The organism is Ensifer sp. 1H6, assembly GCF_001976035.1.
Classification (GTDB): Bacteria; Pseudomonadota; Alphaproteobacteria; order Rhizobiales; family Rhizobiaceae; genus Ensifer; species Ensifer canadensis.
The window spans coordinates 1-56900 of sequence record NZ_MOAI01000025.1 but is presented as its reverse complement, the minus strand read 5'-3'; the positions used below and the strand labels follow the sequence as shown (position 1 = coordinate 56900).

General features: G+C 60.9%; 56 protein-coding genes and 3 pseudogenes (1 of these 59 running past the window's edge). 49 read left to right on the top strand and 10 right to left on the bottom strand.

Annotation, left to right across the window (positions count from 1 at the left end; all coding sequences use genetic code 11):
• The 3 genes from BKP54_RS25245 to BKP54_RS25235 all read left to right on the top strand — a co-directional run.
• Positions 1-740 carry the 3' portion of a histidine kinase gene (locus tag BKP54_RS25245; protein ID WP_025429926.1) on the top strand. The gene continues 355 nt to the left of window position 1, outside the view, so the window shows 740 of its 1095 coding nt (coding positions 356-1095); its start codon lies off the left edge, out of view; the stop codon is at positions 738-740.
• Positions 741-902: 162 nt separating this feature from the next.
• On the top strand, positions 903-1997 hold the full coding sequence (locus BKP54_RS25240; RefSeq protein ID WP_084815070.1) for a histidine kinase: 1095 nt from the start codon (positions 903-905) through the stop codon (positions 1995-1997).
• Positions 1994-2785: a LytTR family DNA-binding domain-containing protein gene (locus tag BKP54_RS25235; RefSeq protein WP_051509268.1), complete on the top strand. Its 792-nt coding sequence runs from the start codon at positions 1994-1996 to the stop codon at positions 2783-2785. Before BKP54_RS25240 ends, BKP54_RS25235 begins: the two co-directional genes overlap by 4 nt.
• Before the next feature lie 175 nt (positions 2786-2960).
• Here the strand turns inward: BKP54_RS25235 and BKP54_RS25230 are convergent, their stop codons facing one another.
• Entirely contained in the window at positions 2961-3758 is a 798-nt protein-coding gene (locus BKP54_RS25230) for an NAD(P)-dependent oxidoreductase (protein WP_057213265.1), read from the bottom strand.
• Positions 3759-3946: 188 nt separating this feature from the next.
• On the opposite strand from BKP54_RS25230, the gene BKP54_RS25225 reads away from it, so the two are divergent.
• The 8 genes from BKP54_RS25225 to BKP54_RS25190 all read left to right on the top strand — a co-directional run bounded on the left by BKP54_RS25225 (position 3947) and on the right by BKP54_RS25190 (position 11909).
• On the top strand, positions 3947-4699 hold the full coding sequence (locus BKP54_RS25225) for a FadR/GntR family transcriptional regulator (RefSeq protein ID WP_057213267.1): 753 nt from the start codon (positions 3947-3949) through the stop codon (positions 4697-4699).
• 69 nt (positions 4700-4768) lie between these two features.
• Complete coding sequence (kdgD, locus tag BKP54_RS25220) at positions 4769-5674, top strand: 5-dehydro-4-deoxyglucarate dehydratase (RefSeq protein ID WP_084815069.1); 906 nt, start codon at positions 4769-4771, stop codon at positions 5672-5674.
• 1 nt (position 5675) lies between these two features.
• Positions 5676-6812: a mandelate racemase/muconate lactonizing enzyme family protein gene (locus BKP54_RS25215; protein WP_084815068.1), complete on the top strand. Its 1137-nt coding sequence runs from the start codon at positions 5676-5678 to the stop codon at positions 6810-6812.
• A 1-nt stretch (position 6813) separates the two neighbouring features.
• The gene (locus BKP54_RS25210; RefSeq protein WP_084815067.1) at positions 6814-7695 is read left to right on the top strand and encodes an amidohydrolase family protein; all 882 of its coding nucleotides are present in this window, start codon (positions 6814-6816) and stop codon (positions 7693-7695) included.
• Between the two features lie 60 nt (positions 7696-7755).
• Complete coding sequence (locus BKP54_RS25205) at positions 7756-8730, top strand: TRAP transporter substrate-binding protein (RefSeq protein ID WP_057206047.1); 975 nt, start codon at positions 7756-7758, stop codon at positions 8728-8730.
• 171 nt (positions 8731-8901) lie between these two features.
• The gene (locus BKP54_RS25200; RefSeq protein WP_025429917.1) at positions 8902-9423 is read left to right on the top strand and encodes a TRAP transporter small permease; all 522 of its coding nucleotides are present in this window, start codon (positions 8902-8904) and stop codon (positions 9421-9423) included.
• Complete coding sequence (locus BKP54_RS25195) at positions 9423-10703, top strand: TRAP transporter large permease (protein ID WP_025429916.1); 1281 nt, start codon at positions 9423-9425, stop codon at positions 10701-10703. Before BKP54_RS25200 ends, BKP54_RS25195 begins: the two co-directional genes overlap by 1 nt.
• A 258-nt stretch (positions 10704-10961) precedes the next feature.
• Positions 10962-11909: a DUF817 domain-containing protein gene (locus BKP54_RS25190; protein WP_057206174.1), complete on the top strand. Its 948-nt coding sequence runs from the start codon at positions 10962-10964 to the stop codon at positions 11907-11909.
• 37 nt (positions 11910-11946) lie between these two features.
• Here BKP54_RS25190 and BKP54_RS25185 read toward each other — a convergent pair whose 3' ends face one another.
• On the bottom strand, positions 11947-12840 hold the full coding sequence (locus BKP54_RS25185; RefSeq protein WP_025429914.1) for a LysR family transcriptional regulator: 894 nt from the start codon (positions 12838-12840) through the stop codon (positions 11947-11949).
• A gap of 225 nt (positions 12841-13065) precedes the next feature.
• Here BKP54_RS25185 and BKP54_RS25180 point away from each other — a divergent pair, with 225 nt between their 5' ends.
• The 6 genes from BKP54_RS25180 to BKP54_RS25155 all read left to right on the top strand — a co-directional run bounded on the left by BKP54_RS25180 (position 13066) and on the right by BKP54_RS25155 (position 19389).
• The gene (locus tag BKP54_RS25180) at positions 13066-13677 is read left to right on the top strand and encodes a glutathione S-transferase (RefSeq protein ID WP_025429913.1); all 612 of its coding nucleotides are present in this window, start codon (positions 13066-13068) and stop codon (positions 13675-13677) included.
• Between the two features lie 59 nt (positions 13678-13736).
• The gene (locus tag BKP54_RS25175) at positions 13737-15797 is read left to right on the top strand and encodes a pyridoxamine 5'-phosphate oxidase family protein (RefSeq protein ID WP_084815066.1); all 2061 of its coding nucleotides are present in this window, start codon (positions 13737-13739) and stop codon (positions 15795-15797) included.
• Between the two features lie 166 nt (positions 15798-15963).
• Positions 15964-16698: an SDR family oxidoreductase gene (locus tag BKP54_RS25170; protein WP_057213277.1), complete on the top strand. Its 735-nt coding sequence runs from the start codon at positions 15964-15966 to the stop codon at positions 16696-16698.
• Positions 16699-16708: 10 nt separating this feature from the next.
• Complete coding sequence (locus BKP54_RS25165) at positions 16709-17056, top strand: Atu4866 domain-containing protein (protein WP_107028379.1); 348 nt, start codon at positions 16709-16711, stop codon at positions 17054-17056.
• Positions 17057-17174: 118 nt separating this feature from the next.
• Positions 17175-18077 carry an AraC family transcriptional regulator gene (locus BKP54_RS25160; protein WP_244494621.1) on the top strand — a complete coding sequence of 301 codons (903 nt, stop codon included), beginning with the start codon at positions 17175-17177 and terminating at the stop codon, positions 18075-18077.
• A gap of 91 nt (positions 18078-18168) precedes the next feature.
• Positions 18169-19389, top strand: a complete 1221-nt coding sequence (locus BKP54_RS25155; protein WP_084815065.1) for an adenylate/guanylate cyclase domain-containing protein — start codon at positions 18169-18171, stop codon at positions 19387-19389.
• A gap of 6 nt (positions 19390-19395) precedes the next feature.
• Here the strand turns inward: BKP54_RS25155 and BKP54_RS25150 are convergent, their stop codons facing one another.
• Positions 19396-20292, bottom strand: a complete 897-nt coding sequence (locus BKP54_RS25150; RefSeq protein ID WP_057213285.1) for a LysR family transcriptional regulator — start codon at positions 20290-20292, stop codon at positions 19396-19398.
• A 114-nt stretch (positions 20293-20406) separates the two neighbouring features.
• Here BKP54_RS25150 and BKP54_RS25145 point away from each other — a divergent pair, with 114 nt between their 5' ends.
• From BKP54_RS25145 to BKP54_RS25135, 3 genes and pseudogenes are all read left to right on the top strand, one after another.
• Entirely contained in the window at positions 20407-21147 is a 741-nt protein-coding gene (locus BKP54_RS25145; RefSeq protein ID WP_057213287.1) for an SDR family oxidoreductase, read from the top strand.
• A gap of 51 nt (positions 21148-21198) precedes the next feature.
• Positions 21199-22092: pseudogene (locus BKP54_RS25140) on the top strand (SDR family oxidoreductase).
• A gap of 50 nt (positions 22093-22142) precedes the next feature.
• A complete protein-coding gene (locus BKP54_RS25135; protein ID WP_057213293.1) occupies positions 22143-22643 on the top strand; it encodes a DUF1097 domain-containing protein in 501 nt (166 codons plus the stop codon).
• 82 nt (positions 22644-22725) lie between these two features.
• Here the strand turns inward: BKP54_RS25135 and BKP54_RS25130 are convergent, their stop codons facing one another.
• Positions 22726-23025 carry a DUF6074 family protein gene (locus BKP54_RS25130; protein ID WP_025429903.1) on the bottom strand — a complete coding sequence of 100 codons (300 nt, stop codon included), beginning with the start codon at positions 23023-23025 and terminating at the stop codon, positions 22726-22728.
• Positions 23026-23259: 234 nt separating this feature from the next.
• On the opposite strand from BKP54_RS25130, the gene BKP54_RS25125 reads away from it, so the two are divergent.
• The 10 genes from BKP54_RS25125 to BKP54_RS35920 all read left to right on the top strand — a co-directional run bounded on the left by BKP54_RS25125 (position 23260) and on the right by BKP54_RS35920 (position 32765).
• Complete coding sequence (locus BKP54_RS25125) at positions 23260-24978, top strand: ABC transporter ATP-binding protein (RefSeq protein WP_057220871.1); 1719 nt, start codon at positions 23260-23262, stop codon at positions 24976-24978.
• A gap of 145 nt (positions 24979-25123) precedes the next feature.
• Complete coding sequence (locus tag BKP54_RS25120) at positions 25124-26686, top strand: D-aminopeptidase (RefSeq protein WP_084815064.1); 1563 nt, start codon at positions 25124-25126, stop codon at positions 26684-26686.
• 110 nt (positions 26687-26796) lie between these two features.
• Positions 26797-27540, top strand: coding sequence for a pseudouridine synthase (locus BKP54_RS25115; protein WP_081788994.1), 744 nt, complete (start codon positions 26797-26799; stop codon positions 27538-27540).
• A gap of 255 nt (positions 27541-27795) precedes the next feature.
• Positions 27796-28773, top strand: a complete 978-nt coding sequence (locus BKP54_RS25110) for a tripartite tricarboxylate transporter substrate-binding protein (protein ID WP_025429899.1) — start codon at positions 27796-27798, stop codon at positions 28771-28773.
• A gap of 239 nt (positions 28774-29012) precedes the next feature.
• Positions 29013-29474: a tripartite tricarboxylate transporter TctB family protein gene (locus BKP54_RS25105; protein ID WP_025429898.1), complete on the top strand. Its 462-nt coding sequence runs from the start codon at positions 29013-29015 to the stop codon at positions 29472-29474.
• Positions 29475-29484: 10 nt separating this feature from the next.
• Positions 29485-30990, top strand: coding sequence for a tripartite tricarboxylate transporter permease (locus BKP54_RS25100; protein WP_025429897.1), 1506 nt, complete (start codon positions 29485-29487; stop codon positions 30988-30990).
• 131 nt (positions 30991-31121) lie between these two features.
• Positions 31122-31499 carry a hypothetical protein gene (locus BKP54_RS25095; RefSeq protein ID WP_057206025.1) on the top strand — a complete coding sequence of 126 codons (378 nt, stop codon included), beginning with the start codon at positions 31122-31124 and terminating at the stop codon, positions 31497-31499.
• Positions 31500-31532: 33 nt separating this feature from the next.
• A complete protein-coding gene (locus BKP54_RS25090; RefSeq protein WP_084815063.1) occupies positions 31533-32282 on the top strand; it encodes a helix-turn-helix domain-containing protein in 750 nt (249 codons plus the stop codon).
• Between the two features lie 75 nt (positions 32283-32357).
• On the top strand, positions 32358-32573 hold the full coding sequence (locus BKP54_RS25085; RefSeq protein ID WP_038578024.1) for a hypothetical protein: 216 nt from the start codon (positions 32358-32360) through the stop codon (positions 32571-32573).
• Positions 32574-32597: 24 nt separating this feature from the next.
• On the top strand, positions 32598-32765 hold the full coding sequence (locus BKP54_RS35920) for a hypothetical protein (RefSeq protein ID WP_156585501.1): 168 nt from the start codon (positions 32598-32600) through the stop codon (positions 32763-32765).
• Positions 32766-32992: 227 nt separating this feature from the next.
• On the opposite strand, the pseudogene BKP54_RS25080 reads toward BKP54_RS35920, so the two are convergent.
• The 3 genes and pseudogenes from BKP54_RS25080 to BKP54_RS25070 form a co-directional block, all read right to left on the bottom strand.
• Positions 32993-33923 (bottom strand): annotated as a pseudogene (locus BKP54_RS25080) (nucleotidyltransferase and HEPN domain-containing protein).
• Positions 33924-34249: 326 nt separating this feature from the next.
• A complete protein-coding gene (locus BKP54_RS25075; protein WP_084815062.1) occupies positions 34250-35074 on the bottom strand; it encodes a transporter substrate-binding domain-containing protein in 825 nt (274 codons plus the stop codon).
• Between the two features lie 146 nt (positions 35075-35220).
• A complete protein-coding gene (locus tag BKP54_RS25070; RefSeq protein WP_025429815.1) occupies positions 35221-36150 on the bottom strand; it encodes a LysR family transcriptional regulator in 930 nt (309 codons plus the stop codon).
• Between the two features lie 151 nt (positions 36151-36301).
• On the opposite strand from BKP54_RS25070, the gene BKP54_RS25065 reads away from it, so the two are divergent.
• The 18 genes from BKP54_RS25065 to BKP54_RS24985 all read left to right on the top strand — a co-directional run bounded on the left by BKP54_RS25065 (position 36302) and on the right by BKP54_RS24985 (position 54326).
• The gene (locus BKP54_RS25065; protein WP_057224560.1) at positions 36302-37483 is read left to right on the top strand and encodes an FAD-dependent oxidoreductase; all 1182 of its coding nucleotides are present in this window, start codon (positions 36302-36304) and stop codon (positions 37481-37483) included.
• Positions 37484-37488: 5 nt separating this feature from the next.
• Positions 37489-37746 (top strand): 2Fe-2S iron-sulfur cluster-binding protein, encoded by a 258-nt coding sequence (locus BKP54_RS25060; RefSeq protein WP_084815083.1) that lies wholly within the window; start codon positions 37489-37491, stop codon positions 37744-37746.
• Complete coding sequence (locus BKP54_RS25055) at positions 37718-39094, top strand: FAD-dependent oxidoreductase (RefSeq protein WP_348626760.1); 1377 nt, start codon at positions 37718-37720, stop codon at positions 39092-39094. The genes BKP54_RS25060 and BKP54_RS25055 overlap by 29 nt, the downstream gene beginning before the upstream one ends.
• Positions 39091-39927, top strand: a complete 837-nt coding sequence (locus BKP54_RS37170; protein ID WP_280951680.1) for an aldehyde dehydrogenase family protein — start codon at positions 39091-39093, stop codon at positions 39925-39927. Before BKP54_RS25055 ends, BKP54_RS37170 begins: the two co-directional genes overlap by 4 nt.
• Positions 39924-40487: an aldehyde dehydrogenase family protein gene (locus BKP54_RS37165; protein WP_280951679.1), complete on the top strand. Its 564-nt coding sequence runs from the start codon at positions 39924-39926 to the stop codon at positions 40485-40487. Before BKP54_RS37170 ends, BKP54_RS37165 begins: the two co-directional genes overlap by 4 nt.
• A gap of 12 nt (positions 40488-40499) precedes the next feature.
• Positions 40500-41243: a dihydrodipicolinate reductase C-terminal domain-containing protein gene (locus BKP54_RS25045; RefSeq protein WP_084815060.1), complete on the top strand. Its 744-nt coding sequence runs from the start codon at positions 40500-40502 to the stop codon at positions 41241-41243.
• Between the two features lie 22 nt (positions 41244-41265).
• The gene (gene dapA, locus BKP54_RS25040) at positions 41266-42183 is read left to right on the top strand and encodes a 4-hydroxy-tetrahydrodipicolinate synthase (protein WP_084815059.1); all 918 of its coding nucleotides are present in this window, start codon (positions 41266-41268) and stop codon (positions 42181-42183) included.
• A gap of 190 nt (positions 42184-42373) precedes the next feature.
• The gene (locus tag BKP54_RS25035; RefSeq protein ID WP_025429808.1) at positions 42374-43039 is read left to right on the top strand and encodes an amino acid ABC transporter permease; all 666 of its coding nucleotides are present in this window, start codon (positions 42374-42376) and stop codon (positions 43037-43039) included.
• Positions 43040-43056: 17 nt separating this feature from the next.
• Positions 43057-43830, top strand: a complete 774-nt coding sequence (locus BKP54_RS25030; protein ID WP_081788989.1) for an amino acid ABC transporter ATP-binding protein — start codon at positions 43057-43059, stop codon at positions 43828-43830.
• Positions 43831-43845: 15 nt separating this feature from the next.
• Positions 43846-44964 carry a saccharopine dehydrogenase C-terminal domain-containing protein gene (locus BKP54_RS25025; protein WP_245317898.1) on the top strand — a complete coding sequence of 373 codons (1119 nt, stop codon included), beginning with the start codon at positions 43846-43848 and terminating at the stop codon, positions 44962-44964.
• A gap of 568 nt (positions 44965-45532) precedes the next feature.
• Complete coding sequence (locus tag BKP54_RS25020; RefSeq protein WP_057223476.1) at positions 45533-46948, top strand: MFS transporter; 1416 nt, start codon at positions 45533-45535, stop codon at positions 46946-46948.
• A gap of 14 nt (positions 46949-46962) precedes the next feature.
• Entirely contained in the window at positions 46963-48486 is a 1524-nt protein-coding gene (locus tag BKP54_RS25015; RefSeq protein ID WP_025429763.1) for an FGGY family carbohydrate kinase, read from the top strand.
• A gap of 67 nt (positions 48487-48553) precedes the next feature.
• Positions 48554-50233: a glycerol-3-phosphate dehydrogenase/oxidase gene (locus BKP54_RS25010; protein ID WP_084815057.1), complete on the top strand. Its 1680-nt coding sequence runs from the start codon at positions 48554-48556 to the stop codon at positions 50231-50233.
• Positions 50234-50235: 2 nt separating this feature from the next.
• Positions 50236-51786, top strand: coding sequence for an FAD-binding oxidoreductase (locus BKP54_RS25005; RefSeq protein WP_025429761.1), 1551 nt, complete (start codon positions 50236-50238; stop codon positions 51784-51786).
• A 4-nt stretch (positions 51787-51790) separates the two neighbouring features.
• Positions 51791-52396 (top strand): glycerol-3-phosphate responsive antiterminator, encoded by a 606-nt coding sequence (locus BKP54_RS25000; RefSeq protein WP_198956874.1) that lies wholly within the window; start codon positions 51791-51793, stop codon positions 52394-52396.
• Between the two features lie 3 nt (positions 52397-52399).
• Positions 52400-52699: a putative quinol monooxygenase gene (locus tag BKP54_RS24995; protein ID WP_057213325.1), complete on the top strand. Its 300-nt coding sequence runs from the start codon at positions 52400-52402 to the stop codon at positions 52697-52699.
• Positions 52700-52737: 38 nt separating this feature from the next.
• Positions 52738-53895, top strand: a complete 1158-nt coding sequence (locus BKP54_RS24990) for an iron-containing alcohol dehydrogenase (RefSeq protein ID WP_057223680.1) — start codon at positions 52738-52740, stop codon at positions 53893-53895.
• A gap of 152 nt (positions 53896-54047) precedes the next feature.
• Positions 54048-54326 (top strand): type IV secretory system conjugative DNA transfer family protein, encoded by a 279-nt coding sequence (locus BKP54_RS24985; RefSeq protein ID WP_025429757.1) that lies wholly within the window; start codon positions 54048-54050, stop codon positions 54324-54326.
• Positions 54327-54851: 525 nt separating this feature from the next.
• Here BKP54_RS24985 and BKP54_RS24980 read toward each other — a convergent pair.
• From BKP54_RS24980 to BKP54_RS24970, 3 genes are all read right to left on the bottom strand, one after another.
• Positions 54852-55445, bottom strand: coding sequence for a mobile mystery protein B (locus BKP54_RS24980; RefSeq protein ID WP_057223480.1), 594 nt, complete (start codon positions 55443-55445; stop codon positions 54852-54854).
• Positions 55446-55449: 4 nt separating this feature from the next.
• Positions 55450-55914, bottom strand: a complete 465-nt coding sequence (locus BKP54_RS24975; RefSeq protein WP_025429754.1) for a mobile mystery protein A — start codon at positions 55912-55914, stop codon at positions 55450-55452.
• Between the two features lie 378 nt (positions 55915-56292).
• Entirely contained in the window at positions 56293-56556 is a 264-nt protein-coding gene (locus tag BKP54_RS24970) for a hypothetical protein (protein WP_171520275.1), read from the bottom strand.
• 159 nt (positions 56557-56715) lie between these two features.
• Between BKP54_RS24970 and BKP54_RS36745 the strand changes: the two are divergent.
• Positions 56716-56820 (top strand): annotated as a pseudogene (locus tag BKP54_RS36745) (plasmid stabilization protein); the annotation flags it as partial.
• Positions 56821-56900: the final 80 nt, after the last annotated feature.

The following is a 56900-nucleotide window of genomic DNA, read 5'->3' as shown; positions in this document are numbered from 1 at the left end:
TCAACTGGACCAACGTCGCCTATACCGTCATCTATTGCGTGGCGCTGTTCCACGGATGGGCCTTCTTCTACATTGCGCTTCTCTCCAATTTTGAGTTGCGCGAACGCGAACGGCGCCTGGCCTTGACGCGAGAAGAAGCGTTAACGGCGCAGATGCGGGCGCTGCGCTACCAGGTCAACCCGCACTTCCTGTTCAACACCTTGAATTCGATCGCCGGGCTGATCGAGGAAGGTGCTTCGACGGCGGCGGGCCGCATGGTGCTTTCGCTCTCCTCCTTCCTGCGCACGACGCTCGAACTCGACCCAATGCAGGACGTCTGTCTCGCCGACGAGCTGGCGCTGCAGATCGGCTATCTCAACATCGAGGGCGAGCGCTTCTCGGACCGCATGCGACTGAAGCTCGACATCGCACCCGGCCTGGAGCAGGCGCTCGTGCCGAGCCTCATTCTCCAGCCGCTGATCGAGAATGCGGTGAAACACGGCGTCGGCAGTTCGGCCGGCGCGGTCGAAATCCTGATCAGCGCGGCACGTCACGGTGAAACCCTCGAGCTTTCCGTCGAAAACGACCTGACGATCGAACCGCAATGCGCGACCAAAAAGCCTCCGGGAACGGGTACAGGCCTCAAGAATGTCGCCGACCGCATCAGGGCCCGATTTCCGGAGATGGGGGCCTTCATTTCCGGTCTTGTCGCACCGCACCGCTTTCGGGCGGCGATCACCATGCCCTTGAGGCTGGCATGACGCTAAGGCCTCCGCGGAGCGGCAGGCCGGCAAAAGCAACGGGGTTTGCATTCCGCAAGCGGCAAATAGCAGCGCCCGAAAGGTCGGGACTTTCTGCAAACGGCTTGATTTCGCCGACGAACGGCAATCGACATTGGCGGCCGGTTGAACGATAAAAATGGCATGAAACCCAAGGACGAAACAAAATCGCCGGACGAAAGCGCCTATATCGGCAGCGTTCGGCGCACGACGCTCTGGCTCGGTTTTCTCTATTGGTTCGTGGAATTTCTCATCAGCAGTATCCTGTGGGGCATACTCGGAACCGATCCGATCGTGTCTGCCCCCGGCAAATTGCTGCTGATGTCCTGTGGCATGGTTCTTTCCTACGGTATCGCGGCGGCGATGTTTCGGGTCAGGCACCGGCATATAGCCACCAAGATCGTCGTTGGATTCTCCACCTCTCTCATTGCCGCCTTTGCCAATACCGGCATCGACTTCCTGCTCTATGTTTTATTCGTGCGTCCCGACCCGATCACGGTCGACTGGACGAATACCGGTTACACGCTCGTCTACAGCATGGCGACGTTCGTGGGGTGGTCGTTCTTCTTCGTCGCGCTGCTCTACAGCTTCGAGCTGCGTGAGCGCGATCGGCGCCTGGCGATCTCGCGGGAGGAAGCACTGGCCGCGCAAATGCGTGCGCTCCGATACCAGGTCAATCCGCACTTTCTGTTCAATACGCTGAACTCCATCACCGGCCTGATCGAGGAAGGGCAGACCATTGCAGCGACCCGCATGGTGATGTCGCTTTCGAACTTTCTGCGCACGACGTTGGAGCTCGACCCGCTGCACGACGTGCGGCTTGCGGATGAACTCGCCCTGCAAACCGGATATCTGCATATCGAAGGCGAGCGTTACTCCGACCGGATGAAGCTGCGGATGGACATCGCCAATGGCCTGGAAGAGGCTCTGGTGCCAAGTCTGATCCTGCAGCCCTTGATCGAGAACGCCGTGAAACACGGCGTCGGCCGCTCTCCTGATCAGGTTGAGATCGTCATCAGCGCGGCCAAGGTCGGCCATGCGCTCGAGATCGCCGTCGAAAACGATATCGCGCCGGAGACCGGGGGCGGGCGACGCCAGTCTTCCGGCACCGGGATCGGTCTCAAGAATGTCGCCGATCGGGTGCAGGCGCGCTTTCCAGGCGTCGGCGCCTGTGTATCCGGCCTTGTAACGCCCAAGCGTTTCAGAGCAGCAATCACAATGCCCCTGAGGCTCGCATGAACGAAATCCAGATAGAGCCCCTGTCGATCCTCGTCATCGATGACGAGCCCCTGGCGCGTCGCCGGCTTATACGCCTGCTCGGGGCCATGCCCGGGATCAAGATCGTCGGGACGGCCGGCAATGTGCAGCAGGCCTGCGTTCTCGTCGCCGAACTTTTGCCGGACGTGATCCTGCTCGACATCCAGATGCCCGGCGGCACCGGCTTCGACATTTTGGAACGGTTGGGCAACAACGCACCTGCCGTCGTTTTCGTGACCGCCTTCGATCACTATGCCCTTCGCGCCTTCGAGGCCGCCGCGGTCGACTATGTCACCAAACCGATCGAGCCCAATCGTCTACGAACTGCGATTGATCGGGCCCGCATGGCGATTGCGGCACGAACAAGCGCCGAACGCGTGCTGGAACTCAACGAAACCGTGCGGGCGCTCCGGCAGGCGCTTCGCAAGCAGGAGGCGCAGGTCGCCGATATCTGGGTGAAGGCAAGAGGCGAGTTCATTCGCATCGCGCTCGATCGCGTGGTGCGGTTCCAGGCGGAGCGCGACTACGTCCGCATCCACACCGAGAACAAATCCTACCTGCACCACGAGAGCCTGGCTTCACTCGCAGGCCGGCTGGACCCGGCTGAGTTTCTCCGGCTCCACCGAAGCTCGATCGTTCGGCGCCATTGCATCGTCGGCTTGCGGCAGGCGCCCTTCGCCGCCTTGATCGCGCTTCTGTCGGACGGAAGCGAAATCCGCGTCGGGCGAACCTACGTAAAGCAGGTGCGTCCCCTCTCCACAGAGCGCTAGATCATTTCACTGTTTCATCGAAACAGTGAAATGATCTAGCTCGTTGAAATAGCGCAATTCCGGACGGAAAACCGTTTCACACTTTTCCTGGAATTGCTCTAGGACGCCGGCCGGCCGCAGCATCCAACGGCGCACTGTCGCCGATGGCAAAGGTCAGGCTAACATCCCCAACCTGCTAGTCTTCGGTAAAAATCGGGTCCTGCGTGAACATTCCGCCCTGATAGACGGCAAGCGGCGACGAGGCCTCCGGCCGGCCAGGCGAAACTTCGAGTTCGGCGCGGAAGCGCTCGGCATTATCCCGCGGCCGCCAGCCCAGATAGGCGGCGTGCGAATTGTCCCACCAGCGGCTGTCATTGTCCGAGATGCCCCAGAGGATGGGGCATCCGAGCATCGGCGCCCGGAACGCGCAAGCGATCAGCGCGGCAAAATCGTCATAGGACATCCAGGTCGACAGCATGCGGTGGTTGGTCGGCTTTTCCATGCAGCTGCCGATCCGAACAAGCGCCGTCTCCTGGCCGAATTTCTCAAAATACATCCGGGCCAACGCCTCGCCGAAACATTTCGACACGCCATAGAGGCCATCAGGGCGCATCGGCGCATCCGCCTCCACGTGCTCGTCCTGCCGGTAGAAGCCGACTGTGTGGTTGGAGCTGGCAAAAAGAATGCGCGGCTGACCGTGCGCCCGTGCGGCCTCGTAGAGATTGTAGAGACCCAGCAGGTTGGCATTGAGGATCTTGGAGAACTTGTCCTCGACCGAGATGCCACCGAGATGAAGAATGGCGTCGCAGCCCTCGACCAGCCGATGCACAGCGGCCGCATCGCCGAGATCGCAGGGCATGATCTCCTCATGCGGTGCCGCCGTGCCTAGATCGGCAATATCCGAGAGACGCACGATCTCGGCCAGGTGAGCCACGCGCCCCCGCATGGCGCGACCCAGTGCCCCCGCCGCACCCGTGATCAACAGTCGCTTCAAGTCCCGTCCTCCGTAACCGGCGCCCTGCAGCCGGTATCCATGCATTGCATTTAAACTCAACTCATCATACAGGTTGATGTTGTCACGTCAATAAATCGGACATGTGATGCCACAAGCCGATTGATGTGGCACACAGGCTGGACAAAACGTACCGACAGGCGGACAAACGACCACGAGAAGGAGACGAGATGAGCGTTCAAACGAAGCTGGAGCCGGGCACCGGAACAGGCACGTTGACGTCGAGGCTCGGCGACACGTTGCGGCGGGCGATCACTGCGGGTCAGTTTCCGCCGGGCAGCAAGTTGCCGAGCGAGGCGCAGCTCTCCGAGGCTCATGGCGTCAGCCGCACAGTCGTGCGCGAGGCGATCGCCGCACTTCGGGCAGACCGGCTGGTCGAGGCGCGTCAGGGCGCGGGTGTCTTCGTTCTCGAGCCCCCACCCGCCGCCGGACCCATACCGCTTTCCCTGCATCATATCGACCCGGCGCGCGTATCTTCCATGATCGAACTGCTGGAGTTGCGAACCGCCGTGGAGGTAGAAGCCGCAGGGCTTGCAGCGCTTCGCCGGTCGCCCGCTCAGGAAGAGGTGATCATCGAAAGACACGATGCGGTACGCGCCTGCCTCAACGCCGGCATCTCCAGCGTCGAAGCCGACTTCGCCCTGCATCTCGCCATAGCCGAGGCCACCAACAATCCGCGCTTCCGCGAGTTCCTGGCGATGATCGGCAGAAACGTCATCCCGCGCGGTGCACTGCGCAACGACGACAGCGAACAGGACCAATCAGCCTATATCGCCATGCTCGACAACGAACACAACGACATCGTTGTCGCCATATCCAACGGCGACGAAGAGGGCGCGCGCGAGGCGATGCGACGCCATCTGCGCGGCAGCCAGGCCCGCTACCGGACACTGCTTCGCGAACAGCGCTCACCTGTACGATAACTCATTGACACAATCTCATCATACATGTACGACAACTTTGCCGGAGGAGGCAGGCAGAGGAAATCGAGTATGACGCCGCAAGAGATCAAGGCCGCGCTCGGCGCCGGTCTGTTGTCGTTTCCCGTGACGCATTTTAATGCCGAGCGAAAGTTCCATCCCGAGAGCTACCGTCGCCATGTCGAATGGCTGTCCGGCTTCGATGCCCCAGTGCTGTTTGCCGCCGGCGGGACCGGCGAGTTCTTTTCGCTTTCGCCTAAGGAAATACCGGGCATCGTCGCCGCCGCTAAAGAAGCTGCCGGCAAAACCGCCATTGTTTCGGGATGCGGCTTCGGCACCGAGATCGGCGTCGAGCTGGCGCGCGCCGTCGAAAAATCCGGCGCTGATGGCATCCTGCTTCTGCCGCATTACTTGATCGACGCGCCGCAGGAGGGGCTCTTCGTTCATGTGAGAGAGATCTGCCAGTCCGTCGGCATCGGCGTCATGGTCTATAACCGCGACAACTCGGTGCTGACAGTCGATACGCTGAAGCGTCTGTGCGACGAATGCCCCAACCTCATCGGCTTCAAGGATGGGACGGGCGATATCGGCCTCATCCGCCAGATCACCGCGACGATGGGCGACCGGCTCACCTATCTCGGCGGCATGCCAACGGCCGAACTCTTCGCCGAAGCCTATCTCGGAGCGGGTTTCACCACCTACTCGTCCGCCGTCTTCAATTTCGTGCCGGGGCTCGCCGTCGAGTTCTACAAGGCGTTGCGCGCTGGCAATCGGGCACGCTGCGAAGAGATCCTGCGTGATTTCTTCTACCCCTTCATGGTCATCCGCAACCGCCGCAAGGGCTATGCCGTCGCCGCGATCAAGGCCGGCGTCCGGCTGCAGGGTTTTGATGCGGGCCGCGTGCGGCCGCCGCTCGACGACCTGACGGCGCAGGAAGAAGACATGCTCGCAACGCTTATTGCGCCCTGGAAACGCTAGGATGAAAATCACAGCCGTCCGCACGCATCTGCTGGAACACCGCCTTGCGGTGCCGTTCGAGAGCGCGTCGATGCGCTTCGACCGGCGGGCCCATGTGCTGGTGGAGATCGTCTGCGACGACGGCACCACCGGCTGGGGCGAATGCCTTGGCCCAGCAAGACCCAACGCCGCCGTGGTCGCCGCCTATACCCCTTGGCTTACGGGCGCCGATCCACTTGAAACCGAAAAGATCTGGGCGCGGCTCTACAACGCGCTGCGCGACCAGGGCCAGCGCGGCCTGGCGCTGACCGCGCTGTCAGGCATCGACATCGCGCTTTGGGACATCAAGGGCAAACATTTCGGCGTGCCGGTTTCCACGCTTCTCGGAGGCCGCTTCCGCGAAACGGTCAAGGCCTATGCGACGGGAAGCTTCAAGCGCGACGGCATCGACCGGGTCGAGGACAACGCCGCCGAAGTCGCCCGCTATCGCGCTGAGGGCTTTCATGCCAGCAAGATCAAGATCGGGTTTGGCGTGCGCGAGGATCTTGCTGTCGTCCGTGCCGTGCGCGAAGCGGTCGGCACGGACATGCGGCTGATGGTCGATGCCAATCACGGCTACGACGTGCTTGAGGCGCTCGAGTTTGGCCGCAAGGCTGCCGAGTTGGACATCGACTGGTTCGAGGAGCCGGTGGTGCCGGAACAGCTCGGTGCCTATCGCGAGGTGCGTGCCGGCCAGCCGATACCGGTCGCCGGCGGCGAAACCTGGCATAGCCGCTGGGGGATGCGCGAACCGGTCGAGACACGCGCCGTCGACATTCTCCAGCCCGATCTTGCCGGCGTCGGAGGGTTCACCGAGGCACGGCGCGTCGCCGATATGGCAGCGCTCCATGGTGTCCGCATCGTCCCGCATGTCTGGGGCACGGCGGTTCATATCGCCGCCGCCCTCCAGTTCATGGCAGCGATGGTGCCCAATCCGGTGCGCGTCAACCCGATCGAGGCGATCCTCGAATTCGATCGCACCGAAAACCCGTTCCGACAGGCGGTGATCAAGACGCCGATCGAGCATGACCAGGGGGTCGTCAAAATCCCCGGTGGTCCGGGACTTGGCATCGAAATCGACCGCGATGCGCTTGCCGAGTTCCGGATGAGGGATGATTGAGATGTTGGTCAGAACGCTCTCCGGTCGCCCGCCCAAAAACCCGTTGCCAAAAGGCACGGTCGACACGCAGATGCATATGTATCTGCCCGGCTTTCCCGCCCTTGCTGGCGGGCCCGCACTTCCCGCCGGCGCCCTGCCGGATGCGGATCAATACAGAAAGCTCATGCGCTGGCTCGGTGTAGACAGGGTCATCATCACCCAGGGCAATGCCCATCAGCGTGACAACACAAACCTGATTGCCTGCCTTAACGCGATGGGGCCTTCGGCCCGCGGCGTCGCCGCCTTCGGCGCGGAGACTTCGGAGCGTGAGCTGGATACCCTGTCGGATGCTGGCGTGATCGGCGCAAGGATCATGGATCTGCCCGGCGGCGCCGTCGGCCTTGACGAACTCGAAGCTGTGGATGACCGCGCGGCAGCCCGCGGCTGGATGGTCGCCATCCAGTTCGACGGCAGCAACATCCTTCAGCACGAACCAAGACTGCAGAAACTGAAATCCCGCTGGGTTTTCGACCATCACGGCAAGTTCTTCTCCGGCGCGGCACCAGATGGACCCGAAGTCGCCGCGGTCAAGCGGCTGATCGATGGCGGCAACTGCTGGTTCAAGTTCGCCGGCGTCTACGAATCCTCAAAGACCGGCGGCCCCGATTTTGCCGACGTCGCCGCACTGTCGCGCGCGGTTGTCGCGCATGCGCCCGAACGCGTGGTCTGGGGCAGCAACTGGCCACACAACCTTGCAAAGACCAACGCCGACTATCCCGACGATGCCGAACTGACCGACACAGTTCTGGGCTGGCTGCCGGACGCCGGCGCCCGTCATCGCGTGCTCGTCGAAAATCCTGAACGGCTCTTTGGCTTGAAGCCATTCACGGACAGAGGTGCCTGAAGCCACCCGCATTCGTCCGAAGCGAGGAGGCTTCGGCGCTACAAGAAGGAGGAGGACAAAATGAACATCGCAAAAACGCTTTGCCTGGCCCTGGGCGTTGCCCTCAGCGCCGGCACCCTGCAGGCGCAGGAAATCACGCTGCGCTCGGCCGACATCCACCCGGACGGTTATCCGACCGTCGAGGCTGTGAAATACATGGGCGAACTGGTCGCCAAGCGCACCAATGGCCGCATCAAGATCGACGTCACCAACAATGCAGCGCTTGGTAGCGAAAAGGACACGATCGAGCAGACGCGCTTCGGCGTCATCGACATGAACCGCGTCAATGCAGCACCCTTCAACAACCTGGTGCCGCAGACCGTCGTGCTCGGGCTTCCCTTCCTGTTCCGCTCGACCGAGCACATGCACAAGACCGTCGACGGGCCGATCGGCGACGAAGTGCTTGCCGCCTTCGAACCGCACGGCCTGATCGGACTTGCCTTCTACGATTCCGGCGCGCGCTCGTTCTATTCCACCAAGAAGCCGATCGAGAAGCTGGCCGATCTCAAGGGCATGAAGGTTCGCGTCCAGCAGTCGGACCTGTGGATTGCAATGATGGAAGCGTTCGGCGCGAACGCCACGCCGATGCCCTTCGGCGAGGTCTATTCGTCGCTTGAGACCGGTGTCGTCGATGCGGCGGAAAACAACTGGCCGTCCTACGAATCCTCCAGGCATTTCGAGGTTGCCAAGAACTACACTCTGACCGAACATTCCCTCAATCCGGAAATCCTGGTGATCTCGAAGATGAGCTGGGACAAGCTTTCGCCCGACGACCAGAAGGTCCTGAAGGAATCGGCGAAGGAATCGGTGGTGAAGATGCGTGAGCTCTGGACGGCGCGGGAAAAGGCGTCGGAGGAAAAGGTTCGTGCAGCCGGCGCCAACGTCATCACCGTCGACAAGGCCGAATTCTCCGCGGCGATGAAGCCGGTCTACGATCGCTTCGTCACCGACCCACAGATGAAGGACCTGCTCGAGCGGATCCGCGCCATCAACTAGAGCAAGCTGCGTAAAAGTGTGCAGCGGTTTTGCGATGCCGAGATGCGAAAAATCAAGAGCTTAGCGAATCCTGGAGATCGCGACGCGCTTTAGCGGCATCCGATACGCCTGAGTGTCCGGCCCGATCGGTTGGACACTCCACTCGCCGGCAGCCAACGGAGGATAAAGGCAATGTGGCGTTTCTTGCAGGCTGTCAGGCCTGTGCTAGCCCGGCTCAGCCGGCTCTCGCTTTACATCTCAGGCCTCGGCCTCGTCACCATGACGGCAATCGTCGGCTGGCAGGTCTTCGCCCGCTATGTCCTCAACGACACGCCCAGCTGGTCGGAACCCCTGTCGCTGCATCTGATGTCCTGGTTCATCCTGCTCGGCGCGGCCGTCGGCGTGCGCGAGAGCGTGCATCTCGGGCTCGATTTCGTGCGCCATTCGGCATCGCCTGCGACGCAGCGCCTGATGGATATCGTCAGCCTTTCGCTGATCGTGCTCTTTGGCCTGGCCATGAGCTTCTATTCGACCCTGCTTGCCGCCGGCACCTGGGCGGCGACCATCCCCGTGCTCGGCTGGCCGGGCGGCGTCGATTTCTTCCCGATGATCGCAGGCGGCCTGCTGATCGCACTGTTTGCGGCGGAGCGTCTTGCCGACGTTGTGCTGGGCGAAGCGCCCGTCGCCGATGTCGTCATTCAGGAGGCAGCATAGTGGCCTACAGCATTCTCTTCGGCACCTTCACGCTCCTGATGATGATCGGCATGCCGATCGCCTTTTGCCTTGGCATCGCGTCGCTTGCCACCGTCATCTACATGGGGCTGCCGCCGATCGTCGTCTTCCAGCAGATGAACTCCGGCATGAACGTCTTTGCGATGATGGCGATCCCGTTCTTCATCTTCGCCGGCGACCTGATGGTGCGCGGCGGCATCGCCGACCGCCTGATCCGCTTTGCCGCCGGCATCGTCGGGCATCTGCGCGGCGGTCTAGGCCAGGTCAATATCGTCGCCTCGACGCTGTTCGGAGGCATTTCCGGCTCCGCCGTCGCCGACGCATCCGCCGTCGGCGGGTTGATGATCCCGCAGATGGCGGCGCGCGGCTATGACCGCAGCTACGCCGTCAACGTCACGGTCAATGCGGCGATAATCGCATTGATGATCCCGCCCTCCCACAACATGATCCTCTATTCGATCGCAGCGGGCGGCAACGTCTCGGTCGCCGATCTCTTTACCGCCGGTATCCTGCCCGGTCTGCTTCTGGCTGCAGCCCTGATGGTCACAGCCTATGTGGTGGCGCGGAAGAAAGGATATCCGTCGGAACCCTTCCCTGGCCTGCGCCGCCTCGGCTTCTACTTTCTGGCTTCGCTTCCAGGGCTGCTCCTGATCGGCATCATCTTCGGCGGCGTGCGCTCCGGCATCTTCACGGCAACGGAAAGCTCTTGCATCGCCGTGTTCTATGCGTTGCTCGTTGCGATCCTCGTCTACCGCGAACTCGATTGGAGCGGCTTCGTCGAGGCGGTGCTGCAGGCGGTGCGCACCACCGCGATGGTGCTGCTGGTGATCGGCACCGCCGCCTCCTTCGGCTGGCTGATGGCGTTCCTGCAGGTCCAGCAGGGAATGGTCGCGGCGATCAGCGCGATCTCCGACAACCCTGTTATCGTGCTTTTGCTCATCAACATCATTCTGCTGCTGCTTGGCACGTTCATGGACATGGCGCCGCTGGTGATCATCAGCACACCGGTGCTTCTTCCTGTCGTCAAGGCGTTCGGGATAGACCCGGTGCATTTCGGCGTGGTGATGATCCTCAACGCCGGCATCGGCCTCAACACGCCGCCGGTCGGCACCGTGCTCTTTGTTGGCTGCGCCGTCGGCGGCATTTCGATCCGCGAGGCGATGCGCACCATCTGGCCGTTCTTCGGCGCAAGCATCGCCGTGTTGATGCTCGTCACCTACATCCCCGGCCTGTCCCTCTGGCTGCCAAGCCTGTTCCGATAGCGCAGGCGCTCTCAAGCCACGGCGATCAATGCGTCGGCGCCTAGAGCAATTCCAGGAAAAGTGTGAAACGGTTTTCCGTCCGGAATTGCGTTATTTCAACGAGTTAGATCATTTCACTGTTTCGGTGAAACAGTGAAATGATCTAGACAAGCGTGTGGATCAGCCGGAACCGTCCAGCTCCGACTGATCCACAATTCGACCGCATTGCCTCGGCATCGCTCCATCGGCACTGGCAAGGAGGCGAATCGCGTGGCTCGGCTGTCGGACGAAAAACGGTTCACCTCGCGCGAAGCGCGCATCGATGCGGCCGCCCACCGGTTGCTCGACCGGCTTCCTGACCGCGGCTTGCTTGGCGGCCTGACGGAGCTGCTGGTCTTCGGCATCAAGCAGGCTTTCGCATGCCTCTTCGGCGGCGCCATGCTGACGCTCATGATTGCAACCAAGCTGTTCTGGCCGGACGCAATCGGCTTTGCCCGCTATGATTTCCTTTTCCTCGCCGCACTCGGCATTCAGCTTCTGATGCTGGCCTTTAAGCTCGAGACCATTGCCGAAGCCAAGGTTATCCTGATCTTCCATATCGTCGGTACGCTCATGGAGATTTTCAAGACGTCCGTCGGTTCCTGGATCTATCCGGAGCCCAGTTTCTTTCGCATCGGCGGCGTGCCGCTCTTTTCAGGATTCATGTATGCCGCCGTCGGTTCCTACCTGGCGCGCGTGACCCGCATTCTCGACCTGCATTACACCCATTATCCGCCCCGCTCTGCGACGGTGCTGCTGGCGCTCGCCATCTATGCCAATTTCTTCACGCACCACTTCGTCATCGACCTGCGTTATCTGCTGTTTGCAATCATCGCGATCCTGTTCTGGCGCACGAATGTGCACTACCGTGTCTTCCGGTTCCGCCACCGCATGCCGCTGCTCATCGGTTTTCTGCTCATCGCTCTGTTCATCTGGTTTGCCGAAAATATCGGAACCTGGTCGCGCGCCTGGATCTATCCCTCGCAGCACGCCGGCTGGACACCGGTATCGCTGCAAAAGCTAGGCGCCTGGTATCTGCTGATGATCCTGTCCTTCGTTCTGGTCACGCTCGTCCACCGGCCGCGACCGCTACAAGCGATGCATCAGCCTCGGCCGGCCCGTGACCCGCAAGCGGTGACCGCTGAAGGGGGCGTCGTCATCCGCGAGGCGCCGCAGATCAGCTCGTGATATCAGCGTAAGATCCGCAAGGAAGGTGCGGCCGTCGTCATTTCAGCACTGCTCTCAGCCGGAGCGCGGCGAAATCGACGAATGCCCTGAGTTTCATCGGCACGAGACCCTGCGGCAGATAGACCAGTTGAACCGGCAGCGCCGGATGTTCGAAGGGTTCCAGCAACGGCACAAGCAAACGATCGGCGACGGCGCGTGCCGCCTGATAGGACAGAACACGCGTCAGGCCGAGGCCGGCAACCGCCGCGTCGACGGCAGCCTCCGCGGTGTTGACCACGAGGCGTGAGTGGATCGGCGTGGCCATCTCGCCCCTCTCATCGGCAAAGCTCCAGCTGCGGTTCGACATCAAACCTTCGAACGTGATGCAATCATGGTCGGCAAGTTCGTGCGGATGGCCAGGCTGGCCATGTCTGGCGACATAGCTCGGGCTCCCATAGACGACACGCCGTATCGTGCCGAGCTTAGTGGCGATCAGGTTGCTGTCCGGCAGGTTGCCGATCCTGAGCGCAACATCGATGTGATCGTCGATGAGGTTGACGAGCCGGTCGCCAAGCGACAAGCGCATGTTGACCTCAGGGTTGGCTTTCAGAAAATCGACGACGACCGGCAACACGTGCAGCCGTCCGAAAACGATCGGCGCCGTCATCGTCAGATCGCCCTTGACCGTCGAGTATTCGCCGGCCGCTACCCGCTCCGCCTCGTCGACCCGAGCAAGAATTTCCCGCGCCGCTTCGACATAGGATCGCCCTGCCTCGGTCAGCTGGATCCTGCGGTTCGTCCTGGTCAGCAATTGCGCACCGAGGTGGGCTTCAAGCTCCGAAACCTTGCGACTGACCGTCGCCAGCGGCATGCGCAGCTGCCGCGACGCGGCAGACAGGCTCCCGCCCTCGATAACACCGAGAAGCACGGTCATTGCATCCAGTCGATCCATCTGCCTTCCAATAATCGAGAGACCATCTATCACGAAGGCACTCTACAGCCAAAATCTGGAAGGGCATAGATTGCTGAAGAAGGCAGTTCATTCCGAACTGCCCGGAAGCGCCGAACGAGCTGCAATGATCCGGCTTTCGCAATCGCCAGACGCTGCCGAGTGACCGCATCATGCATCCGCCGACGCTCCAGATCGACGGACGCCGCTACCAAAGGGAACATGACCATGAAACTCTACCGCCACCCGCTTTCGGGCCACTCGCATCGCGCTCAGCTCTTTCTGGCTCTGCTTGGCGCGCCGCACGAACTCGTCGATGTCGACCTGATGGCAAGGGCGCACAAGGCGCCGGATTTCCTCAAGCTCAACGCCTTCGGTCAGGTCCCTGTGCTCGACGACGACGGCACCATCGTGACGGATTCCAACGCCATCCTCGTTTATCTCGCCAAGAAGCTCGGTCGCACCGACTGGCTGCCGGAAGACGCCGTCGGTGCGGCGAAAGTGCAAAAATGGCTTTCGGTCGCCGCCGGCGAGATCGCCTACGGACCGGCCGCCGCACGGCTCGTCACAGTCTTCGGCGCAAACCTTCGCCCCGAAGAGGTGATCTCCCGAGCGCATCGCATCCTGGAACTGCTCGACGCAGAACTCACTGAGCGTGATTTCCTTTTGGGCAGCCGGCCGACCATCGCCGACGTCGCGCTTTACAGCTATGTCTCCAGCGCGCCCGAAGGAAATGTCGACCTCGGCAACTATGCCAACGTGCGCAACTGGCTGGGGCGGATCGAAGCCCTGCCCGGTTTCGTCGGCTTCCAGAAAACCGCAGCGGGCCTTGCCGCATGATTGTCCTGCCAGGGCGGACTGCTCCGCCCTGGCCTTTCTCATCAGAAAGGAAGCCACCGATGCTGGAGAAGATCGAGCCGACCCACGCCGCGTCCCCCTGGCATGAGGGCGAACTTGCCATTCAACGCAGCCTCGGCGTTGTCGACCGCATGGACGCGCCGGGCCGCAATTTCGTTCGTTCCTTCATGCCCGAGCAGCACCAGCAGTTTTTTCCGATGTTGCCCTTCATCGTGCTTGGAGCCGTCGATCCCGCCGGCGATGTCTGGGCAAGCCTGCGGGCGGGTGAACCGGGCTTCATGCAGGCGCCGGACGCACATGCCCTCAATGTCCAGCTGCCACGCGACCGAAACGACCCGGCCGACGGGGGCATGGAGGATGGCGCCGCCATTGCCGTGCTCGGCATCCAGTTGGAAACGCGGCGCCGGAATCGGTTGAACGGCACCATCCGACGGACAGCGGACGATCGCTTTGTTGTCGCCGTCGGCCAGAGCTTCGGCAACTGTCCGCAATATATCCAGTTGCGGGATTTTTCATTCACGCGGGAACCGAACGCTCCACCAAAGGCGCCCCCCGTTCACCTCGACAGTCTCGATGCGCGCGCGAAAGAAATCATCGCCAACGCCGACACATTCTTCGTTGCCTCCTATGTCGACCGCGACAATGGCGAGCGTCAGGTCGACGTCTCGCATCGCGGTGGCAAGACCGGCTTTGTCCACGTCAGCGAGGATGGCGTGCTGACGATCCCTGACTTCGCCGGCAATCTGTTCTTCAACACACTGGGCAATTTCATGCTCAACCCCAGGGCAGGCCTGCTCTTCGTCGATTTTGCGACCGGGGACATGCTACAGATGACGGGCGAGGCCGAAGTCATCCTCGCCTCGCCGGAAATCGACGCGTTCCAAGGCGCCGAACGCCTCTGGCATTTTCGACCGCGGCAGGTGATCTACCGGCCTGATGGTTCGCCGCTTCGCTGGTCCTTCGGGCAGGCAGGCTGGTCGCCCAATTCGCTGATGACAGGCGATTGGCAGCAGACGGAGGACCGTCTGCGCGCCGCCGCCCGCGCCGGAGAATGGCGGCCATTTCGGATCGTGCGTACGAGGGACGAGAGCGCGACCATCCGCTCGCTCTACCTGGAGCCGGCCGATGATGCCGGTCTGACATCGTTTCATGCCGGCCAGCATCTGTCGATCCGGCTCAAGGCGGAAGGCAAGCCGATCGTTCGCAGCTACACGCTTTCGGCCGCCCCCTCAGACGCTGCCTACCGCATCAGCGTCAAGCGTGACGGCGCCGTCTCCTCCCTCCTGCATCGCCTCAGCTCCGGTGATGTCATCGAGGCCCGCGCGCCGGCTGGCAGTTTCGTCATCGACGCGAGCGAGCGGCGGCCGGCGGTGCTGCTTGCCGCCGGCGTCGGCATCACGCCGATGATCGCGATGTTGCGCCACATCCTCTATGAGGGCTTGCGCAAGCGGCGCATCCGCCCGACATGGCTGTTCCAATCTGCCCGCAGTCTCGATGAACGCGCCTTCGACCAGGAGATCACTTCCCTTGTCGATGCCGGCCAAGGCAAGATCCACCTGACGCGCGTGCTCAGCCAGACGGATGGCGCAAGCAAGGGCGAGAACTACGACGCCGCCGGGCGCATCGACCTCCCGTTGTTGCAATCAACACTGCCCTTTGACGACTATGATTTCTATCTCTGCGGCCCACGGGCTTTCATGCAATCGCTCTATGACGGGCTGCGGGCGTTGAACGTCGCCGACGCCCGTATCCATGCGGAGACATTCGGCCTGTCGTCGCTGACCCGCAACCTCGACGCAGGATTGCCGACGGTGTCGAAGCCGCCTGCCAACACATCGGTCCGCGTGATTTTTACCGACTCCGGCAAGGAAGCCCGTTGGCAACCGGGCGAAGGTACCCTGCTCGAGCTGGCCGAAGCCCGCGGCCTTTCGCCCGAATATGGTTGCCGCAACGGCAGTTGCGGCAGTTGCAGCACGCGGGTTCTGGAAGGCGAGGTCGCCTATCCCCAGCAACCGTCCTTCGAGGTCGGCCAAGGCGAGGCATTGATCTGCTGCGCCGTTCCGGCGGAAAATGACGGGCAGGCGCTCCAGTTGGCCGTCTAGACCCGCGGCACCGGGGCGCCCGACGACGGGTCAGGACCGTAGCGGCGGGCCATTCGGAGAATCGTGCAAGAATGCCGGAGTGCTGTTCTACCGCTCCATCGACCGGAGAGCGCATGGTGACTTTCAGAACCGGGGACGCCCCGGCCCATCGCGAAAGGAACCAAGCATGTCCGAGCTTCAAGGAAAAGTCGTCGCCATCACCGGCGCCAGCAGCGGCATTGGCGAGGCGGCCGCCCGATATCTGGCCGCCGCCGGTGCCCGCGTCATTCTTGGCGCCCGCCGCACCGATCGTCTGGAAACCCTTGCCGGCGAAATCCGCGCCGCCGGCGGCACCGCCAGCTTCAAGGCGCTGGATGTCACCGACCTTGCCAATATGCAGGCCTTCGTAGCCCATGCCGTTTCCGAGTTCGGACGGCTTGACGTCATCGTCAACAATGCCGGCGTCATGCCGCTGTCGCCACTTTCGGCCCTCAAGGTCGACGAGTGGAACCGGATGATCGATGTCAACATCCGCGGCGTGCTGAATGGCATCGCCGCCAGCCTGCCCGTGATGACCGAGCAGGGCAACGGCCAGATCGTCAACCTGTCGTCGATCGGCGGTCACGCCGTCTCGCCGACCGCCGCCGTCTATTGCGCCACGAAGTTCGCCGTCCGGGCGATTTCCGATGGCCTTCGCCAGGAAACCGATCGCATCCGCGTCAGCGTGGTCTCGCCCGGCGTCACCGAATCGGAACTGGCCGACAGCATCTCTGACGAGACTGCCCGCGGCGCAATGCGCGACTTCCGGCGCATCGCCATCCCGGCCACCGCAATTGCCCGGGCAATCGCCTATGCCATCGAACAGCCCTCAGATGTCGATGTCAGCGAGATCATCGTGCGCCCGACGGCAAGCCCGCACTGATCAGGAACAAATGGAGCGCTCGCAGATGAGCCGCGCTTTTCGAACATGGGTGGTATTGGGTCTCTTCCTTTCCGCCCCGACGCCAGATCCGTCATCCGCACAGGAGAAAATCATGCAACAGGCGCCGCATCCATATGTCGGCATGTGGGTTACCGAAGACGGCCGTATCCGCCACCACCTCCTGCCTGATGGCCGCTATGACGAAGCGCGAGGCAAACGGCAGAGCGCCTATCAGGGCCGTTACTGGGTGACCGGCAATCATATCGACTATGTCGACGATACCGGTTTTACCGCCGACGGCGATTTCATCGACGGTGTGCTCTATCATGCCGGCATGATCCTGCGCCGGGAAGATTAGGCCAAAGAGAGCGGCGGCTGGCGGCATCCGCCGCTGCCGCACCAATTATCCCGTTGAACTTGCGCCCGGAAAAGGTCAGCCTCTGCCGGACGCCAATCCCGCACAAAGGAAAACGGCCTTGGGCGATCTCGATGAATTCCAGCACCTGATGGAGCGCAACAGCGGCATCGACGGCGTGCTGTCGACGGCGATACCGCGCCTCATCCTGATCCGATCGTCGAGCCCGACCGAGCCGATCCATACGTTGCATGAACCCGCCGTCTGCTTCATCGCGCAAGGATCCAAGCAGGTGATGCTGGGCGAGACGGTCCACACCTACGATCCAAACCGGTATCTCACCGTTTCCGTCGACCTGCCGGTCATCGGCCAGGTCATCGACGCGTCACCGGAAAAACCCTATCTCTGCCTGCGCCTCGACCTCGACCCGACGATGCTGAGTGCATTGGTGCTCGAGGCTGGCCACTCGCCGATCGATGGCGGCGTGCCCGGACCCGGGCTGTTCCTCAGCGACACCACCGCCGAGCTGCTCGACGCGATCGTCCGGCTGCTGCGCCTGCTCGACCGGCCGGAGGAAATCGCCGTGCTGGCGCCGCTGGCGGAACGCGAGATCCTCTACCGTCTGCTGATGGGTGAGCAGGGTCACCGACTGCGCCAGATCGCCCGCTCCGAGAGCAAGCTGACCCAGGTCAACCGCGCGATCGACCTCATCAAACGCGACTTCCGCAAGCCGCTGCGCATCGAAGATCTGGCAGCAAAAGCCAATATGAGCCTCTCGTCCTTTCATCAGCATTTCAAGGCGGTGACGGCGATGAGCCCGCTGCAATATCAAAAGCAGCTCCGGCTGCAGGAGGCTCGACGATTGATCCTCAGCCAGGCGATCGATGCGGCCACGGCCGGGCATCATGTGGGCTACGACAGTCCTTCGCAGTTTTCGCGCGAATACGCCCGCCTTTTCGGTGCGCCGCCGCTACGCGACATCGCGCGGCTGCGGGCTGCACCTTCCTATCTGCTTGAGGCCTGAATCGCTTCAGGTGCTGGAACCGCGCCGGCACTTTGGCTATTGATAACGCAGACTGCGCCAAGCCACCGGCAGCTCCAGAGCGGGACCCGTTATGAACGACCAACAGATCCGCGACATCATCCTCTGGCTGTCGGAAGAGGGCCTCAAGGGCCTGCAAGAACCCGAGATGCTTGCCGGCTTCTGCGAGCGCTGCATTGCCGCGGGCATGGACATTGCCCGTGGCCAGGGGCTGATCGACACGTTGCATCCGGAATTCGAGGGCCGGGCCTTCCAGTGGAACCGCGAAAGCGACGTGGCGCCGGAGGTCGTGCAATATTCCTCGACCACCGGCGGAGAAGCGCAGGCGAATTGGCATCGCTCGATCTTCTACCACATGCTGACGGCGTGCGAGCCGGAGCGGCGCGTGCGCCTCGCCGACGAGCCTTCAGTGCAATATCATGTGCTCGACCGCCTGAAGGCGGAAGGCCACACCGATTGCATCAACATGATCCATCACTTCACCGACGATGGCCGCGTCGGCGAGATGGATTGCTTCTATTCCTACTGGACCACACGCCGGCAAAGCGGCTTTGCCGAAGAAGATATCGCCGCCCTTCGCATTCTCCTGCCGACCCTTGCGCTGGCGGTAAAGACCACGTCCTGCGTCCGGATCATCAGCACACTCGCCGATGTCTATCTCGGCGCCGATGCCGGCCGGCGCGTGGTCGAAGGCAGCATCGTGCGCGGCGAGGCCGAGCGCATCGAAACCGTCATGTGGTTTTCGGACCTGCGCAACTACACCCGGATCTCCGACGCAGCCGCCCCGGAAGACATCATCCCCTTCCTCAACGATTATTCGGGGATGGTCATCTCAGCCATCCACGATCACGGCGGCAGCGTGCTCAAGCTGATCGGCGACGGCGTACTTGCCATCTTCAATGCCGACGAGCCAACGACTGCCTGCGCGAACGCAACCGCCGCCGAGCGGCAATTGCGGCGCATGCTGGTGGCGTTGAATGCGCGCCGGCAGGAGGAGGGAAAGCCGACGACCGACGTCTATCTCGGCCTGCACATCGGCGAGGTCTTCTACGGCAATATCGGCAGCCAGAACCGTCTCGACTTCACCGTCGTCGGCCCCGCGGTCAACGAAGTCAGCCGTATCGCCTCGATGTGCCGCTCGGTCGAACGACAGGTGATCATGTCGGCGGATTTCGTCGAGGCCTGCCCGCCTGAGCTTCAGGCAGACGCTGTTTCGCTCGGACGTTTTGCCCTGCGGGGGATTGCCCGAGCAAAGGAACTGTTCACCTGGGATCCAGAACTGCCGACGGATTGATGCACATTATCGATCGCGACCCTCGGCGAACACGCCAGCCAGCCAGTCGATGAAGACGCGCACCCGCGGCGAAAGCTGGCGGTTGCGCGGATAGAGCAGGAAAACCGGCGTCGGCGTCGGACGGCAGTTTTCAAGCACCTCGACCAGCGTACCCTCGTGGAGATCTCGCTCGACATGGTAACGCGGCACCTGAATGAGCCCGAGCCCCAGCCTTGCGGCAGCAACGAAGCTTTCGGCGGCGTTAACCGCGACCGTCACCGGCAGTGCGACATATTCGACCTTGCCCCCAATCTGGAATTCGAGCGGTATCGGAGCGCCTGAAGTCGACGAACGAAAGCCGACCATGCGATGCCCTTCCAGGCTATCGAACCTTTCGGGCCTGCCGTGGCGGGCGATATAGTCGGGTGACGCACAGGTGATCTCATCGAGCATCGTCATGCGCCGCCCGATCATCTCGCTGTCCTGCGGCTCGCCGACCCGCAGCACACAATCGATGCCTTCCCGAATGAGATCGACCAAACGGTCGCCCTCGCTCATGTAGAGTTCGATCTCAGGGTAGGTCGCGAGAAAGGCGGGCAGGCTCGGCAGCACGAAGTGGCGTGCCAGCGTTCCATGCACGTCGATGCGAAGCAGGCCTTTGGGCCTGGCGCCGGCAAAGGCGCCTTCGGCATCTTCGATATCGTCGAGAATGGAGATGCAGCGCTGGTGATAGGCAGCACCGTCCAATGTCGGGCTAACATGGCGCGTCGTGCGCTGCAGCAGGCGAACACCCAGCCGTGCTTCCAACTGCTTAACCGCATCGGTCACCGTCGAGCGCGGCAGGCCAAGATCATCAGCGGCCTGCGTGAAACTGCGCCTCTCGACGACGCGCGAGAACACGCGCATGGCATCGAACCTGTCCATTTGTTCGCAATCTCCGGATTATGTTGCCGGATTATGCATGATTATCCGAGTCACGAAAGACGTCATCTTCTCCTCACCAACAAGCCAAGCGCTTCACAACGAAGGAGAAACATCATGCAGGAACACACCAACAGGGTCGCCATCGTTACCGGCGCCTCGCGCGGCATCGGTGCGGCGATTGCCGAACGCCTGGCCGCCGACTGCCTCACGGTCGTCATCAACTATGCCGGTGACGCCGCCTCCGCCGAGAAGTTGGCACGAAAGATCGAGGAAAAGGGCGGCCGCGCCCTGACCGCCAGGGCCGATGTTGCCGATCCGGAAGCGGTGAAGCGCCTGTTCGACGCAACCGAGGCTGCTTTCGGCGGCATCGACATACTGATCAACAACGCTGGCGTGCTGAAGACCGCGGCACTTGCCGAAACCAGCGACGAGGAATTCGACCGTCACTTCGCCATCAACACCAAGGGCACCTTCAACACCCTGCGAGAAGCATCAAAACGCATGCGCAGCGGTGGCCGCATCGTCAACTTCTCCTCGACGACCCTCGCCCTCAACCTGCCGGGTTATGCGGTCTACAACGCCACCAAGGCGGCAGTTGAGGCGCTAACACACGTCTTTGCCAAGGAGCTTCGCGGCCGCGACATCACCGTCAACGCCGTGGCGCCAGGTCCGATTGCAACCGATCTGTTTCTGTCGGGCAAGAGCGAAGAGCTTGTCGCCCAGTTTGCCAAGATGCCGCCGCTTGAGCGGCTCGGTCAGCCGGACGACATAGCCAGTGTCGTGGCCTTCCTTGTCGGTCCCGATGCTGGCTGGGTCAACGGTCAGATCCTGCGCGCCAACGGCGGCGTTGCCTGACATCCGCGCCCATCCCTTCCCGTACCCCTTTTCGAACGAAGGAGCAGAACCATGTCTTCAGTCATTCTTGTCACCGGCGCCGCTCCGGCATCGGCAGGCTTTCCGCCGAAGCACTTGCCCGCGCCGGACATACCGTCTACGCCTCGATGCGCGGCATCGACGGTCGTAACAGCGACCGCGCTTCAGAGATGCGCGCCGCCGCCAAGCGCGGCGGATACGATCTGCGCCCGCTCGAACTCGACGTATTGTCACAGCCCTCCGCGGACGCCGCCGTTGCGACGATCATCACCGAGAAGGGCGGCATCGACGTCGTCATGCACAACGTCGGTCATCTCGTCATCGGTCCGGCCGAGGCGTTCACGCCGGAAGAGCTGGTCAAGGTCTTCGACACCAACCTCTTCGGCGTGCAGCGGGTCAACCGTGCCGTACTGCCGGAAATGCGCAAGCGTGAACACGGGCTTGTCCTGTGGATCAGCAGCACCACCACCAAAGGCGGTTTCCCGCCCTTCCTCGGACCCTATGCAGCTGCCAAGGCGGCGATGGATTCTCTTGCCGTTACCATGTCCTACGAACTGACGCGTTTCGGCGTCGAGACCTCGATCGTCGTGCCGGGCGCCTTTACCCGCGGGACCAATCATTTCCCAACCGCGGCGCCCGGCGGACGAGGAAACGGTCGCGGCCTACGCCCGCTATGAAGGTCTCCTGGACCAGGTCGGCGAGCGCCTGAGCGAGTTGACGCCTGCTCATGCCGATCCACGGGCCGTTGCCGACGAAGTCGTGCGCATCGTCGGCCTGCCGGAGGGCTCGCGCCCCGCGCGATCGGTCATCGATTTCGTCGGAGACGGTGCTGCGGAAGTGATCGAGGTCGCCGAGCGCATGCGCATCGACTTCGCCCGGCGCATCGGCATCGCCGACCTGCTGTCGATCGAAAAGACCCAAGCCTGACCTTGGCTGTCCGGTGAAAGCGCCCATTAAACCCATTTCGAGGATATGTCATGACCGCACAAACAGAACCAACCGACCGAGTGCCCTTCGCCTGGAAATTCAATCTGCTGACGCTCGTAGCGGCAACAACGGCCGCTGTCGCTGCCACGACTTCAGCAAGCGTCGGCTGGCCCGTCTGGGCGATGTTCATGGGGTGGGTCGCGTTCTTTACCCGCGGTCACATGGCACGTGAGGCATTGACCAGCTACATCTGCCTTGCCGTCGGCATCGCCATCGGCATGGCTGCGACCCTCGCGCTCCGGGCTTTGATGCCTGCAATGGGGGCGCTGGCCTTCGGGCCGGTCGTCTTTGTCGTCGCGATGATTGTGGTGTCCTTGCGTGCAACCGCCCCCGTCAACAACGTGCCTGCCTATTTTCTTGGCCTGATCACATTCTTCGCGGCGCATCTGGAACCGGGATGGTTCGCGTTTTGCGAACTGGCTGGTGTCGCCGGCCTCGGCTGCGCGGCCGCATGGGCGGCGCATCGTCTGCAGGGGGCCATCGGGCGCTGACCACCACGGCTCCGGCGCAAGCGCCGGGGCTTTCCCTTGCTGGCCGAGCGATCAATACGAAAGGTCGAACCGTCCGTTCGAATTACTGGCTTACTGCACCGGCGGAAAGCCGGGACTGGTGGCGCTGCCAGAGTTCGGCCTGTACCTCGGCCTGAAATGCCATGACCTGCTCACGCATTTCCGCGTCGGAGCAGCCGAGCGCAAGCAACTCGTCGGCAAGTGCCCGGCATTCCCGCCGCCAATATTGCACGGCGTCGTCACCATGGAGGTCTTCGAGTTCGGCAGCACAGATGCGAATGGTGCTCAGTCTTCTTGCCATCGGAAACGGGACGACATCACGTCCGCCAAACACCGCCGCTTCATCTGATCTATCGCCTGCCATTGCTTCATTCGCTCCCCTGCTGATTCCCTCTTCTACGGAGCTTATGGTTAACGTTTTCTTCCCTTTCCCACGTTCCGTCTCATCCGGGGATTACATGCCCGGGTTGGTGCGCTTTGTGACAGCATTGATTCGCTTTTTCGGTCGCATATCTGTTGGCATCCGGGTAAAAACATGACATTTGAACTCAGATTTTACGGCCGTTCGCAAGCGGCTGCCCATGTGAGTGCGGTTGTCATGTTGAAGCGCTTCTTCGCGTTCTACCGGCCCTATCGCGGCCTCTTCATTCTCGACTTCACCTGCGCGGTGTTGTCCGGCCTGCTGGAGCTCGGCTTTCCGGTCGCGGTCAAGCTGTTCGTCGACCAGCTGCTGCCGAGCCAGGAATGGACGCTGATCCTGCTCGCCTCCGTCGGCCTTCTCGTCGTCTATCTCGTCAATACCGGCTTGATGGCGACGGTCACCTATTGGGGACACATGCTCGGCATCAACATCGAAACCGATATGCGCCGCATGGCTTTCGATCATCTGCAGAAGCTTTCCTTCAGTTTCTTCGACAACCAGAAGACCGGCCATCTCGTCGGGCGCCTGACGAAGGACCTGGAAGAGATCGGCGAAGTCGCCCATCACGGCCCCGAGGACCTGTTCATCGCGATCATGACCTTCATCGGCGCGCTGCTTTTGATGATGACCGTGCATTGGCAACTGGCGCTGATCACGGCAGCCGTCGTGCCGATCACTGCCTGGGTCACCAGCCGTTACGGCGGCCGCATGGCCAGCAACTTCCGCAATCTTTATGGCCGCGTCGGCGACTTCAACGCCCGCATCGAGGAAAATGTCGGCGGCATCCGTGTAGTCCAGGCCTTCGCCAACGAAGAGCACGAGCGCAGCCTGTTCGAGACCGACAATCAGAACTACCGCCAAACGAAACTTGAGGCCTACCGCATCATGGCCGCCAGTACCTCGCTCAGCTACATGAGCATGCGGCTGACGCAGTTGATCGTAATGATTACCGGCAGCTACTTCGTGCTGACCGGACAATTGAGCAATGGCGGCTTTATCGGCTTCCTGCTTTTGGTCGGCGTCTTCTTCCGCCCGGTTGAGAAGATCAACTCGGTCATCGAGACCTATCCCAAGGGCATCGCCGGCTTCAAACGCTTCATCGAGCTGATGGAGACCGAGCCTGACATCGAGGATCGTCCGGGCGCCGTCGACGTGTCCGGCCTGCGCGGCGACATCACCTATCGCAACGTCTCATTCGGCTACAGCCCCGACAAGCCGACCATCGCTAACATCGACCTGACGATCAAAGCCGGAGAAACCGTGGCCTTTGTCGGCCCCTCGGGCGCCGGCAAGACGACGATCTGCTCGCTGCTGCCGCGGTTCTACGAGGTCGCCGAAGGCAGCATCACCGTCGACGGCGTCGACATTCGTGACATCAAGCTCGCCTCTCTTCGCGGACAGATCGGCATCGTGCAGCAGGATGTTTTCCTGTTCGCCGGCACGATCCGCGACAACATCGCCTATGGACGTCTGGGCGCAAGCGAAGCCGATATCCTCGATGCCGCTCGCCGGGCCAAACTCGACGGCATGATCGCGGCTCTGCCCGACGGCATGGACACGGTCATCGGGGAGCGCGGCGTCAAGCTATCCGGCGGTCAGAAGCAGCGCCTGGCAATCGCCCGGATGTTCCTGAAGAACCCGTCAATCCTGATCCTCGACGAAGCCACATCGGCGCTCGACACGGAAACCGAAAAGGCGATCCAGCAATCGCTTGCCGAACTTTCCAAAGGTCGAACCACACTGGTCATCGCCCACCGCCTGGCGACGATCCGCGATGCCGACCGCATCATCGTCGTCGACACGAACGGCATCAGCGAACAAGGACCACACGACACGCTGCTCGCCGCCAAGGGCACCTATAGCCGGCTTTATCACGCCCAGGCCGGATTGCGTTGAGGCCGGCGTAGCGCGGTTGCACTTGCGTTGACGGAGCGGTAGGTACGAAGCCGATCCGCCCGTCCGGGCGGCAGGTTTCCTTCCCGACCGACTGGCCCCATCGACTGGGCCTACCGACTGGCCCCACCGACTGGCATTGCGCACCATGAACACCCTGGATCTTCCCGCCCTCGAACGAGCCGTGCTCGCCTTGCCGCAGCAATACAGGGGGCCCGGCGGCGTCGTCGGTGTCGTCAGGGACGGCGAGGTCATCCTCAAGCACGTCTGGGGCTATGCCGATCTTACGGCGCGCAAGCCGATGACGGCAGGCACGCTGCTGCCGATCTGCTCGATCAGCAAACAGTTCACCTGCGCGGTGTTGCTCGACACGGTGGGCGATCCCGCCAAGCTCGATGGCGCACTCGATGCCTACCTGCCGCTGATCGAAGGCAAACGTCCGAGCGTGGCGCATCTCTGCCACAACCAGTCTGGCCTGCGCGACTACTGGGCCCTGACGGTGCTGCAGGGCGCCATGGCCGACGGCGTCTTCCGCCGTGAGCACGCCCGGCCGCTGCTGTCGCGCGCCCGCTCGACGCATTTCGAGCCCGGCACGCGCTATTCCTATTCGAACGGCAACTACCGTATCCTGGCCGACCTCATCGAAGATTTTTCGGGTCGATCGTTGTCCGAGCTCTACGACCGCAGCACTTTCGGTCCGGCCGGCATGACCACGGCCGCCCTCACCCCCGATACCAGTATCTCGCCGAACGGCGTGATCGGCTACGAGGGCAATGAGACCACAGGCTATTTCGAGGCGACCAACCGGATCTACTGGGCGGGGGATGCCGGTATTTCGGCGACGCTTGACGACATGCTCGCCTGGGAGCGCTTCATCGATCGTACGCGTGACGACGAAGCCGGCCTCTACCGCAGGCTTTCCGCGCCGCAGACCTATGCGGACGGGCGGGCAGCAACTTACGGCTTCGGCCTTGCCCACGAACGGATCGGCGACGTCGCGATCACCGGCCATGGCGGCGCCTTGCGCGGCTTCCGCAGCCGTCGCCTTCATGCGGCCAGTGAGCGCCTCTCGATCGTCGTGATGTTCAACCACGAGGCCGACGCCCATGCCGCGGCGACGGCACTGATGAAGGTCGCGCTCGGTCACCGCGATGCCAAGGCGGCAGCCGGCGACTGGAATAGCGAACAGTTCGGCACCTATCTCGAACCGGAGACCGGCCTGGCGCTGTCGACGCGGCCGTTGGGATCGGGGTGGCTTGAACTGCGCTTCGCGACGGCAGGAGAATCGCTGCAGATCGCAGCGGACGCTATCGCCCGCTCCGGATCGGTTTCGTTGACGCCGAACGGCACCGGCCTGCACATGGAGCGTGAGCGCGAGAACCTGCAGACGACGGCCGAGAGGGTTGCCGGCAAGGCAAAGCCTGACATAGCCGGTCGTTACCACTCCGCAGAACTCGACGCCGATATCGAAATCGTTTCCACCAACGGCATCTTCTTTGCCGGTTTTAATGGCATGCTCGGCAAGGGTGCGATGCATGCGCTGCGGCCGTTTGCCGATGATGTCTGGCTGCTCAGCTGCAAGCGCTCGATGGACGCGCCGGCGCCCGGCGACTGGACCGTACGGATCCACCGCAACGGACAGGGCGCCGTTTCCGGCCTGACGATCGGATGCTGGCTTGCCCGGCAGATCGACTATATCAAGGTCGACTGAACGACGGTTCCGAGGCTTCGCGACAGGCGCCGGCAGCCAGAGATAGATGGAGACGACCCGAAGTGAGGCAGAAACGGCCGGCAGCAGGACGAGGCGAAGGCACTGGACGCATGACCGGCGACATCGGCAAGCGCGTAACCATCGCCCGTGCCCTTTCCAAGCTTGGCTACTGCTCGCGGACGCAGGCGGAAAAGCTGGTGCTTGAGGGCCGAGTCAGCATCGGCGGCCGCAAGACCACCGATCTAGCCCAATGGGTCGATATCGAAAAAGACCGCATCGCCGTCGACGGCAAGGCCGTTCTGGCGGAAGACAAGATCTACCTGATGCTCAACAAACCGCGTGGCCTGGTGACGACACGGCACGACCCGGAGGGGCGCCCGACCGTCTTTGATTGCCTGAGCGAGAGCGATGCACAGTTCCTCTCGCCGGTCGGTCGGCTGGACAAGGCGAGCGAGGGCCTGCTGCTCTTCACCAACGACACCGTGCTCGCCCAGCGCCTGCTCGACCCGGAAACCCATCTCGGCAAGGTCTATCATGTCCAGGTACCGGGCGAGATCGGCGACGCCAAGCTCCGGTCGATGGTCGACGGCGTCGACGAGGGCGGCGAGCATTTGCGCGCTGCGCGCGCCGGACAGTTAAGAGGCGGCGAGAAGAACAGCTGGATCGAGGTCGAGCTGCACGAAGGGCGCAATCGCCAGATCCGCCGCATGCTCGACGTCCTCGGCTTCGAGGTGCTGCGGCTCGTGCGCGTCTCGATCGGCGACATCGCGCTCGGAAAGCTTGCGAAAGGCGCGACGCGTCCGCTGACAACAGACGAAGTGCAGTATCTGAGGCAGCGTACGGGACAGCAATAGCCGCCGAACGGCCGTTCGCGGGCAGCGTCGCCACGACCGCGGTGATCCGCGGCGCCCGCAATGGGTGGAAATCCACCCACCAAGCGAGCCTCTTGTTTCCGAATCCACCCAAAACCAGACAACCGTCGGCAGAAATGCACGGCAACGCACGGCGAACCCGTTGTCTGTGCTAAGATTGCCTCTGCAAATGGGTCAACCAGAATCGGCATGGGAGGAGCCTTGCCGGCTGGTCGATATTTCATCCGGGAGGAAAAGATGAAAACCCTGAATGCGCTTCTTGGCGCCGTTGCCGCACTGTCCCTGTTTGCCGCTTCCGCCAATGCGCAGACCTATCCCGAACGCTCGATCACCATGGTCGTTCCGTTCTCGGCCGGCGGCCCGACGGATACCGTCGCACGCCTCGTCGCCGAATCCATGTCGAAGGATCTCGGCCAGCAGATCATCGTCGAAAACGTCGGCGGCGCCGGCGGCACTTTGGGCGCCGGTCGCGTTGCCCAGGCCGATCCGGATGGCTACACGGTACTGCTCCACCATATCGGCATGGCAACCAGCGCCACGCTCTACCGCAAGCTCGCCTATGACACGCTGAACGCGTTCGAGTATGTCGGTCTCGTCACCGAAGTGCCGATGACGATCGTCGCGCGCAAGGATCTCGAGCCGACCGATCTCAAGGGCCTCGTCGAATACGCAAAGGCGAACAAGGACACGGTCACCGTTGCCAATGCCGGCATCGGCGCTGCCTCGCACCTCTGCGGCATGATGTTCATGAGCGCCATCGAAACGCCGCTGACCACCGTTCCCTACAAGGGCACCGGTCCGGCGATGACCGATCTGCTCGGCGGCCAGGTCGACATCATGTGCGACCAGACCACCAACACCACCAAGCAGATCCAGGGCGGCACGATCAAGGCCTATGCCGTCACTTCGCCTGAACGTCTCAAGGTCTTCCCGGACTTGCCGACGACAACGGAAGGCGGCCTTCCGGGGCTGCAGGTCGGCATCTGGCACGGTGTTTATACGCCGAAGGGCACGCCGGCCGAAGTCAACGAGCGGCTGTCGAAGTCGCTGCAGGTGGCTCTCAAGGATCCGAACGTCGTCGCCCGCTTCGGCGAACTCGGCACGGTACCGTCGAGCGAAGCCGATGCCACCCCGGCAGCGCTGAAGGCTAAGCTTGAAAGCGAAATCACACGCTGGAAGCCGGTCATCGAAGCCGCCGGCCAGTACGCCGACTAAATTGAGACGCTGCCCGCCACGATCCTTAAGCCCAAGCGGCCCGGATCGTGGCGGGTTTGTCGCCTGAGGCAGGGCATACGGCATCGCCGGAGGGTAATCGCGCCGGCCGTCGGCTTCGGTTACACTTCAAGGTGTCATCCGATCGTCAGTCGCAAGACGTCACTGGCAACTGGCAGTCCGAGCTTGAGTTCGACCCTTCCCGGTCGGCGCTCAGCCAAAAAAAACCAAATGGGGACACGATGAAATCAATCTCCTTCGACACCACCAATGCGCTCTGTGGCGGCCTCCTGACGGCCGTCGGGCTGTTCTTCGCCTGGCAGGCGTTCAACCTTGAGCTCGGCACCGCCTTCCGCATGGGCCCGGGCTATTTCCCGCTGGTGCTCGCCGTCATCCTGACGCTTCTCGGTATCGTGATCCTCGTTCAGTCGACCCGGGTCCAGGGAGAGCCGATCGGGGCTATCGCCGTGCGCGGCATGCTGTTCATCCTGCCGGCGCCGGTCTTCTTTGGCCTGACGGTTCGCGGGCTCGGCTTTGTGCCGTCGCTGTTTTTTACGGCACTGATTGCCTGCTTTGCCTCCGGTCGCATGAAACCGTTGACCGCCATCGCCCTGTCGCTGGCGCTGACGGCTTTTTCGGTCGCGGTCTTCAGCTACGGCCTCGGCTTGCCCTTCCAGCGCTTCGGCCCCTGGACCCAGTACTAGGAGAGGGATGATGGATCTATTCAGCAATCTTGCACTCGGATTCACCACGGCCGCCTCGCCGGAAAACCTGCTCTTCTGCCTGATCGGCGTTCTGCTCGGCACGCTGATCGGCGTGCTGCCCGGCATCGGGGCAACGGCGACCATCGCCATGCTGCTGCCGATCACCTTTCAGCTGGAGCCGGTCTCCTCGCTGATCATGCTCGCCGGCATCTATTACGGCGCACAATACGGCGGCTCGACCACGGCGATCCTCATCAACATGCCGGGAGAATCCTCGTCTGCCGTCACCGCGATCGACGGTTACCAGATGGCCCGCAAGGGCCGCGCCGGTGCCGCACTGGCAATCGCCGCGCTCGGCTCGTTCTTCGCCGGTACGGTCTCGACCTTCCTGGTCGCAGTCTTCGCCCCGCCCCTGACCGAGATCGCGCTGAAGTTCGGCGCGGCAGAATATTTCTCGCTGATGATCGTCGGCCTCGTGTCGTCGGTCGCGCTGGCACACGGATCAATCGTCAAGGCCTTGGCGATGGTGGCGCTCGGCCTCTTGCTCGGCCTCGTCGGCACCGACATCTACACCGGCACGCCACGCTTCACCCTGGGGATCCGGGAATATTCGGACGGCCTGAACTTCGTCGCCCTGGCGGTCGGCGTCTTCGGCATCGCCGAAATCCTGCGCAACCTCGAAAACGAGCGCACGCGCGAAGTGCTGATGGCCAAGGTCACCGACCTGATGCCGACGCGCGACGACTTCAAGCGCATGGTCGGCCCGGTTCTGCGCGGCACCGCGATCGGCTCGGCGCTGGGCATTCTGCCCGGCGGCGGCGCCATCCTCGCGGCCTTCGCCTCCTATACCGTCGAAAAGCGCGTCTCCGACCGACCGGAAGAATTCGGCCACGGCGCCATCGCCGGCGTCGCCGGCCCGGAAAGCGCCAACAACGCCGGTGCCCAGACCTCTTTCATCCCGCTCTTGACGCTCGGCATCCCGGCAAACCCGGTCATGGCGCTGATGATCGGCGCGATGATCATCCAGGGCATCGTACCCGGGCCCAACGTTGCCGCAGAACAACCGGCTCTCTTCTGGGGCATCATCGCCTCGATGTGGATCGGCAACCTGATGCTGGTGGTGCTGAACCTGCCGCTGATCGGGCTGTGGGTGCGACTGTTGAAGATCCCGTATTATGTGCTCTTCCCAATCATCATGGCGTTCTGCTCGATCGGCGTCTACAGCGTCAACTCCAACGTCTACGACCTCTACGCCGTCGCCTTCTTCGGCCTCGTCGGCTACCTGCTCTTGAAGCTGCGCTGCGAACCGGCTCCGCTCCTGCTCGGTTTCGTGCTTGGTCCGTTGCTGGAAGAAAACCTGCGGCGGGCGATGATCCTGTCGCGCGGCGATCCGACCACCTTCGTCACGCGGCCGATCAGCGCGATCCTGCTGTTGATCGCAGCCATGGTGCTGGTGGTGGTGTTCCTGCCGAGCGTCAAGGCCAAGCGCGAGGAGGTTTTCGTCGAGGAAGAATGATCGACGGGATGCGGCATTCTGCCCCTGCGCGGTTTGCCACATTGAGGTTTGTCAATAACGTCGCCTATCCCTGAGCCATCAGATTGGCACAGGGATAGGCAAACCGAATGAAGCCTCGCACGAGGATCAGAATGCAGCAGGTCATGCGCATGTTTTGCGCGATGGCCGTGCTGCTTCTCGGCTTCGCGCACCAGGCGCCCGCAGGGGCAACGGCGCTTTCCGCGACGGAGCGGGCACAGTTCGCGCTGCCCGACGGCTCACTGCCCGACCTCTGCCTGCCCACAGCCGCCGACGACGACGGCAACGGCAAACAACTGTCCCACAGCCACTTCTGCGGCGCCTGTCGCATCTTCTGGGCTCACTTGCCCGCACCGGCCGATGCCGCGCGCACCATCGTGCGCAAGTCCGAGACGGTGCTGCCGCCGGAACAGCCGATTGCATCCGCGAGGTCACAGCTCCCGCCCAATGCCAGCCCACGCGGGCCGCCAGCATCGAGCTCCCACGCCTGAGCCCCTGTCACGACCGATCGTGACTGAACGCTGATGTCGATCTCCGACGCGTCGCTCAGCGACGATGCCGACGAGATCGCAAGACGGATCGCCACCATGCCCGATACGATCACTTTCGCGGAAACAACACTTCCGCCCCCGCCAACGGCGGCCTTTTCGACGACCAAGCTCTCCCCCAACCGGCAGCGACTGGTAGGAGAGCACGCCACTCTGCTCTTCCAGGGAGGGCGAAACCGCCATCTCTATCGCGTCGTCGACGGCTGTGTCGCGCTGTCGCAATTGCTCGACGACGGCCGTCGCCAGATCACTGACGTACTCGGCCCGGGACGGCTCTTCGGCTTCACCCATGACGGCCGCAATATCGCCACCGCCGAAACATTGACCTTCGCCCGGATAGAGACGCTCGCCGCCAGCCAGGTCGAAGACGGCGACCACGGGCCGGCTGTCGCCGCCGAACTTAAGGCGACGCTGCACCGGATGCAGGCACACGCAACCCTGCTCGGACGTAAGACAGCGACGGAGAAGGTTGCCACGGCGCTCGTCGATCTTGCCGACCAGTTCGCATGGCGCGGTCGCGCCGGAAGCGCCGCCCGGTTCAGCTTCAACCTCTATCTCTCGCGTGCCGACCTGGCTGACTGGCTGGGCCTGACGGTCGAGACCGTCAGCCGCTGCCTCAACCGTTTCAAGCGCGACGGCCTGATCGACTTCAGCCACCCGAAGACGGTGCGCATCCTCGAAGAACTGCACTTGCGGACGATGGCAGGGCTGGTGCGCAGAGACTGACACTCGCGCAAAACCAGCTATTCCAAAAGATCACAGCGGGCTTCGCGCCCGCCCCGAAAGAAAGGCTTGAAAACAATGATTGCGAAAATGGTCTATCACGTGCCGGTGTTCGGCTGGATGCTCAAGGAAGCGGCGCACGGCTCCGGCACCGCCAAGGTGCTGTTCCTCATCAACTGTATGCTGATCTGGCTGCTGGCGATCATTGCCTTCGGTTATCCTGCCATCATCATTCCGGCGCTCGCGTTGGTGCCGACGGTCTTCGTACTCCTGATCCTGATCACCACAGGCTAGCGGGCGCCGATCGCATGAGAGCCTGTGGCTGTTGCGAGAAAGACACGCGACATCATCGTGGATTGCGACCAATTCGGCGCGCCGGGGGCGTGGAATTCGCTGCTCGACACGCACCTGGCGGGCGTGATCATCGAGACCGTACTTTCGGCTCATGCGCATGCATCCGCAACGGACGCCACGGCGAAGCGATAAATTGTCTCCTCTTTGGCGACAGCCGCAGTTGCTCGAGGGGGGGCTTGCCATTATGGCTGAGAGACATGTCATTGGTCCGGGCGGGCACAACATCGAAGTGGTTTGCCACGAACCCGAGGCAAAACACTTCCATCGAGGGGACACTCAGGGCCGGCTCTACCCACTTGCGGCCGCCCTTCATGTCAAACGCTGCATGTCTGCTTCCAGACCCAAAAGCCGACAACGGATCAACGCCCTGACTTTTCCTCGGCGATTTCACCATCCAGCGTGATCAGATGACTTTCGCAGACCGCTTTTACCAGCCCGTGAAGAACCTGCGTACGCTCAATCAGGAAAGAAAGCGCCTCTTCGCTTATCTGGTAATGCTTGGAGTACCGCGCCTTCACATAGGCCTCATTGATTGTATTTGAACCAGGCCGAATAGCGCTGCCGGTCTTGTGGCCAGGCGTCTGCGAGCCGCCGGTCCAGATCTTCGGCAAAACCGCGCAGGGACCGCAGGTTGTGCGTCGGTGGACCGTAGTTTTTCAGCACGAGAAGCACAGTTGAGTAGGCATGCTCGATCGCTTGATGGAGCTGGAACGCAGCGAGGGCGACGTCGCCTTCGGATATGCAAAACCGCGCAACCTTGAGGAAGCCTATGGCATGCGGAAGTCGGCTTTCATAATGTTCGCGTGCGATCTTGAACTGCTGTTCAAGGCTGATCGGCCTCGGTTCCACCAGCGGCTCACTATCGAGCTCGTAAAGCACAATGCCTTGCTGGCGAATGTCGCAGAAGAAGTCCTTTCCGCGCCTGAGCTCCTCGTTCACCTCACGGCGAGAATGCACGAGGAAGGACACCTGCATGCCCTTCAGGATGCGGTCGTTCAGAAGCCGGTCAGAAGCGTTGTTCCAGTATGCGGTGAAATCCGTCAGCTTTCGATTGTTGACGATCACCAGCAGGTCGTAATCGGAGCGATAGCCTTTGCCAATGTGCTCCTCATCCACCCAATCGCCGCGCGCATGACTGCCAAAGAGAATGACCTTGAGGATCCGCCCCTTTTTCTTGAACTCCGCCGTGCCCTCCCTCAACGCATCCTCGAACTCTTCGCGCAGGATTTCGACCGCACGCGCGAGTTCCCGCCTCTTGGCATCAGGCAAGTGATCGAGGCTGGATTTCATCATTGTCGGAAAGAACTTTCGCTTCGCGGGCGATGGGCCCACCCGATTTTAGCCGGTCAAACGTAGTGCGCAACCCAGACGGGTCGAGTTCCCGCCGTCATCAACAAACAGTCAGTCCTTCGCGTGGGGATCCGTCGGTCAAGTTGGTGATAACTTGCCCAAAAGTGCCGGCGAATTCAACGAAGCAACCGTAATGATTTCTTCGCATTAGCTTCACAATCGGCGGTCAGCACTTGACATGGACGAATTTTGCACCGTCGCTCGCAATCGACCCACCAACTCAAAACCCTGCTCAGTACTGGTGTAACTGAGCAGGGTCACCGTCGTCAGCCGCCGAAGCCGAAACCGACTGGCATATCTTCAAGGGCAATGCCAAAAGGCTCAAGGCTCTTGACGATCCATGTCTGATTGTTGCCGATGCGGCGGTTGTACTCTGCCCAGGCAGACACAAAGGACTTGAAGGTCTCGTCGGAACCGTAGTTAAGCGCGATGACCGAGGGCGTGGCCAGAACCGGGGTTGGCACCTTGACGCTTCCAACTGCCGGGGCCTTCTTTGAAATTACAAGGCCATTCAGCATCGTATTGACGAGACCGTCGGCTTTGCCCGTCGTCACTGCGACGATCGCCTCGTCACGCGTCTTGAAGCGAAGGATGTTTGCCTTCGGCAGATACTGTTGCGTAATCAAGTCCTGAGCCGAACCGAGGTCGACGGCGAAGGTGTATTTCGGATCGTTCAGTTCGCTCCAGGTCTTGTTATTGACTTCATCCTTGGACGACACGACCACAAAGCTGTTGTAGTAGGTCGGATCGGAGAACGACACGGACATCGCCCTCACAGGGGTTGCGGTGACTGCAAAAGCCATATCGACCTTGCCGCTTTGCACATCGAGGATTGCATTCGACCAACTCGACTCGACCACTTCAAGCTTCACATCAAGCGTTCTGGCGATGTCGGTGGCCATATCAATGACAAATCCTTGCCACTCTCCTGTGCGCGGATCCTTGTTGAAATAGGGAACTTCATTGAGGATCGCGGGGATACGAAGAGCACCACGCGCCCTTATATCCTCGATCGTACCAGCAGACGCCGTCGTTCCCAGCAATGACAGGGCGACGGCGGCGCAACTACAGATTTTCGCAATAACATTCATTCTCGGTTCTCCATATTCCCCTGTTTGATTTTATCAGTCATGCGCCTTCTTTGGTCCTTGCGACCGCGAGCAGGTTACCGCGCAGTCAGCCGGGAACAATGCTAGAGAATCGACCACGCTTATCCCATTTTTTGTAGGTTGCCGGTTTACGGCGCTGCAGGAGTGAGTTCGCCGCTGCGCGGAGGATCCAGGACGGGGCCGACCAGCTCTGACTGACATTCCTCAAAAAGCTGCTGTACCGCCGGATGCTTTTGCAGAAAGCCTGCACTACCGAAGTACACGCGGACCTCCGGCAGGTTTGCCAGCTTCGTGCTGACGATGGTTTTGTCTTCCGGCAGGACGCACCAGGACGGGATGATTGAAAAGCCCATACCCTCCTCGACGCAGCGTTTCACGCTGGAACTTCCCGAGGTAGAGATCACGGGCTGGACGACGGCTCCATCGCGACCGAGGAAGTCGACCGCAAGATTGCGCAAAGTCTGACCCGGCTCATAGGTGATGAACGGCCGATCCTTCGCCCATAACGGGATGTCCTTCTGCTCCGGTGGCGCTCCCCATTGACAAGGATAGACAAGGCTGAGGTGATAGCTGCCCAACAGCCGCTGCGGCACGACCGGGTCACCGAAGTACCGCTCCGAAATACACACATCCAGGCTTCCGTTCTTGACAAGCTCCGCCAAGACCGTATCGCGTTCATAGACTGCGAACTCCATGTCTGGAAAACTCTCGCGAAATTTCGAAAGCACCTTTGGAAAAAGGTAGAAGAAAATTGCTTGCGGCATTCCCACACGCAGCGATGACCGTTGGCTCTCGATCAGCTTGCTCAGCCGCTCCAGCATGATGTCCAGCTCGGGATGCAGCAGGTTGTACAGTGCGCGCCCCCTCGGGGTCAGCGTGATCCGCTTAGCACCCTGCTCGGAATCTATGAGCTTTCCGTTGAGCAATTGCTCCAACCGTCGAACATGGTTCGAGGCCGACTGATAGCTCAAGTTAAGCTCCCGCGCCGCACCGGAATATGACCCGTATCTGGCGACCTGGTAGAACGTCTGGATGAGCGTGAGGCTGATTTTGGCCATAACTGTATTCCCCCGCCCTGAGGATTAAGGGGCCCTTCGTTAGTAGCCGATACAAATTTCGTGAACAAGCAACGGCGTCTTCTTGTATCGACGCCAGCCGCCGGCAGCCCGCAACATAGGGCGAGTTAGAAACAGTGCCGGTTCAACAACGATGCCATTTGCACAGCCATCTTCCGTCGTCATAGCCGGTTCCGGAATCGTCGGTGCGGCGGCGGCCTATTTTCTTGCGCGCCGCGGAGTGAGGGTCGACCTGTTCGATGCGGATGTTCCGGCATCGCAGGCCACGGGAGCAGCCGACGGTGCGGTTTCCGTGGCGAGCAAACGCCCCGGTCCGATGATGGAGGCAGCGCTTTGCGGCATCGCGCTCTATCGCCAGCTGGCGCGAGACGGTCTGTTTGCAGATTGCTTCAAAAGCCGATCGACCTTCATCGTCGCAACCTCCAAGGCGGAGTGCGATGTCCTTGAAGCCCACTCGAAGGCACTTGCAGGTGCTGGCGTGCGGACGGCGACACTTGCCCCGCAGGCTGCCCGCAATCGATTTCCCGTACTGTCGCCGGACGCGTTGATGATCGTCGAGGTGCATGATGAGGGTCACGCGATCGGCTATCAAATCGTGCACCGCTTCCTCACAGCTGCCGGTGTCGTTGTTCACCGAGGCCACGCTGTTGAGAGCCTGCTTCTTGCGAGTGACGGCAGCCGTGTCGAGGGTGTCGCCACGGCGAAAGGCGACGTCAGAGCCGACGCAGTGGTCGTTGCAGCTGGCACCGGATCGGCCCGATTGCTCGGTATTGAACACGCCCTTATCCCACGCAAGGGTCAGCTTCTCATCACCGAAAGGGCGCGCGCACTGAACGCGGCCATGCCCGGGGCGATCATGTCAGGGCGATATCTGCTCAGCAAGGGCAGCCAAAATGCCCCACAAGCCAAACTCCCGAAGGGACTGGGGCTTGTCATCGACCCCCTGCAAACGGGGCAGTTCCTGATTGGAGGAACACGCGAAGATCATGGGGACCGCCGCAACAATGACATCGACGCGGTATCGCGGATCTTGCGAGATGCCGTCGCCCTTGTGCCGGGCCTTGCCGATGTGAGGCTTCTGCGCAGCTTTGCCGGAGTCCGCACGGCGGTGATCGATGGGCTGCCACTGGTCGGGCGATTACCGCATCTCATAAATGCCTATGTCGCGACCGGCTTCGAGGGCGACGGCATTTGCCTCGGGCCGATCACCGGAAAGGCAATTTCGCAGATGGTCTGCGGGGAGACGCCGGATATGTCGCTTGCGGCATTCGACCCTGCACGGTTCGGGAAAAGTGAGACCGTCGCATGGGCGTGAATGACATGAACGGTCCCAAAACGTTGCGCTGGATGTCGCAGGATATCCCGTTTCGCCAAGGTGAAAGCGTCGCGGCAGCACTGGAGGCAGCCGGGATCACGAGCTTCGGCCGCGACGCCGTTGACCGCGAAACCCGATATTTTTGCGGCATCGGTGCCTGCCAATGTTGCCTCGTCAGCATCAATGGCGTCGCTACGGAAGCCTGCCTTACCCCGGCATGGGATGGGATGGTGATTGTTGGATTGGAGGCGGACCTTGACTGATCTGGACATCATCGTTGTTGGAGGCGGGGCTGCCGGGGTTTCCGCCGCCCTAGAGGCAAGCGGATCTGGCCTCTCAGTCGAGATCATCGAGCAGCGACCGAATGTCGGCGGCGCGATATATCGCCAACCGATCGACGGCGTTGAAGCCGTACCTCAGCCCCGCACGGCACGGGCTCGATGGAAGGCCCTTTTTTCCGCCTATCGACAATCGGGCATTCGACTGCGCCACTCCTGTGTCTTTCTCGGCATCGACAGTGATGGGCTCGTCCTCGTCGAGGATCGCCTTCACGGCGCCGTCGTGCATCTCAAGGCGCACGCGGTCGTGATCGCAACAGGGGCGATCGAAAAGATACTGCCTCGTCCAGGCTGGGAACTTTCGGGCGTTTCCACCGCCGGCGGGTTGCAAGTCATGATGAAGGAAACAGGACGACCGCCGAACGGCAGAATCCTACTTGCCGGAGGCGGCCCGCTTCTTATCGCAGTCGCCGCGCAAATGGCCAAGTTGGGAAACCCGCCAGTCGCCGTCGTTGAAGCGGGCGATCCCATTCGGCACCCGCTGGTCACCTTTGGCCTGTTTGCTTACCCCAGACTTCTGAGCGAGGCATTTTCCTATCTGTGCGAGATGACGGCAAACCGAACCCCTTGGCTGCGAGGCTGTGTCCTCACAGGGGTTCGGCGATGCGACACGGGCCTGGAGGCGACGCTGCGTGATCGGAGAGGTCAATCACAGACGATCATAGTCGATCGTGTCGGCCTCCACGACGGCGTGAGATCAAACCACTTCGGCCTTCCCGATGTCGCTATGAAGGCGGACGCCCGACCAATCATCATGAGGGCTGGCGACTGCCGGGAAGCGCTCGGTGCGATCGCAGCAGAAGCCGATGGCAGGCGCGTGGGGCGCCAGGTGGTGAACCTATTGTCCGGTAAAACGCGCGCACTCAAGGACGTCGACGCCGCGATCGCACAACAGCGTCGCGCTCAGAGCCTGCTCTCAGCGCTGTTTGCGCCGGTTGACCCCACCTCCCCGCTGGCCACCCTTCCTGACGAGACTATCTTGTGCCGCTGCGAAGGCCGCACGATTGGGGATCTCCGGCTGCTTGCACAACGGAGCGATGGCCTCTCCGGACGTGAAGTGAAACACAACGGCCGATTTTCGATGGGGGTCTGCCAAGGGCGCTTCTGCGCCGCAAATGTTGCCGAAGTGCTGAACCTCATCAGCCCGTCGCAAGCGCCAGCAGCGGCCAACGATCTGACGGGCCAGCGCTGGCCCATCCGCCCAGTATCCATCGGCGCTTTGACGCGCGCCATTTCCCAACACAATTCGAACGACGAACGAGGTTCCAAATGACGTCCCTGCAGAAAATCGCTCCCACCCCAGCTCGCCCGATCATGGTCCGTAATCCTTTCAACGGGCAGATCGTCGGCGAGATTGCGGAGCATTCCGGAGCGGAGGTCGCCGCCACTGTTTTGCGCGCCAAGACGGCGCAGCGCGAATTCCGATACTCCACGCCTGCGGTTCGGCGGGCACTATTGAACGCCCTGGCAGCCGAGATTGCCAAGGACGCAGAGAACCTGGCCCGGATCATTTCATCGGAAATGGGCAAGACGATCCGCGAAGCGCGCAACGAGGTGCGTCGCGCCCAGAACACGTTGAAGCTCTCGGGAGATGCGGCAACATTTCTCGACGGTGAAGCACTGCATTGCGCGATCGTGGAAGGCGGTGTCGATCGTCTTGCCACAATCACATACGAGCCCGTTGGGGTCATCGGCGCCATTACGCCTTTCAACTACCCGCTCAATCTTTTGTGCCACAAGCTCGGGCCGGCCATTGCCGCCGGCAACGCGGTCGTCGCCAAACCTTCGCCAAAGGCTCCGCTGGCCGCTGCCCGCCTCTTCGAACTCACGCAAAAGGCAAACTGGCCACGCGACCTTTTCCAGGTCATCCATGGCGGCGCGGACTGCGCCCTGTCGCTAGTCCATGCTCCGATTGATCTGCTTTCTTTCACGGGGGGCCCGCGCGCCGGTCTCGCGCTCAAGAATGCCAGTGGTCTCATCCGTTGCCTGATGGAGCTCGGGGGCAACGACCCGCTGTTCGTGCTACCCGACGCTGATTTGGACAAGGCTGTCGCAACTGCGGTTGCCATCGTTTTGAAATCGCCGGCCAAAGTTGCGCAGCCGTGAAGAAGCTGTACCTCCATAAAGACATCGAGCAGGTGTTCACACAACGCCTCCTCGCCGCCGTCGATGCCATCAAGTTCGGCGATCCGTCCAGCGACGACACAGACATGGGCACGGTTATCGACCTGCCGGCGGCCCAGGAGGTGGCGCAACGCCTCCGAGCCAGCGTTGCCGGTGGCGCGAAGCTGCTGACCGGCGGCAATCACGAAAACACGCTCTTCTCGCCAACCGTAATCTCTGACGTCGAACCGAATTCCGCTGTTATCGCCGACGAGACGTTCGGTCCTGTTATCGCCATCCGCAGCTTCACCGATCCAAACGCTGCAATTGCCGAAGTCAACGCAGGAGCCTTTGGCCTGCAGGCCGGCGTTTTCACCAACGATCATGCGCTAATCAAGACGTTCTCCCGCGAACTCATGGTTGGTGGTGTCATGGTCAACGAAGGCCCCGATTTCCGCGCGGAGCACGTCCCGTTCGGCGGCGTCAAACGCAGCGGTCTCGGCCGTGAGGGCGTTCGTATCGCCCTTCGGGAGATGTCGGAGCAAAAAGTGGTCATCGACTGAGGAACAGCCGCGATGCGCATCGGAATCGTTGGAGCCTCTGGACGGGTGGGAACACGGCTCGTCGAAGCGGTTCTTGAAAGTCCCGGGCTCGAATTGGCAGCGGCCCTGGTGTCACCGGGATCTCGACTCGTCGGGGTCCCTGTAGCTGGCGGCAGCATCGAGTATCGTCCCGCCGAAGCAGCGATGAAAAGTCATTGCGACGTCATGATCGACTTCTCCACGCCTGCTGCAAGCATGGCGCTGCAGCGAGACATCGGGACCAAGGCAATTCCCATGGTTATCGGGACAACGGGCTTCTCAAGAGAAGACGATGCACTGCTGGACAAATGCAGCATGCATCGCCCGATGATGATCAGCGCCAACTTCGCATGTGGCTTTGAAGCCTTCAAGCGATCGGCATTGGCGTTTGCCTCCAGGATGCCGGGCGCAGAGATAACGGTCTTGGAAACCTACCACGCCCGCAAGAAAACCGATCCCTCGGGAACATCCCGCCTTCTGTCGGCACAGTTGCGAGCCGAGCGTAGCCGCGTCATGGGCTTCGATGCACCTGAGCCGCCGATCGCGGTTAACCGCGAGGGCGACACCGTCGGCATCAACGAAGTTCGCTTCGACATGGGCGCGGCCGAGGCAGTGTTCTCCTATCGCGTGCACACGGTCGCTGCCTACGCCGAAGGGGCCATTGCGGCCGCACAATGGCTGGTCTCGAGCGCCGTTTCCCGTGGCCGATACACTTTGGCAGACAGCTTGAACGGCTGACAATTTGAGAGAGGAAACCGAAATGACAGCACTTTCAGATCGCTTCAAAGGCGTATTTACCGCCCTGGTTACCCCCTTTAGGGACGGTGGCGTCGACTACGCATCGTATGACGCGCTTGTTGAACGACAGATTGCTGCCGGCGTATCCGGCCTCGTTCCCGTTGGAACAACAGGAGAAGCAGCGACCCTTTCGGATGACGAAGCCGTCGAAGTCATCGCTCGCACTGTTCGGATCGCGGCCGGCCAGGTCATGGTGATGGCCGGCGCCGGCGCCAACGACACGACCAAGACGGTCGACAAGATCAAGCGTGCAGAGGCCGCAGGCGCAGATGCCGTGTTGATCGTGACGCCATACTACAACAAGCCGAGTCAGGCTGGACTGATCGCGCATTATGGTGCTGCCGCGTCAGCAACCTCACTGCCGATGATGCTATATTCGGTGCCCGGCCGCTGCGGCGTGGAAATCGCGCCCGAAACCTGCGCAACGCTTGTCGAAAAGCACGAGAATGTCGTCGCCATCAAGGAGGCCGGCGGCACGGCGGCTCGGGTAACCCAGCTGCGTACAGCCTGCGGCGACCGGCTTGTCATTCATTCCGGTGACGACGGCATGACGTTGCCCTTCCTTTCGCTCGGCGCCGTGGGGGTGACAAGTGTCGTTGCCAACATCGCACCCCGCGAGATGGTGGCGATGGTCGATGCCTGGCATGCGGGCGAAACCGTCAAGGCGCTGGCGCTTCACGAACTGATCGCAGAGCTGACGGACGGCATGTTCATTGAATCCAACCCGGGGCCTGTCAAAGCTGCTCTTGCGCTCGCCAATCTCGCAGGTCCGGAAATGCGATTGCCGATGGTTCCCATTTCAGATGCAAACCGGAACAAGCTTTCCGGCATTCTCAATCGCTTCGGGTCCGCAGCTACCGCCTTCCAAGAAATGCGGTAAGGCTCACCATCAGCTTTGCATTGTCCCTACGAAATGGACAGACGAGTATCGCGTGTCGGTCCCTGCCGATCTCAGGAACCGACACCACAGACCAGGGGAACACTATGTTTGCGAGCCCACTTGATAGCCGGTGTCCTGACTTGGACCGCGGCAACTCAACGCATCCGCGGCGGCCAGACAGGAGAACGAGATGAGCTATAACTGGGACTTTCATTCCGTCTGGCAGTATTACGATCTTTTCCTCTGGGGGCTCTGGATCACCGTTGTCTACACTTTCAGTTCGATCTTTTTCGGCGTCATCATCGGTTTCATAACCTGCGCGGCACGGCTGTCTGGCTGGAAACTCCTGAACCTCACGGCCCGTGCCTACCAGGAAATCTTCCGGTGCACGCCGCTTTTGGTTCAGTTGCTCTGGTTCTACTATGCGTTCCCGCTGCTGATCGGGGGCTCCGTTGACAATCGTGTCGCGGCCATGCTGACGCTCTCGCTCTATGTCGGTGCGTTCTATGCGGAAATCTTCCGCGGCGGCATCGTTTCGATCGACAAGGGGCAGCGAGAGGCAGCCGCCGCGATCGGCATGAGCCCGATGCAGTCGATGAGCCGGATCATCCTGCCACAGGCGCTGAAACGCGTTCTGCCCTCCTTCATCAACCAGTCAGTCATTCAGTTCAAGAACACCTCGCTGGTCTCGGTCATCTCCGTCGCCGATCTCGCCTATATGGCCGCGGTCGTGAACGGCCAGACCTATCGTCCGCTCGAATCCTACACCGTGATGGCCGCACTCTACATCGCCATGCTCCTGCCTTTGACGCAGGCAGCGGACTGGATCGAAAAACGCCTCAGGGTCAGCGACTAAAGGAAGAGAGCCCGAACATGATAGCGAACTCCCAAACATCTGACCCTATCCTCGAGGCCCGCGGCCTCAGAAAAAACTACGGAGCTCTTGAGGTCCTCAAGGGGCTGGACCTCAGTCTTGCACGCGGGGAAGTCGTGGCATTGATCGGCCCTTCCGGGTCGGGCAAGTCAACCTTCATCCGGTGCCTCAACATGATGGAGACGCCGACTGCCGGCGAGATCCGCTTCCGCCAGCAACAAGTCGGCGACCGTTTCAACGACCGGGGCACAAAGATCGGCATCGGCAAGCTGCGCCGGCATGTCGGCATGGTTTTCCAGCACTTCAACTTGTTTCCCCACAAGACCGTCCTGCAGAATGTGACCGAGGGGCCGATTATCGTGTGCAAACGCCCGCCGCGGGAGGCCCGAGAGCTGGCGATGGACCTTCTCGGCCAGGTCGGCCTTGCCGACAAGCATGCCGCCTATCCCAACCATCTTTCGGGCGGCCAAAAACAGCGTGTTGCCATCGCCCGTGCCCTTGCCATGGAGCCGGAAGTTCTTCTGCTCGACGAGGTGACGAGTGCGCTCGACCCGGAATTGGTCGGCGAAGTTCTCGCGGTCATTCGCAATCTTGCCGACAAGGGTATGACCATGGCGATCGTGACGCACGAAATGGCCTTCGCGGCTGATGTTTCCGACCGGGTTCTCTTTCTCGATCAGGGAGTTATTGCCGAGACCGGCACGTCCGATGAAGTCATTCTCAATCCGCAGAATCCACGGCTGCAAGCGTTCGTGTCGCGGTTCAAGGGATAAGGTGCCATGCCCAAAATGAAAGTGACCATCGTCGGCGCCGGCAATATCGGGTCGGCCCTGGCGTCGATCTTGGCCGGACCTGAGGAATTTTCGATACAGGTCCTCGACCGTTCCGAAGAGGCCCTGGATAGGTTGGAAGACCTGAACATCGCGGCGGAGCTGCGCACCTACACGCATGACGAAGAGTTGCAGAAAATCCTCTCGGACCAGGATGTGGCTGTCGCCGCCGTCCCGCAAAGCATTGTGCCGCAGATCGCAACGGCTGCGGCTCGTTCGGACACGCACTATCTCGATTTCGTTTGCGCGACGCCGGAGACGCTATCCATTCTGGCTCCTCTGGCCGAACACCGAGCCGTCTTCACGGGGTGCGGGGTCTCGCCAGGCATTATCGGAAATGTCGCCTACGGCCTTCTTGAGGCCTTTGCGCCAGTCACCGATCTGACAATTCGGGTCGGAGCCATACCAAAGGTTTCCACAAACCGCATAGGCTATGGGCAAATATGGAACGTCGATGGCCTCATCGATGAATATACGCAACCAAGTGCGGCCGTTCGCGACGGCAAGGCAGTCATGCTATCGCCGCTCGAGAACTACGGGCATCTGAGCATCGATGGAGTGCGCTACGAAGAATTCGTGACATCAGGTGGTCTTGCCGATCTATCGATCTTCGGTGATCCGGGTCCGAAGAACGTCACGTTCAAGACGATCCGATACCCGGGACATCTCGATTACATGCGTTTCCTTCTCGATGATCTGGGCCTGCGCAATCGTCGCGACGCGTTAAGATCACTCCTTTACAACGGTTTGCCGATCGTCAAAGACGACGTGCTCTTGCTGGTCGTGACGGCAAGTGGATATCAGCGGCAACGGCCGATCGAACGCACTGTTTGCCACCGGTTTTCGCCAATTCCGGTGTCAGGCAGATTGAACGCATTGACGTCGGTTGCCACGGGGTATGCCGCAACGTTGTTGGCAATGTTGTACAGAGGAGAAATTCCGCCCGTCGGCTTCGTCCCTCACCACGAGATCAATACCGAGACACTCCTGTCGAGTCCGTTTCTTAAGCCATTGATACACCCCGGCATTGCTGCAGACCAACTAGCCTATTTGATGCGACCATGCGGCTTTAGCTAACGCGCGAGGATGGCGTGTCTGTCGTCAGAGCTGGCCGTGAACCCAGCCGGTACTTGCTAAGCACGATTTTGCGAGACCTGCAGGAACAGTTCTTGTTCTGGCCCCCACTCGATTGGACGAACCTTTATCGAGGCCGCGATTGGAAACGCTCTTATCGCGAAATCCTGCAGCCAATGCGGAGACCCGTGGTCGGATATGCGATTTTACGCAATTTGCTTTGCTCCATCCGGGCACCTCGCCACTCGGTCCGCTCGCTTTCGCGAATTCGCGCTTCGCGCGATAAGTCGAGGTCGGCCCAGCTCTGCGCGAACAAGGGCGTTCCCCTTGATACATTATGCGATTTTGTTGCGGCAACATCGTCGCCATATCGTTCACACTGGCGAAAGCATCCGTCGACGCATGAATTTGTTTGGCTGAATCTGTAGTCGCTTGACAAAGCAATCGAGACGCGTTCTATTCCGCTTGCAGACTAAAGATGTAAGACTATCTGCAAGATGGTCTTACTGTGTCTGGTTCCTGGCAAAGTGTCCTCTTGCAGATGTCATAGCGACGTTGGGAGGACGCCGTAATGCACGGAAGCAAGATAGCCCTTAGGGGCGTACCAGATATTATTTCCCACATTGATGCGAATGACGGTATTCGAGGCCGCGCCGGTGTTATCTGGTGGCTCGCCCTCGGTGGCCTGTTCCTTGATGCCTTTGCCAATTCTGCCCTGAGTGCCGGTCTTGGACCAATGACACGCGATCTAGGATTGGATGCGGCGCAGGTCGCTCTGATGACGTCCTTCGCCTCGTGGGTGTCGATTGCGTTCAATCCGATCGGTGGCTGGATGGCCGACCGCTGGGGCCGCATGCGCCCGCTGATCCTCGCAAAATTGATCGCGCTCATTGGGGCGGTACTGGTGATGACGGCCCACTCCTATGAAGTCATCCTTCTGGGACGGTTCTTTGTTGGCGCCGCCTACGGTATCGATTTTGCTATCGCCATGGCTGTGCTTGCCGAATTCACGCCGGCGCGCCTGCGCAGTCGCCTCAATACCTGGCAGGGCATCTGGTACACCGCCGTGTGCACAAATGTGCTTCTCGCCATGCTGTTTTACAGCTGGGACGTGGGCGACTCGATCTGGCGCTATTCCGTCGCTGCAACCGGCGTCTTTGCTTTTGCGATCATGATGCTGCAACTGGTGTTCATGGTTGAAAGCCCGATCTGGCTTGCCCGCAAGGAGCGGCTGGAAGAGGCTGCCCGCGCGATGACCCGCATCTATCATCGTGATTTCATTGCTGCCGTGCCCGAAGACCGTTTGCCGGTTCTGAATCAGGCCCGTCGCGGCATTGCCAATGTCGCCCTGATTTTCCGTGGCATCTATCTGCCGCGCACCATTCTTGCCGCGACCGTCCAGATCGGACAGTCGATTCAGTATTTTGCCGTGGGCTGGTACTTGCCGCTCATCAGTGCAGCGCTCTTCGGCAAGGATTTCCTCTATGCCATGACGGGTACGCTGGTGTTCAACGTATTCGGCATCATCGGCGGCTTCTCTTCGCCGGTCATCGGCCGCGTACTCGGCCTTCGCAAGGCTTCGGCCATCGGCTTTGGTGCGGTTTTCGTCATGCTGGTCATCATGGGCATGTTCCACGACACTATGCCGATCTGGCTCGCGATCATCGTGCCTTCGCTGTTCATCCTTTTCCACTCCGGTGGTCCAGGCGCAAATGGCAAGAGCCTGTCGTCGCTGTCGTTCCGCAGCGAGCTGCGCGCAGGTGCCAACGGCGTTATCGGTGCGCTTGGCGCCATGGGGGCGGCCCTCGGCTTGCTGGTCTTCCCGATCTTCCGTGAGACCTATGGTCTCGGCACGACCTTCCTGATCCTTTCGGTGGTTCCGCTGATTGCCTGCATCATCTGCTCGGTCATTCAATGGGATCCGACCCGCACCACGGTCAGCCCGGACGCCGAACCGGATGCACCACAGTTCGAAGGCGACAAGTAACAAGGGAGGGGAATGTGAACGGACGCAGACAGGTCATTCTGGCCATTGACGAAGGAACGTCCGGAACCCGGGCCGCGCTTGTCGCGGCCGACGGTTCGGTCTCCGCCGTCAACTACACTACGCTTGCCGTATCTTCGCCGCGTCACAACGTAGTGGAGCAGGACGCTGATGTTCTTCTGCAAAAGACCATCGACGTATGCGGCAAAACGATTGCCGCGGCTCGAGATACGGGCCTAGAAATTGCAGCAATAGCAATCGCCACGCAACGCGCAACCGGTGTTTTGTGGGATACCGAGTCCGGCCGGGCGCTGGTTCCAGCCATGGTCTGGCAGGATTCCCGCTATGCCGACGAGCTGAAGCCGCTTGGAGCTGTCTGGGATGCGAAACTCGTGGCGCTCGCAGGGCGCCCGGTTGGTGGACGAGCGATCTATCTATGGGCTGCGCGCCATATGCAAAAGACGCCCGCCGTGCGTGAGGCATGGAAGGCAAGAAGGCTTGCCTTCGGCACTGTCGACAGCTGGCTGCTTTGGAACCTGTCTGAAGAACGGAAAGCCGTCACAACACCGACCAACGCCACATCCGCCGGCGCCTATGTCCTCGGTGAGCATCGCTATTTCACCGACTGGATAGAGGCGCAGGGCTTTCCGGTGGAACTGTTGCCTGAACTGAAGCAGGACGCCGATGATTTCGGCTACACGAGAAAGGAAGTCCTGGGTATTCGCGTGCCGATCAAGGCGTCGTGCGGCGACCAGTTGGGCGGACTTGTCGGTCTTGGCTGCCACGATGCCGGTCTGGCCATGTGCGTGCACGGTACGGGCAGTTTCGTCGATCTTGTGATCGGAAAGCAGACGCCCAAAAATCCCGGTCTCTATGAGGCGACGTTCACCATGACGGCCTGGCGGAGCGACAATCTCTCGCATTTCGCGGTCGAGACCTATGCCGCCACGACCGGATCGGCGCTCAACTGGCTTTGCAATGAAATGCGCTGGTTCGAGAATGCCAAAGAGGTTAGCGAACTGGCTTCGACGGTTTCGTCTTCCGATGGTCTCTTCTTTATGCCGACGCTGACGGGATTGCGCCAGCCGAACATCGTGCCGGATGGCAGAGCATCGCTGACCGGGCTTTCTTTGGCCCACAGCCGGGCGCATCTCGCGCATGCCATTCTGGAGGGCATTGCACATTCGGTTGTTTCCTGTGCTGAGGCGAGCTCGGAGGTAGCAGGCGTTCCGGTTCGGGAAGTAGTGGCTGGCGGAGGGCTTTCCTCGAGTGATGCGCTGCTGCAGCTACAGGCTGATCTGAGCGGGGTTCCGGTGCGGCGCATGGCGGATCAGGATCGTGCCAGCCTACGTGGCACCGCGTTTCTGGCTGGCAGCGAGGGATTGCTCTGGAGCGACCTTGCGGAGGCTCGCGCCACGCTACCCGAAGGCAATCTTTTCATCCCCAAGGCCAGCGAAGCGGAAAGACAGGACCGTCGAGCCCGATGGCATTCCCTTACGGATGAGGAAGTCGCACGCGTTCAATCCGGTCACTACCGCTAGTTTTTTTAACGCGCATTTTTCCGAGGAACGATCACACTTTTCGGAATGCGCTCCAACAGGAGTTGAAATGCTGAATCTGCGCTCCCGGCGCGCGGACAAGGAACGCGCCCGGATGATCCGCACCGAACCACTAAGGTTGAACCGGTCGGAACAGGAAGACCGTCTTGCCGCTGAAACCTACGATATTCTGATCGTAGGCGGCGGCGTGACCGGTGCCTACTGTGCCTTCGATGCAAGTCTGCGCGGCTTTCGTGTCGCGCTGATCGAGAAAGATGATTTTGCATCAGGTACATCGTCAAAATCATCCAAGATGGTGCATGGCGGCTTGCGCTATATCGAACAGGGTAATCTTGGGCTCGTGCGCCATTCTCTGCTTGAACGCCAGCGCCTCAGGCGTAATGCAGGCCATCTGGTTCAGCGCTTGCCTTTTCTGTTCCCTATTCTTGAACGGGATGGCGTGTTCGATGCGCGCTTCGCCAAGGCGTTTGAAGGGTTACTCTGGACATATGACCTGGCTGGAGGCTGGCGCGAAGGCATTCTGCACCAGAAGCTGACCGCCGCCGAAGTGCTGGCGCATTGCCCGACTTTCAAGGACGAATATCTGCGCGGTGGGTTCATGTACTTCGATGCCCGCGTTGATGATGCACGCTTGACGCTGGCGCTTGCCCGCTCTGCCGGCTTCCATGGAGCTACGGTTCTCAACCACTCGAAGGTCGCCGAGATTACCCGCAGTTCGGGGCGGGTCGACGGTGCAATCGTTCACACCGTTGAGGGCAAGGAAATTAGGGTGCACGCAAAGACCGTCATCATGGCGACGGGGGTGTGGCTACGAGACTGGATGGGGCTTGGCAAGGACGGCGAAAAGCCGTTGCATGTGCGCCCAGCCAAAGGCGTTCACGTGGCGATCCCGTGGTTGAAGATTCGCAATGACTGCACTGTAACGGTGCCGGTGCCGGGTCGCAGCCGCCGTGCGACAATCACGCGCTGGGGCAATGTCTCCTATCTCGGAACGACCGACGAGGATTACCAGGGAGATCTTGACGACGTGCATTGCACGCGTCGCGAACTCGATTTCCTGATCGAAGGCGCCTGCAGCGCGCTCAATATTGACCTGACGCCGGACGATGTCGTCGGCAGCATTGCCGGGTGCCGCCCGCTGCTGGCCGCTTCATCAGGTGGCAGCACCATGGACGTCAAACGCGACCATTCCGTGCATGTTGCGCCTGACGGCCTCGTCACGATCGTGGGCGGCAAGCTGACGACCTCTCGCCATATGGCCGAACAGACGGTGGACGCCGCCGCGAGAGTTCTCGGCGACCGCCGCCGCTGTACCACGAAGAAGGCATTTCTGTTGGGCGCTGCCGGCTATGACGCGCAAGCAATCGTGGCGTCTGGCGGTATGGAGGCGCATCTGGGCGAGCGTTACGGCACGGAAGCGCGCTTTGTGAGCGATCTGATCGCGGCGCGCCCGGAACTGGCCAAGCCGGTTGTGAATGGCTTGCCCTATACCGGCGGCGAAGTCGTCTACGCCGCGCGGCACGAGCTTGCCCGGACAATCGACGACGTGCTTTCGCGCCGTATGCGTGCCCGTCTGATGGCACGCGATGCCTCGGCCCGCGCGGCCGCGAAGGTGGGCGCCTTGCTGGGGGAGGAACTTGGTCTTCCCCAGGCCGAAATCGACCAACAGGTCGCAGCCTATATTGCCGCGACCGAAAAAGAAAAGTCCATTCTCACAGGAGCGAACTGAACATGATCAGCAAGGAAGCCATCAAGCGCGGTTACAATCGCGGAAATTATGTCGTCGGTGCCCCGACCCAACCGCACTATGCCGGTAACATCACCGAAATTGGCACCAAGGCCGATCTGGCTCAGAATGCCGTTTCAGTCGAAGCTGCTCTCGTGAAGAAACTGCGCGAGATTGCAGACGAGGTTATGACCGAGCGGGATGATCTCGTCGTGAACACTCGGGACTGGTGGGCCCGTACGATGATCGCGGAAACGAGTGGAAAGCCTGCGACGGTTGATGGCGTGTTCGTCCGTGTTTCGACGGTTGAGCAGGTGCAGGCTGTCATGCACCTTGCGCATGAAGCCAAGGTGCCGGTCACGGTTTCTGCCGGGCGCTCCAACGTCACGGGCGCGGCCCTGCCTCTGCGCGGCGGCATCGTGCTCGATGTCTGCGCACTCAATCGCCTTGTAAGCTTCGATCCCGATAGCCAGATCGTTGAAGTTGAAGCTGGCATGTTCGGCGATATTTTTGAGGAAACCATCCAGCGCGACTACGGCATGACCATGGGACATTGGCCGTCCTCGTTCGGTATCAGCACTGTCGGAGGCTGGATCGCCTGCCGCGGCGCGGGCCAGCTTTCCACTCGCTACGGCAAGATTGAAGACATGGTCTACGGCATGGAAGTCGTGCTGGCCGACGGTTCGCTGGTGACCGTCGGAAACTATGCCCGCGCGGCCGTCGGGCCGGATCTGCAGCAGCTCTTCATCGGTTCGGAAGGCACGCTCGGCATCATCGTAAGGGCGCGCCTGAAACTGCATCGCCTGCCGGACTATGCCCGCGCCATCGCATTTGGCTTCAAGAGCTTTGCCATCGGTCTGGAAGCCTGCCGCCGTATCATGCAGGGCGGCGCCAATCCGGCAGCGTTGCGTCTTTATGACGAGCTGGAAAGCGGTGTGCAGTTCGGTTTGCCGGAAAGCAACGTGCTGCTGATTGCCGATGAAGGCGCGAAGGAAATGGTCGATGCCGTGATGGCGATCAGCGAAAAAGTGTGCGCCGAACTCGGTGACAAGCTCGATGGCGATACTATCTTCGAGAAGTGGCTCGATACGCGTTATCTCACCGGCAAGAGCGCCGAGGGCTTCAAGCGCAGCCGAGGCTTTGTTGCAGATACGCTGGAAATGACCGGCTGCTGGCGTGATCTTCCCGCAATCTACGACGAGGTTGTTGCCGCCATTAACGCAGTCCCGGGCACACTTGCTGGTTCGGCGCACCAGTCGCATGCCTATGTCGATGGTGCCTGCCTCTACTTTTCGCTGCGCGGCGACGTGGACGTGGAAAAACGAGCCGAGTGGTATCGAGCTGCATGGGATGCTGCCAACGCTGTACTCATCAAATATGGTGCGGCATTGAGCCATCATCACGGCGTTGGGATGCTGCGAGCGCCCTATATGAAGGACGCATTGGGATCAGCATTTCCGCTACTGGAGACCGTGAAGCAGGCACTCGATCCGGACAATCTGCTCAACCCCGGCAAGCTCGGACTTTCGCTCGACATGCCAAGAGACGGGAATTAACGGAATGACATTGGACAGGACGATCGGCGAGCGGCTTTTGCGGGCGCCAGTCATGGCAACGCTATATGGTGTCGATAATGTTCAGGCTTTTCTGGACAGCAAGGCGGAGGTAGGCATCGTCGCCAACATCGCTTTGCGACATGTTGCGGAGGTGCTGAGTGCGCTTAAGAAAAGCAACAAGCTGATCGTTCTGAACATCGACAGTTGCGAGGGCCTGTCACAGGACAAAGGAGCCATCGAATTCCTTGCCGACATAGGCATTTCGATTTTGCTTTCGACCCGCGTCCCAACAATCCAGAAGGCTGCGCAATGCGGCCTTCTCACCATGCAAAAGGTCTTTGTGACAGACCGCTCCACCTGGCCTCGTAGTGTTAAAGCGATTGCGCAAAGCGCCCCCAACCTGGTGCAGCTGATGCCCTCGCCGATGCTCGACTACTTAGGGATGGATGAGAAGCGGAAGCTGCCGCCGATCGTAGCATCCGGCTTCGTCTGTAACGAGGCCGACGTCGAGACCGCTCTATCGCGCGGTGCGGTCGCCGTCTCTTCAAGTAACAAGGCGATCTGGAATTTCAAGCGTTCGAAGATGCCACCTCATGGTCGCCAAAGGTAGGACATGCCCAAAACTTTTTATCAGGTAATCGCGTACTATCACTCCAAACCCGGTTGTGGCGATGCTGTGGAGGCCAGACTTCACGAATTGGCGATGGCCAGCCGAGCCGAGAGTGGGAACATCGCCTACGCGTTTTATCGGTCGCCGGAGAACACCGATCATTTCGCGATTCTCGAAGAATACGTCGATGAAGCTGCCTTCGGCGCTCACCGCTGCAGCGCGCATTTCCAAACGATTGCATTGGAGAAGATCGTGCCAATGCTCGAGACACGAAACGTCAAGGGATTTGTGTGTTCGCGCTGACGGTCAGTGACCAAGTCTACACGAATGGAATGACCATCATGAAAAACTTTGTCTTCAATACCGCCAAATCAATTGTTTTTGAGGCGGGCGCCAATGCGCGCATCGCCGAGATTGTTGGACTGACGCTTGGTCCACGTGTCGTGCTCGTGACTGACAGGGGGCTGCGCCGCCTTGGCCTCATCGATCCCGCGCTGGCATCGTTCGCGAAAGCCGGAATTGAGGTCGCTATTTTCGATGACATCGCTGTCGACCCACCAGAATGCAACGTCCAGGATCTCGCGGCCTTCATCACGGCGTGGGGGGCAACCGGCGTGATTGCTATCGGAGGGGGCTCGCCGATGGACGTGGCCAAGGTGGCGTCACTGGTCGCCAAGACCGGCCAGTCGCTCAACGAGGTATTCGGGGTAAACGTTGCGAAGGGACCGCGCATGCCGCTGGTTCTTGTGCCGACCACAGCCGGCACCGGTTCCGAAGTTACGCCGATCGCGATCATAACGACCAACGGAGCTGAAAAGAAGGGAGTTGTCTCCCCACTCTTGCTTCCGGACATTGCGATTCTCGACGCCGAACTGACACTTGGCCTGCCGCCAACGGTGACCGCGGCGTCTGGCATCGACGCTATGGTGCATGCCATCGAATCCTATGCGTCTGCTTCCCCCACGAACAATCCGATCTCCAGCGGCCTGTCCAAACAGGCACTGCAATTGCTTGGTGCCCACATTCGCGAAGCTGTATTCAATGGTCATAATACTGTGGCACGCGGCGCGATGCTTCTCGGTTCGCTGCTTGCAGGACAAGCCTTTGCTAACTCGCCGGTCGCTGCCGTGCATGCGCTAGCCTATCCAATCGGCGGGCATTTTCACGTACCTCACGGGCTCTCCAACGCATTGGTACTAACGCATGTGCTTCGTTTCAATCTTCCGCGGGCGGCAAATGCGTACGCTGAAATTGCGGCTTACGCTTTCCCTGATTTGGCGCAACTGCCCTTCGAAACGCGGGCGACTGCCTTCATCGATGCGCTCGATCAGCTTGGCAGAGAGCTGAACATTCCACGGACACTGCGGGAGGTGGGCATTCCAAGACATGCCTTACCTATGCTTGCGCGCGAGGCGATGAAGCAGACCCGTTTGCTCGTGAACAACCCTCGAGATGTTACCGAAGCTAACGCGCTGGCGATCTATGAGGCTGCTTTTTAGCAGTTACTTCGAAGCCTAGAAATTCGATTTTCTCGAGAAGCGAAGTGATCGAAAAAATGCGCAGTCGCAAAGCTCCTGACGCGAGCTTCCGAAATTCTCCTTGATCGCCGCCCTGAGATTTTGGACCAGATGAATACGGTCAGCCACCTGGCGTGCTACAGGTTTTCGGCGTCAACGATATCGAGACGGCCGAGCTGATCGCGCGCAGGGTCGGCAAGACGGATGTCAATTACATCACCCGGCCATGGAGCGAAGGCAAGAACTCGTCGTCCGAACACATCTCGCCTAGTGACCTCATCAACGCGGATGAGATCATGCGCGTACCGGAAGGCAGGATGATCCTGCTGAGACAGGGGCAGCGGCCGGCCTGGGCCAAGAAGCTTCGATATTACGACGACCCGGAAATCACAGGCCCGTATGATCCGTCATGAATGACGGGACAGACCGGCGTCGCCAACTTTTGTTCCTTGTAGGTCCGAGATATCATCGGCCGTGACATCGCCGGAATGCTGTCCTCGAGAGGCCAGCAAAAAAGAACGCACCAGGCGCCGGCAGCCTCGCGGCCAGAGCCAGTTCGCGCGTGGCTTGACCGGTTAAGAGCCTCGTTTCGGAGGATCAGCATCGCGGCGGCCAACGGCCGGGATCCGGCAAGCCTAGGCCCGGCAAGTCATTCCACTTGATCGTTGGGGCGTGGCCAACGATTTGAACAAGGGCTTGTCCGGCCCTCATTGCAATGGAGCGCGCGCAACGTTCGCGTGCTCTGAGGACTTGTCCGAAGATCGGTCCGCAGCCCAGCTGCGGGCCGCTTTTGATATGCGTGATTTCGTCGCCATCCCTCACTCGGGGGAGGAGCGCTCCGCATCCACAATGGCCTGCAACTGCGACTGCGTGAATGTCTTCATGTCAGTCCTTTCTCGCTTCCAGCTTGAGAAGCTCACCTACCATTTTCGAAAAACTCATGAGCGCGCGAACTCCAGCAAGGGTCCGATATCGTGGTTATCGGCCGCCCGAAGTGCAGCAACATAATGGGCTCGGGTCTTGCCCGCATCGACCAGATTTGCCCGGCCCCAGCTAAATGGCGGTCGTCCAAGCTGGCGCCCGAGCAGATCGCCCGCCAGGCGAGAAAATCGGCCGTTTCCGTTTGGGAAGGGATGGATTACCACTAGCCTGTGGCTGAACCGGACAGCGATCTCGTCGGGTGGAAAGGTCTCGTGTTCGACCCAATAGCGCACGTCGTCAGCCACCTGCCTGACATCCATTGCAATGCGATAGGGATCGACGCCGATGTTTCTAGGTGTTGTCCGGTAATGGCCAGCCCAATGCCAAACGTCCCCAAACATGCGGCGGTGCAACTCACTGAGGAATTCCTGGTCGAGCGGGTCCCTTTTTCGCGACGTCGCCCATCGCAAGCCTTCGCCGATGTTAACTTGCTCGGCCTCGTTCAATTCGTGCCGCAAGGTGATGTAGGAGGGAATGAGCTGTTCCCGTTCCTCAGCGGTTAGCGGCGTATTTGCTTCATCGTCGTCGTGGAAAAGAGGGCCCTCCTCCATAGAGTCAATCCTCTTCCCACAGGCGTCGCCCAGCGTCTGCAAGCAAAGCGTCGATAAGCCGGCGACGTTCGTCCTCCAGGTCCGACTTGATCAACGCCTGGTTTTCCAGACGCATCGTATGATCGAGTCGCGTCATCTCCTCACCGACCTTTTCGGCCGCGCGCTCGCGAAGGATATCGTCAAGCGGCTTGATCGGCACGAAAGCGTAGACAAAGGTGCAATTCATTGCCGCGGCCGCTTCCCGTAGCGTCCTGATCGTTGTCGCTCCCGAAACTTCAGCCTTCTCGATTGCCGGTATGCGGGACGGAGCGGCACCCATGCGCATGGCGAGCTGGCGCGTAGTCATGCCGAGGGCCTCGCGGATGGCCTTCATCCAACCACGTGGCGGCGAAATGAGCTCTAGGTCTCGCACCGGCGCCAGACGTCGTTCCAACTGTTTTCGAGCGAGGGCCGCTTGTTTTTTGTTCATATATTTATGTCCATTTTCGAAGAAAATAGCATATAAAAATGAGCAAGGATATCCGAATTGAGCATTTAAAAGTATTCAGCGCGAGTTACAGCGATCACAAATATATGCGCAATAGCTCAGCAGCTAGGTCCAGACAGCCGCGAGTTTCGAGCACAAGCTGTCGTTGGAGAAGCACCGCCGCTAGAGAGGTGATCGATGAGACCTTGCGCCGAGCCCTGAAACCGGCATGCCACTTTTAAGTGTTCGCGACCTAGTCGCGAATTGAGGAGAGGCAGCATGGTACAATTCTAGGACTGGTGCGATTACAACGACACGCCTGTCGGAAATCACTACATCCGGGTCATGAGAGGTCGCGGAGCCGATGAGCAGGTCACCAGTTCAGGTGCGTTCAAAGCCAAGCACGAAATCGACAACCTTCGACGATGACATTTCGCAGGGCCTCAGGATGGTGCGCGCGTCAGAGAGCACATAGAGGTTGAAACTGACGACATCCGCTCCGCCCAGCTCTTCGCCATACAGCCACACTCGCCTCCATCGGCGGCCCTGGAAAATTCCGTGCACGTAGCCCTCGGGAAGCTCCGCAAGCGCCTTCTCGAACTTAACCAGAAACGCAGACGACAGCTCGGACGCCGACTGCGTCATGGCGCCAGGCACTCGTCACAAATGCCACAACCGTCGGCGTCCATCCACGATGCCGAGGGCCACAGGTCAATTCACCAAGCCGATATCTCCACCCTCAGGGGCGCAGTCCAATAAGGGGTGAATTTTGGATGCTGATTGACAGCCGGCCAGCGGCCAACCAATCTGGCGCGTGCCATTCGCGCCCGTATCGAACCCCTCGGGGGCGTAGAGCTCAAGTTACCTGCACGCGACCCGATTCGTGACGCTCCGGATTTTGGCGCGTGATTATTCTTGACACCAATGTTTTGCCGGAGCTCCTGGCCCCGTGCCCTCGCCTGCTGTTGAAGCTTGGTTAGGCGACCAAC

Bases quoted from the DNA above. Each gene is read 5' to 3' on its own strand.
- BKP54_RS25240 (WP_084815070.1), top strand. From the start codon at position 903: ATGAAACCCAAGGACGAAACAAAATCGCCGGACGAAAGCGCCTATATC.
- BKP54_RS25235 (WP_051509268.1), top strand. From the start codon at position 1,994: ATGAACGAAATCCAGATAGAGCCCCTGTCGATCCTCGTCATCGATGAC.
- BKP54_RS25225 (WP_057213267.1), top strand. From the start codon at position 3,947: ATGAGCGTTCAAACGAAGCTGGAGCCGGGCACCGGAACAGGCACGTTG.
- kdgD (WP_084815069.1), top strand. From the start codon at position 4,769: ATGACGCCGCAAGAGATCAAGGCCGCGCTCGGCGCCGGTCTGTTGTCG.
- BKP54_RS25215 (WP_084815068.1), top strand. From the start codon at position 5,676: ATGAAAATCACAGCCGTCCGCACGCATCTGCTGGAACACCGCCTTGCG.
- BKP54_RS25210 (WP_084815067.1), top strand. From the start codon at position 6,814: ATGTTGGTCAGAACGCTCTCCGGTCGCCCGCCCAAAAACCCGTTGCCA.
- BKP54_RS25205 (WP_057206047.1), top strand. From the start codon at position 7,756: ATGAACATCGCAAAAACGCTTTGCCTGGCCCTGGGCGTTGCCCTCAGC.
- BKP54_RS25200 (WP_025429917.1), top strand. From the start codon at position 8,902: ATGTGGCGTTTCTTGCAGGCTGTCAGGCCTGTGCTAGCCCGGCTCAGC.
- BKP54_RS25185 (WP_025429914.1), bottom strand. From the start codon at position 12,840: ATGGATCGACTGGATGCAATGACCGTGCTTCTCGGTGTTATCGAGGGC.
- BKP54_RS25180 (WP_025429913.1), top strand. From the start codon at position 13,066: ATGAAACTCTACCGCCACCCGCTTTCGGGCCACTCGCATCGCGCTCAG.
- BKP54_RS25175 (WP_084815066.1), top strand. From the start codon at position 13,737: ATGCTGGAGAAGATCGAGCCGACCCACGCCGCGTCCCCCTGGCATGAG.
- BKP54_RS25170 (WP_057213277.1), top strand. From the start codon at position 15,964: ATGTCCGAGCTTCAAGGAAAAGTCGTCGCCATCACCGGCGCCAGCAGC.
- BKP54_RS25165 (WP_107028379.1), top strand. From the start codon at position 16,709: ATGGAGCGCTCGCAGATGAGCCGCGCTTTTCGAACATGGGTGGTATTG.
- BKP54_RS25155 (WP_084815065.1), top strand. From the start codon at position 18,169: ATGAACGACCAACAGATCCGCGACATCATCCTCTGGCTGTCGGAAGAG.
- BKP54_RS25150 (WP_057213285.1), bottom strand. From the start codon at position 20,292: ATGGACAGGTTCGATGCCATGCGCGTGTTCTCGCGCGTCGTCGAGAGG.
- BKP54_RS25145 (WP_057213287.1), top strand. From the start codon at position 20,407: ATGCAGGAACACACCAACAGGGTCGCCATCGTTACCGGCGCCTCGCGC.
- BKP54_RS25135 (WP_057213293.1), top strand. From the start codon at position 22,143: ATGACCGCACAAACAGAACCAACCGACCGAGTGCCCTTCGCCTGGAAA.
- BKP54_RS25130 (WP_025429903.1), bottom strand. From the start codon at position 23,025: ATGGCAGGCGATAGATCAGATGAAGCGGCGGTGTTTGGCGGACGTGAT.
- BKP54_RS25125 (WP_057220871.1), top strand. From the start codon at position 23,260: ATGTTGAAGCGCTTCTTCGCGTTCTACCGGCCCTATCGCGGCCTCTTC.
- BKP54_RS25120 (WP_084815064.1), top strand. From the start codon at position 25,124: ATGAACACCCTGGATCTTCCCGCCCTCGAACGAGCCGTGCTCGCCTTG.
- BKP54_RS25115 (WP_081788994.1), top strand. From the start codon at position 26,797: ATGACCGGCGACATCGGCAAGCGCGTAACCATCGCCCGTGCCCTTTCC.
- BKP54_RS25110 (WP_025429899.1), top strand. From the start codon at position 27,796: ATGAAAACCCTGAATGCGCTTCTTGGCGCCGTTGCCGCACTGTCCCTG.
- BKP54_RS25105 (WP_025429898.1), top strand. From the start codon at position 29,013: ATGAAATCAATCTCCTTCGACACCACCAATGCGCTCTGTGGCGGCCTC.
- BKP54_RS25100 (WP_025429897.1), top strand. From the start codon at position 29,485: ATGGATCTATTCAGCAATCTTGCACTCGGATTCACCACGGCCGCCTCG.
- BKP54_RS25095 (WP_057206025.1), top strand. From the start codon at position 31,122: ATGCAGCAGGTCATGCGCATGTTTTGCGCGATGGCCGTGCTGCTTCTC.
- BKP54_RS25090 (WP_084815063.1), top strand. From the start codon at position 31,533: ATGTCGATCTCCGACGCGTCGCTCAGCGACGATGCCGACGAGATCGCA.
- BKP54_RS25085 (WP_038578024.1), top strand. From the start codon at position 32,358: ATGATTGCGAAAATGGTCTATCACGTGCCGGTGTTCGGCTGGATGCTC.
- BKP54_RS25075 (WP_084815062.1), bottom strand. From the start codon at position 35,074: ATGAATGTTATTGCGAAAATCTGTAGTTGCGCCGCCGTCGCCCTGTCA.
- BKP54_RS25070 (WP_025429815.1), bottom strand. From the start codon at position 36,150: ATGGCCAAAATCAGCCTCACGCTCATCCAGACGTTCTACCAGGTCGCC.
- BKP54_RS25065 (WP_057224560.1), top strand. From the start codon at position 36,302: ATGCCATTTGCACAGCCATCTTCCGTCGTCATAGCCGGTTCCGGAATC.
- BKP54_RS25060 (WP_084815083.1), top strand. From the start codon at position 37,489: ATGAACGGTCCCAAAACGTTGCGCTGGATGTCGCAGGATATCCCGTTT.
- BKP54_RS37170 (WP_280951680.1), top strand. From the start codon at position 39,091: ATGACGTCCCTGCAGAAAATCGCTCCCACCCCAGCTCGCCCGATCATG.
- BKP54_RS25045 (WP_084815060.1), top strand. From the start codon at position 40,500: ATGCGCATCGGAATCGTTGGAGCCTCTGGACGGGTGGGAACACGGCTC.
- dapA (WP_084815059.1), top strand. From the start codon at position 41,266: ATGACAGCACTTTCAGATCGCTTCAAAGGCGTATTTACCGCCCTGGTT.
- BKP54_RS25035 (WP_025429808.1), top strand. From the start codon at position 42,374: ATGAGCTATAACTGGGACTTTCATTCCGTCTGGCAGTATTACGATCTT.
- BKP54_RS25030 (WP_081788989.1), top strand. From the start codon at position 43,057: ATGATAGCGAACTCCCAAACATCTGACCCTATCCTCGAGGCCCGCGGC.
- BKP54_RS25025 (WP_245317898.1), top strand. From the start codon at position 43,846: ATGAAAGTGACCATCGTCGGCGCCGGCAATATCGGGTCGGCCCTGGCG.
- BKP54_RS25020 (WP_057223476.1), top strand. From the start codon at position 45,533: ATGCACGGAAGCAAGATAGCCCTTAGGGGCGTACCAGATATTATTTCC.
- BKP54_RS25010 (WP_084815057.1), top strand. From the start codon at position 48,554: ATGCTGAATCTGCGCTCCCGGCGCGCGGACAAGGAACGCGCCCGGATG.
- BKP54_RS25005 (WP_025429761.1), top strand. From the start codon at position 50,236: ATGATCAGCAAGGAAGCCATCAAGCGCGGTTACAATCGCGGAAATTAT.
- BKP54_RS25000 (WP_198956874.1), top strand. From the start codon at position 51,791: ATGACATTGGACAGGACGATCGGCGAGCGGCTTTTGCGGGCGCCAGTC.
- BKP54_RS24995 (WP_057213325.1), top strand. From the start codon at position 52,400: ATGCCCAAAACTTTTTATCAGGTAATCGCGTACTATCACTCCAAACCC.
- BKP54_RS24990 (WP_057223680.1), top strand. From the start codon at position 52,738: ATGAAAAACTTTGTCTTCAATACCGCCAAATCAATTGTTTTTGAGGCG.
- BKP54_RS24980 (WP_057223480.1), bottom strand. From the start codon at position 55,445: ATGGAGGAGGGCCCTCTTTTCCACGACGACGATGAAGCAAATACGCCG.
- BKP54_RS24975 (WP_025429754.1), bottom strand. From the start codon at position 55,914: ATGAACAAAAAACAAGCGGCCCTCGCTCGAAAACAGTTGGAACGACGT.
- BKP54_RS24970 (WP_171520275.1), bottom strand. From the start codon at position 56,556: ATGACGCAGTCGGCGTCCGAGCTGTCGTCTGCGTTTCTGGTTAAGTTC.